This is a genomic window from Sphingomonas sp., from assembly GCF_019749955.1.
GTDB lineage: Bacteria > Pseudomonadota > Alphaproteobacteria > Sphingomonadales > Sphingomonadaceae > Sphingomonas.
Genome location: NZ_JAIEPC010000077.1, coordinates 1 through 43,723, shown reverse-complemented (window position 1 = coordinate 43,723; position 43,723 = coordinate 1). Strand labels below are relative to the sequence as shown.

Annotated in this window: 42 protein-coding genes; 15 read left to right on the top strand and 27 right to left on the bottom strand. The window is 63.0% G+C overall.

Features of this window, described 5'->3' with window-relative positions:
* Window positions 1-80 precede the first annotated feature (80 nt).
* Window positions 81-818 (bottom strand): M15 family metallopeptidase, encoded by a 738-nt coding sequence (locus K2W81_RS13775; protein ID WP_294105300.1) that lies wholly within the window; start codon window positions 816-818, stop codon window positions 81-83.
* A 69-nt stretch (window positions 819-887) separates the two neighbouring features.
* Between K2W81_RS13775 and K2W81_RS13770 the strand changes: the two genes are divergently transcribed.
* Together K2W81_RS13770 and arfB are read left to right on the top strand one after the other, a co-directional pair.
* Window positions 888-1,622, top strand: coding sequence for an RluA family pseudouridine synthase (locus tag K2W81_RS13770; protein ID WP_294105298.1), 735 nt, complete (start codon window positions 888-890; stop codon window positions 1,620-1,622).
* Entirely contained in the window at window positions 1,615-2,019 is a 405-nt protein-coding gene (gene arfB, locus K2W81_RS13765) for an alternative ribosome rescue aminoacyl-tRNA hydrolase ArfB (protein WP_294105295.1), read from the top strand. The genes K2W81_RS13770 and arfB overlap by 8 nt, the downstream gene beginning before the upstream one ends.
* Before the next feature lie 58 nt (window positions 2,020-2,077).
* On the opposite strand, the gene K2W81_RS13760 is transcribed toward arfB, so the two are convergent.
* The 3 genes from K2W81_RS13760 to K2W81_RS13750 all read right to left on the bottom strand — a co-directional run bounded on the left by K2W81_RS13760 (window position 2,078) and on the right by K2W81_RS13750 (window position 2,950).
* Window positions 2,078-2,347, bottom strand: a complete 270-nt coding sequence (locus K2W81_RS13760) for a hypothetical protein (protein ID WP_294105293.1) — start codon at window positions 2,345-2,347, stop codon at window positions 2,078-2,080.
* Window positions 2,319-2,597, bottom strand: a complete 279-nt coding sequence (locus K2W81_RS13755; protein ID WP_294105291.1) for a hypothetical protein — start codon at window positions 2,595-2,597, stop codon at window positions 2,319-2,321. The genes K2W81_RS13760 and K2W81_RS13755 overlap by 29 nt, the downstream gene beginning before the upstream one ends.
* A gap of 83 nt (window positions 2,598-2,680) precedes the next feature.
* A complete protein-coding gene (locus tag K2W81_RS13750; protein WP_294105289.1) occupies window positions 2,681-2,950 on the bottom strand; it encodes a hypothetical protein in 270 nt (89 codons plus the stop codon).
* A 268-nt stretch (window positions 2,951-3,218) separates the two neighbouring features.
* Between K2W81_RS13750 and K2W81_RS13745 the strand changes: the two genes are divergently transcribed.
* On the top strand, window positions 3,219-3,458 hold the full coding sequence (locus K2W81_RS13745; RefSeq protein WP_294105287.1) for a hypothetical protein: 240 nt from the start codon (window positions 3,219-3,221) through the stop codon (window positions 3,456-3,458).
* 161 nt (window positions 3,459-3,619) lie between these two features.
* On the opposite strand, the gene K2W81_RS13740 is transcribed toward K2W81_RS13745, so the two are convergent.
* From K2W81_RS13740 to K2W81_RS13725, 4 genes are all read right to left on the bottom strand, one after another.
* Complete coding sequence (locus K2W81_RS13740) at window positions 3,620-4,402, bottom strand: hypothetical protein (RefSeq protein ID WP_294105286.1); 783 nt, start codon at window positions 4,400-4,402, stop codon at window positions 3,620-3,622.
* A 55-nt stretch (window positions 4,403-4,457) separates the two neighbouring features.
* A complete protein-coding gene (locus tag K2W81_RS13735; protein WP_294105283.1) occupies window positions 4,458-5,516 on the bottom strand; it encodes a ribonucleotide-diphosphate reductase subunit beta in 1,059 nt (352 codons plus the stop codon).
* Between the two features lie 65 nt (window positions 5,517-5,581).
* A complete protein-coding gene (locus K2W81_RS13730; protein WP_294105281.1) occupies window positions 5,582-5,785 on the bottom strand; it encodes a hypothetical protein in 204 nt (67 codons plus the stop codon).
* Window positions 5,782-6,105 (bottom strand): hypothetical protein, encoded by a 324-nt coding sequence (locus tag K2W81_RS13725; protein ID WP_294105306.1) that lies wholly within the window; start codon window positions 6,103-6,105, stop codon window positions 5,782-5,784. The genes K2W81_RS13730 and K2W81_RS13725 overlap by 4 nt, the downstream gene beginning before the upstream one ends.
* An 86-nt stretch (window positions 6,106-6,191) precedes the next feature.
* Between K2W81_RS13725 and K2W81_RS13720 the strand changes: the two genes are divergently transcribed.
* Window positions 6,192-6,440: a DUF2171 domain-containing protein gene (locus K2W81_RS13720; RefSeq protein ID WP_294105278.1), complete on the top strand. Its 249-nt coding sequence runs from the start codon at window positions 6,192-6,194 to the stop codon at window positions 6,438-6,440.
* Window positions 6,441-6,498: 58 nt separating this feature from the next.
* Here K2W81_RS13720 and K2W81_RS13715 read toward each other — a convergent pair whose 3' ends face one another.
* Together K2W81_RS13715 and K2W81_RS13710 are read right to left on the bottom strand one after the other, a co-directional pair.
* Window positions 6,499-6,894, bottom strand: coding sequence for a membrane protease subunit (locus tag K2W81_RS13715; protein ID WP_294105275.1), 396 nt, complete (start codon window positions 6,892-6,894; stop codon window positions 6,499-6,501).
* Window positions 6,895-6,926: 32 nt separating this feature from the next.
* Window positions 6,927-8,840: a ribonucleoside-diphosphate reductase subunit alpha gene (locus K2W81_RS13710; RefSeq protein WP_294105271.1), complete on the bottom strand. Its 1,914-nt coding sequence runs from the start codon at window positions 8,838-8,840 to the stop codon at window positions 6,927-6,929.
* A 645-nt stretch (window positions 8,841-9,485) separates the two neighbouring features.
* Here K2W81_RS13710 and K2W81_RS13705 point away from each other — a divergent pair.
* From K2W81_RS13705 to K2W81_RS13695, 3 genes are read left to right on the top strand one after another with little or no spacing between them, the layout of a single operon-like run.
* Entirely contained in the window at window positions 9,486-10,388 is a 903-nt protein-coding gene (locus K2W81_RS13705; protein ID WP_294105269.1) for a hypothetical protein, read from the top strand.
* A 1-nt stretch (window position 10,389) separates the two neighbouring features.
* Entirely contained in the window at window positions 10,390-10,869 is a 480-nt protein-coding gene (locus K2W81_RS13700) for a hypothetical protein (RefSeq protein WP_294105267.1), read from the top strand.
* A complete protein-coding gene (locus K2W81_RS13695) occupies window positions 10,869-12,911 on the top strand; it encodes an AAA family ATPase (protein WP_294105264.1) in 2,043 nt (680 codons plus the stop codon). The genes K2W81_RS13700 and K2W81_RS13695 overlap by 1 nt, the downstream gene beginning before the upstream one ends.
* Window positions 12,912-13,144: 233 nt before the next feature.
* On the opposite strand, the gene K2W81_RS13690 is transcribed toward K2W81_RS13695, so the two are convergent.
* A complete protein-coding gene (locus K2W81_RS13690) occupies window positions 13,145-15,772 on the bottom strand; it encodes an EAL domain-containing protein (RefSeq protein WP_366932262.1) in 2,628 nt (875 codons plus the stop codon).
* 166 nt (window positions 15,773-15,938) lie between these two features.
* Between K2W81_RS13690 and K2W81_RS13685 the strand changes: the two genes are divergently transcribed.
* Both K2W81_RS13685 and K2W81_RS13680 read left to right on the top strand, forming a co-directional pair.
* The gene (locus tag K2W81_RS13685; protein ID WP_294105262.1) at window positions 15,939-17,459 is read left to right on the top strand and encodes a fumarate hydratase; all 1,521 of its coding nucleotides are present in this window, start codon (window positions 15,939-15,941) and stop codon (window positions 17,457-17,459) included.
* Window positions 17,456-17,854 carry a hypothetical protein gene (locus tag K2W81_RS13680; protein ID WP_294105260.1) on the top strand — a complete coding sequence of 133 codons (399 nt, stop codon included), beginning with the start codon at window positions 17,456-17,458 and terminating at the stop codon, window positions 17,852-17,854. Before K2W81_RS13685 ends, K2W81_RS13680 begins: the two co-directional genes overlap by 4 nt.
* On the opposite strand, the gene K2W81_RS13675 is transcribed toward K2W81_RS13680, so the two are convergent.
* The 3 genes from K2W81_RS13675 to K2W81_RS13665 form a co-directional block, all read right to left on the bottom strand.
* Complete coding sequence (locus tag K2W81_RS13675) at window positions 17,851-18,225, bottom strand: hypothetical protein (RefSeq protein WP_294105259.1); 375 nt, start codon at window positions 18,223-18,225, stop codon at window positions 17,851-17,853. The two genes, K2W81_RS13680 and K2W81_RS13675, sit on opposite strands and share 4 nt — an antisense overlap.
* Complete coding sequence (locus K2W81_RS13670) at window positions 18,222-19,598, bottom strand: alpha-amylase family glycosyl hydrolase (RefSeq protein WP_294105257.1); 1,377 nt, start codon at window positions 19,596-19,598, stop codon at window positions 18,222-18,224. The genes K2W81_RS13675 and K2W81_RS13670 overlap by 4 nt, the downstream gene beginning before the upstream one ends.
* A gap of 79 nt (window positions 19,599-19,677) precedes the next feature.
* Window positions 19,678-20,079, bottom strand: a complete 402-nt coding sequence (locus K2W81_RS13665; RefSeq protein WP_294105254.1) for an EVE domain-containing protein — start codon at window positions 20,077-20,079, stop codon at window positions 19,678-19,680.
* A gap of 169 nt (window positions 20,080-20,248) precedes the next feature.
* On the opposite strand from K2W81_RS13665, the gene K2W81_RS13660 reads away from it, so the two are divergent.
* Both K2W81_RS13660 and K2W81_RS13655 read left to right on the top strand, forming a co-directional pair.
* On the top strand, window positions 20,249-20,641 hold the full coding sequence (locus tag K2W81_RS13660; protein ID WP_294105251.1) for a hypothetical protein: 393 nt from the start codon (window positions 20,249-20,251) through the stop codon (window positions 20,639-20,641).
* Between the two features lie 115 nt (window positions 20,642-20,756).
* A complete protein-coding gene (locus tag K2W81_RS13655; protein WP_294105248.1) occupies window positions 20,757-21,029 on the top strand; it encodes a DUF3297 family protein in 273 nt (90 codons plus the stop codon).
* A gap of 351 nt (window positions 21,030-21,380) precedes the next feature.
* On the opposite strand, the gene K2W81_RS13650 is transcribed toward K2W81_RS13655, so the two are convergent.
* From K2W81_RS13650 to K2W81_RS13625, 6 genes are all read right to left on the bottom strand, one after another.
* On the bottom strand, window positions 21,381-22,136 hold the full coding sequence (locus tag K2W81_RS13650; protein ID WP_294105246.1) for an isocitrate lyase/phosphoenolpyruvate mutase family protein: 756 nt from the start codon (window positions 22,134-22,136) through the stop codon (window positions 21,381-21,383).
* Between the two features lie 747 nt (window positions 22,137-22,883).
* Window positions 22,884-24,725, bottom strand: coding sequence for an AAA family ATPase (locus tag K2W81_RS13645; RefSeq protein WP_294105244.1), 1,842 nt, complete (start codon window positions 24,723-24,725; stop codon window positions 22,884-22,886).
* Window positions 24,725-25,384 carry a hypothetical protein gene (locus tag K2W81_RS13640; protein WP_294105242.1) on the bottom strand — a complete coding sequence of 220 codons (660 nt, stop codon included), beginning with the start codon at window positions 25,382-25,384 and terminating at the stop codon, window positions 24,725-24,727. Before K2W81_RS13640 ends, K2W81_RS13645 begins: the two co-directional genes overlap by 1 nt.
* A 13-nt stretch (window positions 25,385-25,397) precedes the next feature.
* Window positions 25,398-25,628 carry a hypothetical protein gene (locus tag K2W81_RS13635; protein WP_294105239.1) on the bottom strand — a complete coding sequence of 77 codons (231 nt, stop codon included), beginning with the start codon at window positions 25,626-25,628 and terminating at the stop codon, window positions 25,398-25,400.
* Window positions 25,629-25,926: 298 nt separating this feature from the next.
* Complete coding sequence (locus K2W81_RS13630; RefSeq protein WP_294105236.1) at window positions 25,927-26,727, bottom strand: LytTR family DNA-binding domain-containing protein; 801 nt, start codon at window positions 26,725-26,727, stop codon at window positions 25,927-25,929.
* On the bottom strand, window positions 26,724-27,860 hold the full coding sequence (locus K2W81_RS13625) for a histidine kinase (protein WP_294105234.1): 1,137 nt from the start codon (window positions 27,858-27,860) through the stop codon (window positions 26,724-26,726). Before K2W81_RS13625 ends, K2W81_RS13630 begins: the two co-directional genes overlap by 4 nt.
* A gap of 67 nt (window positions 27,861-27,927) precedes the next feature.
* Between K2W81_RS13625 and K2W81_RS13620 the strand changes: the two genes are divergently transcribed.
* Window positions 27,928-28,515, top strand: a complete 588-nt coding sequence (locus K2W81_RS13620; RefSeq protein ID WP_294105233.1) for an HD domain-containing protein — start codon at window positions 27,928-27,930, stop codon at window positions 28,513-28,515.
* Between the two features lie 101 nt (window positions 28,516-28,616).
* On the opposite strand, the gene K2W81_RS13615 is transcribed toward K2W81_RS13620, so the two are convergent.
* The 5 genes from K2W81_RS13615 to K2W81_RS13595 all read right to left on the bottom strand — a co-directional run bounded on the left by K2W81_RS13615 (window position 28,617) and on the right by K2W81_RS13595 (window position 37,577).
* Window positions 28,617-31,802 (bottom strand): carboxypeptidase regulatory-like domain-containing protein, encoded by a 3,186-nt coding sequence (locus K2W81_RS13615; protein WP_294105231.1) that lies wholly within the window; start codon window positions 31,800-31,802, stop codon window positions 28,617-28,619.
* A 268-nt stretch (window positions 31,803-32,070) separates the two neighbouring features.
* Complete coding sequence (ligA, locus tag K2W81_RS13610) at window positions 32,071-34,143, bottom strand: NAD-dependent DNA ligase LigA (RefSeq protein WP_294105229.1); 2,073 nt, start codon at window positions 34,141-34,143, stop codon at window positions 32,071-32,073.
* A 76-nt stretch (window positions 34,144-34,219) separates the two neighbouring features.
* Entirely contained in the window at window positions 34,220-34,972 is a 753-nt protein-coding gene (locus K2W81_RS13605; RefSeq protein ID WP_294105226.1) for an AAA family ATPase, read from the bottom strand.
* A 67-nt stretch (window positions 34,973-35,039) separates the two neighbouring features.
* On the bottom strand, window positions 35,040-36,704 hold the full coding sequence (recN, locus tag K2W81_RS13600) for a DNA repair protein RecN (protein ID WP_294105223.1): 1,665 nt from the start codon (window positions 36,702-36,704) through the stop codon (window positions 35,040-35,042).
* A 42-nt stretch (window positions 36,705-36,746) separates the two neighbouring features.
* Window positions 36,747-37,577 carry an outer membrane protein assembly factor BamD gene (locus K2W81_RS13595; RefSeq protein WP_294105220.1) on the bottom strand — a complete coding sequence of 277 codons (831 nt, stop codon included), beginning with the start codon at window positions 37,575-37,577 and terminating at the stop codon, window positions 36,747-36,749.
* A 153-nt stretch (window positions 37,578-37,730) separates the two neighbouring features.
* Between K2W81_RS13595 and K2W81_RS13590 the strand changes: the two genes are divergently transcribed.
* Together K2W81_RS13590 and K2W81_RS13585 are read left to right on the top strand one after the other, a co-directional pair.
* Complete coding sequence (locus K2W81_RS13590) at window positions 37,731-38,549, top strand: class I mannose-6-phosphate isomerase (protein ID WP_294105218.1); 819 nt, start codon at window positions 37,731-37,733, stop codon at window positions 38,547-38,549.
* Between the two features lie 36 nt (window positions 38,550-38,585).
* Window positions 38,586-39,752 (top strand): glycosyltransferase, encoded by a 1,167-nt coding sequence (locus tag K2W81_RS13585; RefSeq protein ID WP_294105301.1) that lies wholly within the window; start codon window positions 38,586-38,588, stop codon window positions 39,750-39,752.
* A 132-nt stretch (window positions 39,753-39,884) separates the two neighbouring features.
* On the opposite strand, the gene K2W81_RS13580 is transcribed toward K2W81_RS13585, so the two are convergent.
* Window positions 39,885-40,826, bottom strand: a complete 942-nt coding sequence (locus K2W81_RS13580; protein WP_294105216.1) for a DUF808 domain-containing protein — start codon at window positions 40,824-40,826, stop codon at window positions 39,885-39,887.
* A 73-nt stretch (window positions 40,827-40,899) separates the two neighbouring features.
* On the bottom strand, window positions 40,900-42,762 hold the full coding sequence (locus tag K2W81_RS13575) for an ABC-F family ATP-binding cassette domain-containing protein (RefSeq protein ID WP_294105211.1): 1,863 nt from the start codon (window positions 42,760-42,762) through the stop codon (window positions 40,900-40,902).
* Window positions 42,763-43,039: 277 nt separating this feature from the next.
* Here K2W81_RS13575 and K2W81_RS13570 point away from each other — a divergent pair.
* The coding region (locus tag K2W81_RS13570; protein ID WP_294105209.1) for an IS630 family transposase at window positions 43,040-43,723 on the top strand (684 nt) is incomplete at its 3' end.

Genomic DNA, 43,723 nt, shown 5'->3' with positions numbered 1-43,723 from the left:
GCATCCGTTCAGGGGGTCAATTTTGAAAGCCGATCAGCCCCGAACGGGGTCAATATTGCAGGCCGATTCACACCAGCCGCTCAACGCTGCATGATAAAGCCCGGCGCGGGGGCCAAAGCCCGCGCCGCGCTGTCGCCCGTCGTCGGTCGCGCCGGAAAAATCGTCCGCGCCGTCGCAAAGGTCGCGCGCGCCGCGCTCGCGCCGGGGATCAGCATCGACGTGCCGACCCAGCGCCAATGCCACGGCTCCCACGACACGCTTTGCGCATTACCCGCCGGAAAGCTCAGCTCAAAGCCATAGTCGGGGCCGTGCAGCATCAGCCAGCGCCCCGCCGCCGTGCCCGCAAAGCACGACGACACATCGGCGCAGCCGCGCGACGGGCGCGTGCCGAAATCGATCGCATAGCCCGTCGCATGCTCGCTATAGCCCGGCGGCCCCACAAAGCGCGCGCGGTCGGCGGCATCGCGCGCGCGCTTCTTCGGGCCGATCGCGCTGCAAAACACCTGCCGCTGATGCGCGATCGACCGATAGCAGGATACCGCCCGCAGCCGCCCCTTCACTTGCGGATCGGCATCCGCCGCCGCCAGCATCCGCCCCAGATCATAAGCAACCTCGGGCCGTACCCGGCACGGCGCACCAATCGCAAAGCCCGGCGGTGCCGCCACCAGATCGGTCGGGCGCGCCTCGTCATAGCGGATATGCCCCAGCATCCGCCCGTCGACCGCCGCCACATCCTGCGTCGGGCACAACAGCTCGCCGCGAGCGGCTTCGCCCGACACCGCCAGCCATGCCAGCGCGGCCACCATCGCGTGCTTCATGATTCCCCCGGGCGCCTCGATTTGTCCTAGCTCTGGCATGTCGGCGCCAAGACTGGCAAGGGCGGTTGCATGCTTGCCGATCATGTTCTTTTCATCGACGCCGAGGCGATCGTCATCGACAAGCCCAGCGGGCTGCCGGTCGATAGCCCACGCGACGGGGGCCTGTCCCTCGACAACCATCTGCAGGGGCTGACCTTCGGCTTTCAGCGCTGGCCGGTCGCGGTCCACCGGCTCGACCGCGACACCAGCGGCTGCCTGCTCCTCTCGCGCAACCCCAAGGCGCAGGCACGCTTTCAGGCGGCGTTCGAGGCGGGGACCGTCGCCAAGCGCTATATCGCCGTGCTCGACGGCGTGCCCGAGGGCGAGAGCGGGCTGATCGACCTCGCCCTCATCAAGGTCAGCACCGCCGAGACCGGCTGGCGGATGACCGGCGATGCCAAGGGCAAGCCATCGCGCACGCATTGGCGGCTGATCCGCAGCGAGGGGGGCCAGTCGCTGGTCGAATTCCGCCCCGAGACCGGCCGCACCCACCAGATCCGCGTCCACGCCGCCGAAGGGCTCGGCTGCCCGGTCGCGGGTGACCCGGTGTACGGCAAGGCTGGGCCGCACGGGATGCTGCTCCACGCCGCCGAACTCAGCGTGCCGCGCGGGGCCAAGCCGCCGGTGCACGCAATCGCACCCACGCCGCCGCGTTTCGCCGCAGCCGGGTTCGACCATGTCGAGCCGAACGCGACCGGGCCCGTCGATCCGACCGCGCCGCCTGCCGCCCCCGCCGCTGCCGACGCCGTATCGGATCATGGCTGACTTCATCCTTCCCGAAAGCGCGATCGAGGAAAAATTCCTCGCCGCGACCGGCCCCGGCGGGCAGAATGTCAACAAGGTCGCGACCGCCTGCCAGCTCCGCGTCGACGTCTTCGCGCTCGGCCTCGCGCCTGATGTGTACGCCCGGCTGAAGGGGCTGGCGGGCAGCAAGCTCACCGCGACCGGCACGCTGCTGATCACCGCGCGCAAGCACCGCACCCAGGAAGCCAACCGCGCCGACGCCCGCGACCGCGCCACTGCGCTGATCGTGGCGGCGCACCAGCGCCCGGTGCGCCGGGTGAAGACCAAGCCCTCGAAAACCGCCAAGGCCAAGCGGGTGGACGAGAAAAAGGGGCGCAGCGTGGTGAAAGCCGGGCGCGGGCGGGTGTCGGTGGAGTAGGGGCCCAAGTGTCAAAAGTGATGAAAGTGACGACCTAAATGAAAATCGCTCTCACCATTCACGCGTCGCCCGTCGTCAATCCGTCTGCGGGCAAGTCGACGTCGCCCAGCGCCCCGATCAGCCGGGGGATCGCCGCCCGGGCATCGCCAGCGGGATCGGGGAACATCGGCAGGCGATCGGCCTGAGAACCAAAACGGTTCGGGTCGCTCTTGGTTAGCAGAAACATCAGCAGCGCGTCGGAAGGATTGACCGTCTCGCCGATCAGCTTGCCGTCGCGCCAATATTGTTTACGCGTCCCCTCAATCGCGCGTTCGTAAGCAATGCTCACGAGCCGGACACTTGCACAGCGCAGTGCTGCGGTCCCACGCGAGCGCGAACGGTTTGCCCTTGGGGTGCCGCCGCAAGCGATAGGCCGATTGCGGCGAGACCCCGACCGCGCGACAAGCAAGCGTGATGCACCCGCTATCGGCGAGCGCGGCAATGAAATCGCGCTGCCGCTCGGCACTCCAGCCGTTGTGGCGCTCGCGAAGGGTGGCGGGGGCGAAGGCGAGGGTGTCGGGGGTCTGGGACTTGGGCATCGGGTAGCTCCGGGACGTTGGGGAGCCGAGTCATATAACCAAAAAGGTTCGTGTTGGAAAATGGATTTTCTCGATCAGGCCGCTTAATCGTCCTCGGATAGGAGAGTACGAAATGCCTGTTGCACCGCTTCCATATCGCCCTCAGGGTCTTCTGCGGCCTCCTCCGCTGCCATGCCAAGCGCCTGCTTTACTAAGCGCTCGGGATCGAGGCCACGACCGCGTGGGAGGTGGATCAGGTTGCAGATCATGTCGGCGATGGCATCACGCGCGGTGTCGACGTTTGTCTGTTCGACGAACTCCTTTAGCGCACCGAGTGCCGAATTTGCGCGAGTTGCGTTTGTGACTTCGATCATGCTCGCTCACTTTTGAACGTGCGCTCGACAAGTCGGGTCTCGGATTCGCATTTGTGGCAGTGAGCGTAGTCGAACACCGCGCCCAGTACCCAAGCTTGCGTGCTCGTATCCCAGTTGGCCCAAGCGTCACGGGAAACGTCGTCACCGCCGCATCTGTTGCAGACAAATTCGACCTTCATTTTATGCCTCCGATGCCCTAGCGTTATGGCCGGTAAAAGCTGGGCGATACAGTCTAGTGATTGGATGCATCCAAAATGGATACGATTTGATGGCTATTTCTTGGACTGCTGCTGTTGAAGCGGCAGTGGAGCGGCATGTTGCAGCGAAAGGCGACGTTGTTTTTACACGTCAGGAGTTGATCGACCGCGAACTAGATCAGATCCTCTCCCAAACAGGATCAGTGGGGCTCACACCAGCTATGACGCTGAGCCGCGAATTACAGGAGATGCGTGATCGCGGTCGCGTCGAGTTTGTCGACGAGCGCGGCACCTATCGATTCATTAAATAGAGTACTCGGTCGCTATTTTTCGGAAAGCAAATCGGGCTCAGATCATAAAAAGAAAGATTTAGCGAATATAATCAAAGAAGTGATACATCGCCATATTTCTAAAATTATTTGAAATTCGGTTGGATTGCAGATCGATATAAATGTTTATATTTGATCAAATTCTATTCAACGCCTTCAATTCCGAAGCAATCATATATTATGATTCTCTTAAGTTTTCCATCTACGTAGAATATCTTCTTGAATCGAATGTTAACGGTCGCGCCTGTTCTGTCCGCGTATTGTGTAAGATACCTCGAAAGGTTGGAGATAGTCCTAAGCTCGGCTGTCTTGTCGACCCTAAAAGGGATCGTTCTCCCCAAATCAAAAAAGTAAACCCGCCCGTGCCTTGAATTTACATTCAACGCAGCAACGGAAACATCTTGGACACTTTCTCCCTCTTCGGTAATCTCATTCTTGAGATATTCTTTTGTTCCTTGATTAAAATCAACGAGAATTTGCCTACCAGTCTTGATTTGTATTTGCTGCTCGTGGTGGTTTATCCAAGCGTGACCTCGGAGAAGCGATGGAGCCACAGCCTCCGTGAGCGCGTCGATGTCCCCTGATCGATAGACAACTCCATTTAGTTCAACGTCACCGTCGTCGCCTGTTCCCGTCGCCCGCTTCCAAACTACCTTGAGCAAATCGTATATTGCATTTCCTGCGGCGCCCATCGCGAGGTCGCCGCCTAGCGCTAACAATGCGCTTAGGCTGCCCGGCCTGGTTTCCTCAAAGAAGAACCTCAGAGTGTCTGCATAGGGCTGTCGCTGCCTGACGACTCCGGTCGCTGTGAAATGGGCGACTAACGTTGCTGCATGAGCAAGCCCAGCAAGAGATTCCAGCCCTTCATTTGCTTCGATACGGTTCCGAGCAGCTTCGAGGCCAGAGAACCGAATTTCCAAAGGCATAGAATAATCCCCACCTTGCGTAGAGGTTATTCTAAATCATCTTAAATTCAATAGCTCATTCAGCCGCAATCCCCGCCCGCGCAAACATATCCCCCTCACCCTCGCCCGCATCCTCATTCGCCGCCGGGACCGTCTTCACCTTCTGGCGCTTGTCGAACGAATCCCACACTTCGTTCCAATTCCCCCGCGTCGCGCCCTTGGAGTATTCCGTCGCGCGCTGTTCGAAGAAATTGGCGTGCTCGACGCCGTTCAGCAAAGGCGCGAGCCAGGGGAGGGGGTGTTCCTCGATCATGTAGATCGGCTTCAGTTGTAACTGCCCCAGCCGCCAGTCGGCGATGTAGCGGATGTATTTCTTGATTTCCTTGGGCGTCATCCCCGTCACCGGGCCTTGTTCGAACGCGAGATCGATGAACGCATCCTCGAGCCGCACCGTCGTCTGGCACACATCCATGATGTCGTCCTTGACTGCCTTGGTCAGGCAGTCGCGCTCCTTGCAGAATTCGTGGAACAGCCGGACGATGCCTTCGCAGTGCAGGCTTTCGTCGCGCACCGACCAGCTCACGATCTGGCCCATGCCCTTCATCTTGTTGAAGCGCGGAAAGTTCATCAGCATCGCGAAGCTGGCGAATAATTGCAGCCCTTCGGTAAAGCCGCCGAACATCGCCAGCGTGCGCGCGATGTCCTCGTCAGTGTCGACGTTGAAGCGCTGCAGATAGTCGTGCTTGTCCTTCATCTCGCTATATTCGAGGAACATGCCGTACTCGCTTTCGGGCATGCCGATCGTGTCGAGCAGGTGCGAATAGGCGGCGATGTGCACCGTTTCCATGTTGCTGAACGCCGCCAGCATCATCTTGATTTCGGTCGGCTTGAACACGCGGCCATATTTGTCGTGGTAGCAATCCTGCACCTCGACATCGGCCTGGGTGAAGAAGCGGAAGATCTGCGTCAGCAGGTTGCGTTCATGCTCGCTGATCTTCTGCGCCCAGTCGCGGCAATCCTCGCCGAGCGGCACTTCCTCAGGCATCCAGTGGATCTGCTGCTGGCGCTTCCAGAATTCATAGGCCCAGGGATATTCGAACGGCTTGTAGGTTTTGCGGGCGGAGAGGAGGGACATGTTGGGCCTTTCGGTGCTTGATTAGAATATGGGGTGCGCGGGGGCGGGCGTCATCGGCGGAGATGTCATCGGCCTTGGCCCCAACTTGAGAGCGCATAAGCGAAGCCGCCGAGGATGATGGCGCCTGCGCCGAGCATCGTGCCGGCGATGCGGCGGCGGTAGATCGCGGCTTCGCTCGTCGCGGGCCGCGTGAGCGTGAACGCGGTGCCGCCCAGCACGAGCAGTGCGACGACCGCCATCACCAGCGGTGCGGAGATCAGATCGTTCATCGCCGTTCCCGCCGCACGACGGTGCGCTCGACATAGACTTTCTGCGTCCCCCGCGCGCCGACGCCAAACACGACGATGCCGAGGAAATAGCCGAAATCATACCAGCCGCCATTATTGGGCACGGCATAGACCGCGATGTCGGGCACGAAGATCGACGCGACCCACGCGACGGGGAAGATGAAGCCGTGCCACAGCCCGAGCAGGAAGCCGGGGCCATCGGGCGCGACCCCGCTCGCCGATTGCTGCGCGGTGCACGCGGCGAGCGCGAGTGCGGCGACGACGGGCGCGGCGAGGCGGAGGCGGTGACGGGCGGGGGGCATGATCAATGGCTCCTGAATGATGACGGACATGCACCCAAACGCGTGCCCGCGCGTTCAGGGCGCATCATCATGACGGAGGAACGACGATGGCGCACGACCACCCGATCAAGGACCGCATCAAGGACCATATGGACGTGATCGGCGCCGACGGCGTCCACGTCGGCACCGTCGACCATGTCAAGGGCGAGCGGATTCAGCTCACCAAGACGCATAGCGGCCCGCATGGCGATCATCATCACTTCATCCCGCTCGCGCTCGTCGCCGATGTCGAAGGCGACAAGGTGCGGCTGTCGGCGAACGCCGATGTGGCGGTGACGTTCGAAGAAGAGAAGTAAGCACCTGTCTGCTGCCCCCGCGCGGCGGGGGTGGCGGGCTGGCATAGGCAACCACCGGTCACTTGGCTTCGTCCAGCCGCCGGGCTTCGGTGACGGGCAGACCGGCCTCGGTCGGCACATAGATCAGCGATGCTTTCGAATCCTCAAGCGCCTGAATCTGCAAATAACGCAGATAGCCTTCGGGGCCGCCAAGGCTGTTCTGCAGAATCGCATTGGCCTCGGCCGCGCCCTTCGCGCGAATGACTTCGGCTTCGGCGAGCGAGATCGCGCTTTCCTTCTTGGCGCGCGCCTCAAGGATGGCCACTTGGCGCGATGATTGCGCCTCGGCGAGCGCCGCTTCGCCCGCCAGCCGCTGCGCATAGACACGGTATTGCGGCCACCCGATCAAGAGCAGCAGCAACAGCACCAAGCCACCAAGCGCAGCGATGCCCATGCATCCCGTCCGCTGATCCATTTGCCGATCGCCTTAGCTGAATTGACCGATGATCACTGACACGCCAGACACTCGTCATAGTCCGTGCTTTCGCCCAGCTCGATCTTCTTCGGCTCGGCGGTGTTGTCGGCTTCGACGCCGCCCGCGAAGCCTGCGCGCTGGATCGACTTTGAGCGGAGGTAATAGAGCGATTTCACGCCCAGCTCCCATGCGCGGAAGTGGAGCATCAGCAGGTCCCATTTCTCGACATCAGCCGGGATGAACAGGTTGAGCGATTGCGACTGGTCGATATAGGGCGTGCGATCGGCGGCAAGTTCGATCAGCCAGCGCTGGTCGATCTCGAAGCTCGTTTTGTAGCAGTCCTTTTCCTCCTGGCTGAGGAAATCGAGGTGCTGCACCGAGCCACCGTTCTCCAGGATCGTGCTCCACACGCCTTCGCTGTTCTTCGCCTTGTCGATCAGCAATTTTTCCAGATAGGGATTGCGGATCGAGAAGCTGCCCGACAGCGTCTTGTGGGTGTAGATGTTGGCCGGGATCGGCTCGATGCACGCGCTCGTCCCGCCGCAGATGATGCTGATCGACGCGGTCGGCGCGATCGCCATCTTGCACGAAAAGCGCTCCATCACGCCCTGATCGGCGGCATCGGGGCAGGGGCCGCGTTCGACCGCGAGCTGCATCGATGCCTCATCGACCTGCGCGCGGATGTGCTTGAAGATGCGCAGGTTGTACTGCTTGGCCATCGCGCCCTCGAACGGCAGCCCGCGCGCTTGCAGAAAACTGTGGAAGCCCATCACGCCGAGGCCGACCGAGCGCTCGCGCGTGGCGGAATAAGCGGCGCGCTCCATCCCCGGCTCGGCGCGGTCGATATAATCCTGCAGCACATTGTCGAGGAAGCGCATCACATCCTCGATAAAGCCCTTGTCGTCCTTCCACTGATCCCAGGTTTCGAGATTGAGCGATGACAGGCAGCACACGGCGGTGCGATCCTTGCCGAACTGGTCCTTGCCGGTCGGCAGCGTAATCTCGCTGCACAGGTTCGAAGTCGAGACCTTGAGCCCGACATCGCGGTGATGCTGCGGCATCGCCTTGTTCACATGATCGGCGAAGACGATGTACGGCTCCCCCGTCGCCAGCCGGGTTTCGACCAGCTTCTGGAACAGGCTGCGCGCATCGACCGTGCCGCGCACCGAGCCATCCTTGGGGCTGAGCAGATTCCATTCGGCCCCGGCGCGCACCGCTTCCATGAACGCATCGGGGATCAGCACGCCGTGGTGGAGGTTCAGCGCCTTGCGGTTGAAATCGCCACTGGGTTTGCGGATTTCGAGGAATTCCTCAATCTCCGGGTGGCTGATGTCGAGATAGCAGGCCGCCGACCCGCGCCGCAGACTTCCTTGCGAAATCGCGAGCGTGAGCGAATCCATCACCCGCACGAACGGAATGATGCCGCTGGTCTTGCCGTTCAGGCCCACCGGCTCGCCAATGCCGCGGACATTGCCCCAATAAGTGCCGATGCCGCCGCCACGCGACGCGAGCCAGACATTCTCGTTCCACGTCTGGACAATGCCTTCGAGGCTGTCGGGCACCGAATTGAGATAGCAGGAAATCGGCAACCCGCGCCCGGTGCCGCCGTTCGACAGCACGGGGGTCGCCGGCATGAACCACAGCTTCGAGATATAGTCATAGATGCGCTGGGCGTGACCGGCATTGTCGGCATAGGCCGAGGCGACGCGCACGAACAAATCCTGAAACGATTCGCCGGGCAGCAGATAGCGGTCGCGCAGCGTATCCTTGCCGAAATCGGTGAGCAGCGCGTCGCGGCCATGATCGACCTCGACCGGATAGGGTTGCGGCTTCACCGATTTGCTGTCGCGTGGGGCCTTGGCGGTGGCGACGGCGGTCGCCGCTGCGTCGACCGCGTCCTGTACGATGCTGTCCATGTTCGCGTCCTGGCCTTCCCGAAAATCCATCACTGCTCCATCCCTGCCTCGCGGACCTTCGTTGGTCCGACGCTGATTCGACTCAGGGGCGAACCCCCATGTTATCACCGACGAGCCGCACGACGAGAACAAAAAGTGATCACCATCTCGTGCACAGTGCAGGATATCCCGTTCCACAACCTGGGGTTGCGGTGACCGATCTACCAGCGCTTGGGTTCGCCCCCGAACTCGACCACAACAGATTGTGCCCATTCGCCGCAGCACGCAAGACGGTAAATGACAGTTTAGGGACTCGGTTCGTCGCTCATATGACTCGGTTCATGGCGCGCGGGAGTCGATCCACAGCCGCGACGCGTGGACGTAGGCGGGGTTGGGGAAACGCAAGAGAACGAGGGGAGAACGAAAATATATTGGTGGGGTGGGGTCGGAACTGAGTCACGCCGCCTAGCCCGAGCGGTGGGCATTGGGGCAAGCCTCCAGCTCTAGCGCGAGAGGCTGAAACGCGGCTCTTGTGACGAGCCGACAATCGGCTGTTGCTTATCTAACGTGCCAAGTTAAAATCTAGCGTACCAAGTTAAATCCGAAGGGGGAGATTGTTGAATAACCGAATATTCTGGATCTTCGAACCGGACCTGCTGGGCCACGAATTTTCGTCGGGCGGGGACTACTAGGGCTTTGGCTAGCGAACCCGACATTTGGGACGGCGACGAGTGGGAAGCTCAAGTCCTTCAACTACTCCAGACGGAACACGGCGCGCACAACGTTCAGAAGGTCCCAGCAAAGCATCTCGGTGATTGCGGACTCGACTTCATCTGCCTGCATGAGCAGCTCGTGTACCAATGCTACGCCGTCCAAGAGCCGGTCGGCGTCGCGGTCCGTGCGGACAAGCAGAAGTCGAAGATCACGACCGACATCAAGAAGTTTTGCGATCTGAGTGGCGGTGCTGCCAACATCCTAAAGGGCCAGAAAATCAAGCGCTGGATACTGGCCGTGCCCCTGCATGACAGCAAAGCGGTGGTCGAGCACGCGGTGAAGAAGGCGGCCGAGGTCAGGGCGAAGAAACTGCCGTATGTTGATGACGACTTCCAGATCATCATTCAGGATCGAGAGACCTTCGACGCAGACACGTGGAATCAAAGGATGCTTCTGCGGAAGCGTATCCGCCCGATAGTGCCGGAGCCCACCGACGAAGACGTTGCGGCTGTATCCGACGGGGATCAGAACCTAGCCGACAATCTTCGCGCAAAAATGGTGAAGCGCGTGTCAGACCCCGGCGAGTTGGAGGACGTCGTCGATGATCTGCTCCGCGTGTTCGTTCAATCAGAGAATGCAAAGGACGCGCTGCGTTCCATGGCGCCGGACGCCTATGAGAACGTCGTCCGCCTAATCTCGGAAAGGTTGAGGCGCTTGCGGTTCGGATCGCGCAAGCTTGTCGGCGACCCCCTAGACGCCGAGATCGACTCGCTGAAGACCGCGATACTAGCGGCAGTTCCAAACCTCGATCCCGGCACGGCCGATATGATCGCACTTGGTGCCGTGAGCGATTGGCTCATGCGCTGCCCGCTGAAGCTCGACTGATATGGAAGAGGCAAATCGCATCCGGTCGAAGCTGACCGGCGAGTTCTCGGTGACGCAGCGCCCCGAGCCGATCCCAGGCGACCTACGCCTTGGTTGGGGCGTCTCGCTGCTTCTTCTCGTTCTGGCTTCGTCGCGCGGGCAGCGTTGCAGTCTTCAGAAGGTTCATTTTCTCGCCCATTTGAGCCGCACGGCTAAATCGCGACACCAGATGCGTGAGGTCGTTGCAAGGCGTAGGGCGCCGGTTGACCTTTCGGTCCGCATCGAGCCTTGGGTAAACCGGGCAGCGGCGTTCGCTGCCGCCAGCGGTCTTGTGCACGTTCAAGACGGCAAAGCCCTGGTGCTGTCTGACGAGGGCAAGAAGGCTGCTGCGGCGATCCGGAAGGAGAAGCTGCTCGAGGATGAAGCATCATTTCTTGAGCACATCGGCAAGCTGACGACAGAGCAAGTGGTGGAGCGGATAATGAAGATGGAAGCGCTCTGATGCTCCGCATCAGGCATATCAGGCTGCGCGCTGAAACGACTGGCGGTCTATACGGAACCGACGTAAGGCTCAACGGCGGACTGACCGTTCTCCACGCGCCGAACACGTCCGGTAAGTCGACGGTCCTCCACGCGTTTTTATATGCTCTAGGTCTTGAGCAGATGCTCAGCCCGAGGAGGGAGATCCCTCTTTCCTACGCAATGCGCGACTACGTCCAGAATCCCGCCAACGGAGTCGAGCACAAAATCCTTGAGTCATACGTCGCCGTAGAGATTGAGAACGGCAGTGGTCAGATGATGACGGTGCGGCGCAACGTCATCGCCGAAGGTGATCGACGGCTGATAAGCGTCATTGGTGGCCCGGAGCTAACCGAAGGTCCGGGCGACTATGCCCGCCGCGATTACTTCGTGATCGACGCTGGCGGCGCTCAGCGGGAGGCTGGCTTCCACCGGCTCTTGGTCGAGTTCATGAGCTGGAACCTGCCGACGGTGAAGAGGTTCGATGGCGGCGACTGCCCGCTCTATGTCGAAACCCTGTTTCCACTGTTCTTCGTCGAGCAGAAGGTGGGTTGGACTGCGATACCCGGCGCTATACCAACTCAGTTCAGGATAAGAGAAGTCCACCGGCGAAGCGTCGAGTTCCTGATGGATTTCGATACACACGACATGGAGCTTCGGCGCCAGGACCTCGAACTGCGCATGGGCGCGGCGAGGACCGATTGGGCTAAATCTGTGGATGCAATCGTTGCGCTTGCCACGGCGTCAGGGTTTAGAGTGGCACGCCTTCCAATGGCGCCGACCGCGTTGGGAAGCGATATCGAAAACGCCTATCTGGAATACCAGCAGAACGGCGAATGGCTGCGCGTGCAGACGCGCATCGCGGCTCTGGCGGAGCAGCTTGAGACGCTCAAGAACGAATCCATCCCCGAGGTGGAAGGTGTGGTCGAAGGCGCGGCGGCGGAGGCCGAGGCGCTCAGCGCCCAGATCATGTCATTGAACACGGAACGGTCTACGATTTTCCGGGATCGACAGGCCGAACTCGTCCAGCAGGCGTCGACCGCACAGCGGATCGCCCAGCTCGAGGAGGACCTTCAGAAGAACAAGGACGCGCTAAAGCTCCAGAATTTCGGCTCCAGGCTTTCACGCGAGCTCGACCCCAACCACTGTCCGACGTGTGAGCAGGCGATCGATCAGTCGCTTCTGCCACAGGGAACGTTGGAGTCGGTGATGTCCATTGAGGACAACATTGAATACCTCAGCGCCCAGAGGAAGGTGTTCAAGCGGCTCGTCGATCGCTCGGTCGCCATGATCCGCGGACTAGACCTGGAACTGGTATCAACGGGTGAGGATGTCAGACGTAAGTCAGCACGTCTCCGCGCGCTGAAGTCCGATCTGATCGCTCCGTCACATGCGGCCTCTGCGGCGTTCATCGAAGAACGACTTCGCGTTGAACAGGAACTGTTTCGCGTCGGCGACACGATGGGGCGGTTCGAGCAGCAGCTTGATGCGCTGAACGAGCAGGCACGAGTCTGGCGGGATATGCTGGCTGAACGCGCTGCCCTTCCGGAAGCGAGGCTGAGCGACGAGGACGTCGGCAAGCTGTTAAAGCTGGAGACGTCGATCAGGTCTCAGCTCGTCAGGTATGGGTTCGGTACTTTCCCCGCGAAGGACCTCACGGTGTCGCACGACAGCTACCGGCCGGAGAAGGAGGGCTTCGAGATTGGGTTCGAGCTTTCCGCCAGCGACAGCATTCGATTAAAGTGGGCCTATCAGCTCGGGCTGCTTGACGTTGCCCATGGGAGCAAAACCAATCATCCGGGGCTGGTGGTTTTCGACGAGCCCCGACAGCAGGAGGCAGCAGAGGCGAGCGTCGCGATGCTGCTGTCGGAGGCGTCCAGAATAGCGAAAGGACGTTCCCAGATCTTGATCGCCACAAGTGAGGATCTTTCGAAAGTGAAGGGGTTTCTAGAGGGATTCGAATGCCAACTGCTGGTGTTCGATGGAAAGATGATTGCACCGATATCGGACGACGCCGGCTCCTGACGGGTACTTGGCGTTCGTCCCAAACTTGCCCGCGAACAGTCGGTGATTCCGCGCCCGGTCGTCGAATGAGCGGATTTGGCGTGAGCGAACATTCGCGACACCGTGCCGGAACAGCGACTTTTGGGTCGATTGCTGCCATCCCCGCTCGTGCTCTTGCAGCGTAGGAACTGCGACTGGACGTAGCGGCGCAATCCTCCGCGCGGTCAGCACACCCCCTCCGAGCAACGCCCCCCTCACCCCGCCTTCTTGACCTTCGACCCTTCGCCCGAATTCAGCCGCGCGACGTTGAACCGGTCCTTGAATTCGATCCCGGCGCGCCCGTCCTTCGCCCAGCGTACCCTGGCCGGGAACATCTGGCCTTCGATCAGTTCGATCAGCAGCGTGACCTGCTCCGGGTCGCGGCCGAATTCGATGCCGTCGATCATCGCGCCGGTCGCCGAAATATCGCGGATGCGGACTTCGCCGCGTTCGCCCGCCACCTCTAGCGTTGCGGTGCGGAACAGCTTGGTGCGGCTTGCGCGGCTGACGCGGAAGCCCGAGATGGTCGCCGCGCCTTCGCCCTTGATCAGCGCGTCGAGCACGATTTCGGCGCGCGCGGGCTTGCCATAGACATAGCCCTGGATGTGGCTGCACCCCAGTTCGCGGATCAGTTCGATCTCGTCCTGCGTCTCGACGCCTTCGGCGGTGGTTTCCATGCCGAGCGACCCGGCGAGCGTGACGATCGCCTTGATGATCGCGGCGTTGCGGTTGCCGGCAATCGCGGCGCCGCGCACGAAGCTCTGGTCGATCTTGATCTTGTCGAACGGCGCCGACTTCAGATAGCCGAGCGATGAATAGCCCGTGCCGAAATCGTCGAGCGCGAGGCGCACGCCAATCCCCTTGAGGCTCTTGAACATCGCGTCGCTCGACTGGCTTTCGTCGAGGAACACGCCTTCGGTGATTTCGAGTTCGAGGCGGCTGGCGGCGATGCCGGCGCGGGCAATCGCATTGGTGACAATGCTCGGCAGCGTCGGATTGGCGAACTGGATCGGCGACACATTGACGGCGACGCGGACATTCTTCGGCCATTTCGCAGCTTCGAGGCAGGCCGTGCGGAGCACCCATTCACCGATCGTTTCGATGAGCCCGCAATCTTCGGCGACGGGAATGAATTCGGCGGGGCTGATCGCGCCGCGTTCGGGATGCTCCCAGCGGATCAGCGCTTCATAGCCGACGATGCGGGCGCTTTCGGTCGACACCACCGGCTGGTAGACGAGGTGGAACTGGCCCTGCACCAGCGCGTGGCGCAGATCGTCTTCGAGCTGTTTGCGGTTCTGCGCGCCGTGCAGCAATTCCTCGCGGTAGAAGCGGTGGATGCCGCGCCCCTCGGCCTTGGCGGCGTAGAGCGCGAGATCGGCATTGCGGACCAGCGTTTCGGGGTCCTTGCCGTCCTGCGGCGCAATCGCGACGCCGATCGAACAGCCGATCGTCACGGTGTTGCCGTCGATCGAATAGGGTTGCGACAGCGCATTGATGATCGTGCGCGCGAGGTCCGACAGGCGCTCGGGATCATTTTCGCTCGGCAGCACGACCTGGAATTCATCGCCGCCCAGCCGCCCGACAAGGCCGGCATCGCCGACCGAGCGGAGCAGCCGCTGTGCGACCTGCTTGAGCAGGATGTCGCCGGTCTGGTGGCCAAGCGTATCGTTGACCACCTTGAACCGGTCGAGATCGAGCAGGAACATCGTGGTCGGGCGATAAGGGCCGACCGGCTGGTTGAGCGTCTGTTCGAGCGAGGCACGCATGCGCTGGCGGTTGGCAAGGCCGGTGAGGCCATCGAACAGCGCGAGGCGGGTAATCTGGGCCTCGGCGCGGCGCTTTTCGGTCAGGTCGGCGCCCGAGCCGACAAAGCCCTGGAAGCGGCCATTATCGTCGATCACCGGGCGGCCCGAAATCGACCACCAGTGATCGGGCATGCGCATCGACACCGCGCGCACGGTGTAGTCCGAAAATCCGGTGCGCGACGACATGTGGAAGCCGAGCGTGCGTTCGGTGCCGGGGGCGGATCCGTCCATCTGGAAAACCGATGTCAGCGGGCGGCCGAGCGGCGGCAGATCAGGTTCGGTCACCGCGTCGGCGACCTTTTGCGACAAATAGGTCAGCTGGCCGTCGCGGTCGGTCTGCCAGAACCAGCCGGTGCCATTGCTTTCGAATTCACGCACCAGCCGGGCGGCGAGCGCGCCTTCGCGATATTCGCTGGTCTGGCGGCGCGCGCTGGTGACGTCCATGATCGCCAGCCGCCGCGTGGCGATCGCGAGACACGCGAGGCAGAGGAAGGCGACGCCGGTCGCGGTGCCGAGCCCGGCCAGCGCCCAGATCATCGTCGTGATGGCCGCCGAAAAGGCGAAGGTCGCCGCGCGCAGCGGATGAATCGCCATGGCAGTGCCGCCGAGCGCGCCGAGCAGCGCCACGACACAGGCAAGCTGGCTGCGATCAAACGGCAGGCGGCTGGCTTCCCACAACAGCGCGACCAGCCCGGCGGCGACGGCGGCGGCATAGCCGATTGCTGCCCAGCAATGGGTATGGGCGGTCCAGCGGCGGCAGGCGGGGACCTTCAGGATGATGACCGCGATAATGCTCGGCACCAGCATCGCCACCGATTCGGCACCCACCCGCATGATCAGCGGGATGCGTTCGGTCATCAGCGCGGCAAGCAGGATGGTTACCGCAGCGCAGAGCTGCACCACCAGCGTGAACGGCCAGATCGCCGCGACCAGCCGAATCTGCCCGTCGAAGTCCGCCGCGCCCAGCGAGTCGTTGCGGCCGGTCAGCCCCAAAGCTCGCCAAAGGCTGGTACGCGCTGTGGTGGCGTGCTGGTTCAACCCGGATCCTGTTGCGTTCGAGGCGTGCATGGCAGTGGACCAACGCGGTAACGAAACGACCTTAAGGAATCGCTGACGCGTGCGATGATTCGGCAACCGGCTTGGCGCTGGCTGCGCACGGGCTTATGGCCGGGAAGGCAGCTCCCTCTGCCGAATGAGGACCGAAATGACCGTCACGATCCGCGAAACCGATCTGATCGAAAGCGTCGCCGACGCGCTCCAGTTCATCAGCTATTACCACCCGATGGATTATATCCGCGCGCTGGGCGTCGCCTATGAGGCCGAGCAGGGGCCAGCGGCGAAGGATGCGATTGCGCAAATCCTCACCAATTCGCGCATGTGTGCCGAGGGGCATCGGCCGATCTGCCAGGACACCGGCATCGTCACCGTGTTCGTCAAATGGGGGCAGGACTGTCGGCTCGAGTCGGCGCGGTCGCTGCAGGAGGTGATCGACGAGGGCGTGCGCCGGGCTTATCTGAACCCCGAGAACAAGCTGCGCGCGTCGATCCTGACCGACCCGGCCTTCACCCGCCGCAACACCCGCGACAACACGCCGAGCGTGCTCCATGTCGAAATGGTGCCGGGCACGACCGTTTCGGTGGACGTGGCGGCGAAGGGCGGCGGCAGCGAAAACAAGAGCAAGTTCAAGATGATGAACCCCAGCGATTCGATCGTCGATTGGGTGCTGGAGATGCTGCCGCAAATGGGTGCGGGCTGGTGCCCGCCGGGGATGCTTGGGCTAGGCATTGGCGGCACGGCCGAAAAGGCGATGCTGCTCGCCAAGGAATCGCTGATGGGGCCGATCAATATGGCCCAGCTCAAGGCGCGCGGGGCGCAGAGCGATATCGAGGCGCTGCGGATCGAGATTTACGACAAGGTCAATGCGCTCGGCATCGGCGCGCAGGGGCTGGGGGGCCTGTCGACGATCCTCGACGTCAAGATTTTCGACTGGCCGACGCATGCCGCGTCGAAGCCGGTTGCGATGATTCCAAACTGCGCCGCGACCCGCCACGCGCATTTCACGCTTGATGGATCGGGACCGGTGTATCTCGAGCCGCCGAAGCTCTCCGAATGGCCCGACGTGAACTGGACGCCCGACAAGGCGGCGATCCGCGTCGACCTCGATACACTGACGCCCGAGATCGTGCAGGGCTGGCAGCAGGGCGACCGGTTGCTCCTCAACGGCAAGATGCTCACCGGGCGCGACGCCGCGCACAAGCGGATCAAGGACATGCTCGATCGGGGTGAGCCGCTGCCGGTCGATTTCGCGGGGCGCGTGATTTACTATGTCGGGCCGGTCGATCCGGTCGGCGACGAGGTTGTGGGTCCGGCGGGGCCGACCACCGCGACGCGCATGGACAAGTTCACGCGGATGATGCTCGGGCAAGGGCTGCTCGCGATGGTCGGCAAGGCCGAGCGCGGGCCCGATGCGACGGCAGCGATTGCGGAAGGCAAGAGCGCCTATCTGATGGCGGTCGGCGGGGCGGCCTATCTGGTCGCGCGCGCGATCAAGGGATCGACCGTGGTCGGCTTCGCGGACCTGGGGATGGAAGCGATCTATGAATTCGAGGTCGAGGATTTCCCTGTGACGGTCGCGGTCGATTCGAGCGGGGCGAATGTCCACCAGCTTGCGCCTTTGGTGTGGAAGGAGCGGATCGCGCGCGAGGGGTTGCTGGCGGGCGTGTGATCGCCGCTGGCGCACGCTATTTCGCGATCGTCTTTGCGATTGCCTTTGTGTTCGGGACGATCCGCACGCTCTGGCTGGCGCCCGCGATCGGGGCGACGGCGGCGGTGCTGGTTGAGTTGCCGCTGATCCTGATCGTCAGCGCGGTTGCGGCGCGGTGGATTGTCCGCAGTTCCCGTCTGACGCGCGGAGGTGCGCTGGGGGCAGGCGCGGTTGCGTTTGCCTTGCTGATGGCGGCGGAGGCAGGGCTCGCGGTGTTCGCCTTCGGGATCAGCCTCAGCGCTTGGGCGGCCTCGTTGGTGGCGATGCCGGGGGTGATCGGGCTGGGCGGGCAACTGGGCTTCGCGCTGATGCCCTGGCTATGGAGCGCCTTGGCACACCGGCGCGCAGGCGCCTAACGCGCACCCGCAAGCGCCGTATCGAGCGTCGCGATCAGGCTGGCGACATCGGCTTGCGCGTCGAGGGTCGTCGCATCGATCAGCAGGCGCGGCGGGGCGTCGCCTTGCGCAATCAGCACCGCTGGCAACGCCACCTCAAGCGCTCGAAAAGCCCGGCGAAATCCATCGCGGTGGTAGAATTTGACCGGATAAGGCAGCCGCGCCAGATAGGCTTTCCAGTCGCGCCGCATCGCCACCGCGCCATACGTCACCGCGCACAGTGAGCAGGGGTAGGTGGCGGGCGAAATCAGCTTGTGCGCGGCATCGATCAGCGCGGCGCCGATGCCGTCCGGGGCATTGTATACGAAGATCAGCGACGCATTGCCCGTCACTTGGCGCCGGTCAGCACGCGGTGGCTCCACGCGGGCAATGTCACCGTCGCGCCGTCGCCGAGCGTCACAGCCGCGCCGCCCTCCCAATCAATGTAGCGTCCGGCATAAGGGCCGTCCTTCAGCGACACCGTCACAGCCTTGTCGGACATGTTGAACAAAGCGAAGAATTTGTCGGTGCCTTTGGTGCGCGTGAAGCTCAGCACTTGCGCCGGCGCGGAGTTAACCACCGGCACCATCCGTGCACCCCATTGGCCGTTCCACAGCGCTGGATGCGCCTTTTTCAGTGCAATCAGCCGTTTGAACAGCGCGCCATTGGGATGATCGCGCCACGCAATCGGATCACGCTCGAAGAAGGCAAGGCGCTTGGCGTTGCCCGCTTCCTGCCCGTTATAGATCAGCGGCAACCCTTCGCTGACGAAGGTCAGCACAATCGCATTGTCGAGATTTGGCCCGAAGCGTTCGAATTCGGTGCCTTCCCAGCTGTTCTTGTCGTGGTTCGAGGTGAACAGCATCCGCATCGCTTCATGCGGCCATGACGTTTCGGTCGCGCTGTAATAGCCGTAGAGCGCGTCGGCTCCGGCCTTGCCCTGCGAAATATTGGCGAGCGTGTCGCCCCACATCCAGGCGTAGCTGGCGTCGAAGGCGCGGCGGTGCAGCTCGCTGGTGTCGGCCTCCGCCAGCATGAAGACAGGCTTGATCGCTGACAGTTCGGCGCGGACATTGTCCCAGAAATCAACCGGTACCAGCCCCGCGACGTCGCAGCGGAAGCCGTCGACACCGGCTTCACGCACCCAATAGGCCATTGATTGCGTCATATATTGCCGCAGACCGGGCTTCGAATAATCGAAGTCGATGATGTCCGACCAGTCGAACCACGGCGTCGGTCGGAAATCGCCTTTCCAGTCATGGTCGTACCAGTCGGGGTGCTGGGTTGTCAGTGGATTGTCCCATGCGCTGTGATTGGCAACCCAGTCGAGGATGACATGCATGCCCAGCTTGTGCGCGGCGGCCACGAAGCGCTTGAGATCGGCCATCGTCCCGAATTCGGGGTTCACCGCGCGGTAATCGCGCACGGCATAGGGGCTGCCAAGGCTGCCCTTACGGTTCTTCACGCCGATCGGGTGGATTGGCATCAGCCACACGATGTCGATGCCGAGTGCCTTCAGCCGGGGCAGTTGCGCTTCGGCCGCCTTGAACGTGCCCTCGGGCGTAAACTGGCGCGTGTTGAGCTGATAGAGCGTCGCGTCGCGGCTCCACGCCGGATGGGTAAGCGTGACATAGGGCTTGGGTGTGTAGCGCGGCGGCACCTGCGCCGTCGCAGGAAACGCGGTGACGAGCGCGAGCGCCGTTCCCATCAAGGCCAGCAGACGCATCACTTCTCTCCCGGTTATCTTGTCGCGGGAGTGTGGCGCGCGCGGCGGCAGGCGGGAAGCGGAATACGTATGTGGCGGGTCAAGCGCCCGCGAGTTCCATGATCACGGCCCATTCGGCGTCGGTGACGGGGCTGACCGACAGCCGCGATTGCTTGATCATGCGCAGGTCGCTCAGGCGCGGCTCGGCCTTCATCGTCGCGAGCGTGACAGCCTTGGGCAATTTGGCGCCGCATTCGACTTCGACCGACACCCATTTCGGATCGGTCGGGTCGGGCTGGTAGGTGCGCGTCACGCGTGCGGTGCCGACGGCTTCCTTGCCTTCGTTCGAATGGTAGAAAATCAGGCCGTCGCCGACCGCCATCGCCCGCAAATGGATCGCGGCGGTCGCATTTTTCACGCCGGTCCATTCGGTGCGCCCTTCGGCGACGAATTCATCCCAGCCATAGGTCGCGGGTTCGGATCGGATCAGCCAATATGCCATGCGCGCGCTCTGCCCGAGCGAGCGGCGCCTCGCAAGATGGGGCTGGCTAAACGCTGCATGAACATGGCATTCCCACAGCGTTCAGCCGGGCGCCGATAGACCCATCAGCAAGCTCGGCGGCACAGGCGTTGTTTGGTTGAGCTTTGACAACTGGCTGAAAGGACAGACGATGACTTCATTTCTGAAAAAGGCCGGGATCGGCGCTGTGCTCGCAGCCACCGTCCTGACCGCTGCGGCCCCGGCCGAAGCGCAGCGCTGGGGCGGCTATCGCGATTATGGTCGGCGCGGCGGGAATGCTGGCCCGGCCATCGTTGCGGGCATCGCGGGGCTCGCGATTGGTGCGGCAATCGCCTCCAACCGCAACGATCGTTTCCGCGACCGCTATTATTATGATCGCGGCTATCCCCGTGACTATGACTATCGTTATTACAACGATCACGGCTATTATCCGCAGGATGGCTATTACGCCTATAGCTACCGGGACCGTTATCCGCGTTGCTATACCGAGCGGCGCTGGGATCGCTATTATGGCCAGCCGGTGCTCGTCCGGGTATGCTATTGAGCTACACGGGCCTTTGGCCTGAATTTTCGTCAGGAGCGCGCGCGATCCCCCTCGCGCGCGCTTTTGTCGTCAGCGGGCTGGCGTTTTGGCGCGACTTGAGTCAAAGGCGCGGACCATGACCGACACGCCCCCCGATCGCCTTTCGTCCAACCCGCGCAGCCCGTTCTTCGAGCAGGCGCACCTCGAACGCGGCATCGGCATCCGCTTCAAGGGTGTCGAGCGCAAGGACGTTGAGGAATATTGCCGCTCCGAAGGCTGGATCCGTGTCGCGCTCGGCAAGAAGGTCGACCGCCACGGCCAGCCGCTGACCTTGAAGCTGTCGGGCGAGGTTGAGGCTTGGTTTGAGAAGCCGGCTGAGGGGGATGCGGGCGAGGGCGACGAAGCCTAACGCTGACCGTTCGTCCCGAGCGACGTCGAGGGGCGGGCCACAAGCGAGTCGCTTGGCGCCTGTATCTCGACTGCGCTCGATACGAACGGGTGGGGGAATGAAGGTGTAACCCCAACACCCCCGCTTGTTTCGAGCGAAGTCGAGAAACAGGCAACGGGCGAGTCGCTCGGTGCTTGTCGCTCGATACGAGCGGTTGGGCGAGTTTGGATCGGTTGGCTCCCTCTACCGTTTGCCCTGAGCTTGTCGAAGGGCCGTTCTTCTTCTGCGAGTTGTCGGAAGAAGAAGAACAGTGCTTCGACAAGCTCAGCACGAACGGTTCATGGGTTGTCCCTTTTTTGCTTGCCCCGCACCCTACCCCAACACTCCCCGTGCCGCCTCCTCGAACGCTTTCAGCGCCAGCCGGTACGGCCCCGGCCCGTGGCTCACCCGCGCAATCCCGGTCAGCGCGACCTGCGCCGCCGTCGGCGCGCCTGGAAAGGCCATGAAATTGACCGGCAGCGGCGATCCCTTGCACACTTTTTCGAGCAGCTTGAGATCGACCAGCCCCGGCACGAAGAACCCGCTCGCGCCCGCATCGGCATAGGCCAGCGCGCGCTCTATCGCGGCGTCGACCATTGCCGCGTCATGCGCGTCGGCGGGGGCGGCGAGGAAAATGTCGGTGCGCGCGTTGATGAAGAAGCTGGCGCCCACCGCCTTGCGGATCGCCTTGATCCGCGCGGCTTGATCGCCGAGCGGGTGGAGCGTGCGCGGGGTGGCGCCGATCACCTGATCCTCAAAATTGCACCCTATCGCGCCCGTCGCGGCGAGGGCTGCGACATTGGCGGCGGTGCGCATCGGATCGGTCGCATAGCCGCCTTCGAAATCGATGCTCACCGGCAGCTTGGTCGCCCCCACGATCCGTGCGGCATTGGCAATCGCGAGGTCGAACGGCAGCCCTTCCGCGTCGTGAAACCCTTGCGCGGCAGCGACCGACCAACTCCCGGTCGCGACGGCCTTGGCGCCTGCACGCTCCACCGCCGCCGCGGAGCCTGCGTCCCAGACGTTGAACAGGATCAGCGGGCTGCCGGGGACGTGGAGCTTGGCGAAGGTGGTGAATTTGTCGGACATGGGCGACTCCGGGGGGATCGATTCTGATCTTTCTTAAACCGCGCCCGCAGCGGGCGGGAAGGGGCTGCCCGCCGTCACCCGCGCGCCACTTCCTGTCAGCGCTACCCCGTGCCGGTCGAGCCCGGCATCGCATCACGCCGCGAAAGGTTATGAAAGTTACGACCATGGCAGGGGGGTGTGACGTTGCCGGGGAGGGCGGTGTTGGCCAAAGCGACTCGATTTTCAAAGACCGGCACCGAGCATCGCCGAAGATTTCCTACATTGGAAGGGGGTGGTTGCGGTCGGTCTGTAGACCAACACGGGGGGGCAATCCGGTCGGCCCGCTCACGGGAACCGAGACGGCATAACCTGCGGCTTGTTGATGAAACTCGGGGCGGCAGCTCAGCGCCCCAATTTCTGTCGTTTGGAGCTGCCTAAGCCGAGTTCGCGAGCTGCCGTTGGTGGACTTACATTCGAAACGCAACGAGCGCGTTGCTGTTGCGAGCCTCGGGCTCGGCGCATCGTTTGCGACCAGGGGCGGAAACGTAACCAGGGCCGTCCCAAAAGAAAACCCGGCGATCGCTCGCCGGGTCGTTGGTCTTGAACTTTGTTGCGGTCGTCAGGCGTCCGCACCGGAGTCATGCACCATGTTCATTCTCCCATCTTCGATCAGGCTATCACGAGATTTATTAACCGTCAGTGAAGCCGTTGGTTTCGGTTAATACGGATTGTAGGAACGATTCACGACAGGCGCAACGGCAATCGTGATCAATCGCGACGGTTGAGAAACGGCGGCTTGGGAATTTTCCCATTTTGCAACGTCTCCCGCATCTCCCGAAGGTCCTTGAGGAACTCCTCTCCCGACCGGTGGGTGGTAAAGGTCCAGCAGCTAAAGGAGTTCCCGCCTGCCGTTATCCGCTCCTCGGCGCGCGTGAGCTCGCGGAGAGCCTCGTCGACGCGTCCGACGACGCCCCGAACCAGCGCAATGCACTGGTGGAGGTTGGGGTCGCCATCGTCGTCCGCCGACAGGCGTGCGTCCAATGCCACAAATTGGTCTGTGGGCACGGTGTCCGTCGCGCCCCATTCGGCGATCGCAAAATTGAACTGCTCCGCGAGATTCTCGTCGTCCTTCTGGTTTCCGATGTCTATCGCATCGCGAAATCGGCCTGCGCCGATCAGCGCAAGCATCAGGGCGTTAGTCACGTCCTTCCGCAGTTCGGGGGACATCTCGTTCTGTCGCGATGCGGCCAGGAACGCGTTGGCGACGAGGTCGTGGTTGCGGCGGTCCTGCATAATGAGGTGCGAGAGGACGACCTTCGAGCTAAGCCTCGTCTCCGACTGCTGGAAGATGGCGAGCGCGTCACTGACGGGATCGTCGGCCATCACCCGAAGCAACTGGGCTGCGGGCCTAAACTCAAAGATGGTCCCATTCGGCGACGATAGGACGGCCTTCAGGTCCTGGAGAGCCTCCTCCTTCTTGTTGAGGTTAATCCGCGCAACTGCGCGCAACATCCGTGCCCGCTCGGTCTTTAGTCCCGCACGGATAACGTCGGAGAGGCTGCGCTCCTCCTGCTCGTACTCGCCGGCTGTCGAGAAGACACCTGCCGCCATGATTGCGATCTCGCCGTCGCCTTCATGGAGCCGCGCGATCTCGCTCGCGCGCTCGATCACCTTGGTCGCCGCCTGCCCCTTTGTGGCTCTGCGTGCCGCCTCATAAATTTGGGGCAGGCGCATGAGGGACGCAACAGCGCCTTCGCGATCAATCGGATTCTGCTCGATGATGGCCGTTTTTAGCTCGTTATACTCCTTGGCGAGCTTTGACTGGCTGCGGTTGAGGACGATCAGAGGCTGCTCAAGCAGCTCCATATTCTGCCAGTGGTGGATGTGCGTGACTGGGGGCTCAAGCTCGGCCGGATTGCCATAGCCCAGCCGGCTCGCGGCGCTTTTGAGCGCCTTGCCGAGGATGTCATCCTCGTCAAACAGGTCAGGGATGTTCGACGGACAGAAGATTAGCTCGATCCTGCGGTCCTGTTCGATCGTCTCCTCCCGGATCTGGCCGACAATCGGGGCGAGGCCACCGATGTTCTGCTCGGTGGGCACGAACATCGTCACGACCGCGTCTGGAAGCTGCCTCGTGCAGATACCGCCGATGTCGGTGTTGCCGGTCCGGCTGTCGATGAGGACGTAGTCGAAGCCGATATCGTGCGCGGCCCACTGGCGCCTCAGGTCCTCCAGCATGTCGTAGCCGTGTTGGTGCTCGTAGAGGAACCCCCAGTCGATGCTCGCGAACCTGTCGGAGTAGGAGGCTTGGGTATTGTCACCCGCGGGCATAACCCAGACCGCATGCTCCTCGTCGAGTGGACACTTCACAATGTAGTTGGCCACATCCGGTGACACGGTCGTCTCCAGATAGTGAAGGATGTAGTCGACGATCCCGGGAAGGCCGCGTGCGCAGCTGAGCGGCCCGTAGCTTGGGACGCCGGGCGCCTCCAGGTCGAAGTCAACGATGAGGACGCGCTTCCCCGCGTGGGCGAGCAGGGCTGCGACGTTGGCGAGCGCCATGGTTCGGCCGACGCCGCCCTTGTAGGAATAGAATGTGGTGACGTACATCACTGCACCATTTGTTGAGCTGACACGGTCCGCCGAAGGTCAAAGCCTTGGCGATGTCGAGCAGCACCGCGTGGCGGCTCGACGCGGAGCTTGGGCCTGTCGATCTTCCGACGCGTGTAGAACTCCGTCGTCACATATTCGGATTCCACGACCACGGGCGCCAGCACCTCGGCACGTGCAGGCCGATTGTCTGAATGTGCTTCGGCATTAAGGCGGTCGAGCAGCTGCGCCATCTCGACGATGGAGTGGTCTATTTTGCCGGCGGCGTGCAACCAGGCGGCAACCTCACTCCATTTCCAGAGTGGTCGTAAACCGCTGACGCAAGCGACGGGCGTCGGGAATCCCTCACCGCGTTCGCCATTAACGTAGAGCGACACCGCTTGGCGAGAGACCTCGGCGCGCTCAGCGATGTCGCTGGCGCTAACAAGGGAGTCTGGCTCGATGCGGACAATAGTGGCCCCGGCACGGCGGACATCGGCGTGTGCGCTCTCGACCGCTTCGATGAGAGTATTAGCCTCGCGGTCGAATTCGAGGACGAAGAGGCCGCGCTGCAATCCAACGAGCGCGTCGTCGCATCCCGCCTCGTAGAAGCGGTCCAGCCAATCATCGTTGTCGATGGGAAGACCGGTAGCGACGATCGTGAATTCGTAGCTGTTCATGGTAATCCCTTTTTCAACCTTCCACATGGGCGCACTTCGCCACCTTCTTGCGCAGTTGCTTGGCGAAGTTCTCTGGATTCTTTGGCGTACTCCACACGGACCACCAGCAGCCATCACGGCCGGCAAGCGGACAGTAGAGCTTGCCCCAAGCATGGCCTTTCGAGATGATCAGGTGCCATCCCTTATCCTCCGCCTCGGCGATGACGGCCTCGATCTCCTTGTTAGGGTGTACCGGTCGCGCCATGCGGCTCTGATATTAGTTTCGTTGACATTTGTCAACATCAAACTGAGCCGCGTGTGAAGCATCGGCCCGAAATGAATGGAAATCCCATAGTTGGGCGGGCTTGAGGAGTTATCAAATGACATCTGTGCGTCGAAGGGCTGCTGCGGAGTGCGGCTTTCCCAGATCCGGCCCTCAACAGCTGCTTTGCAGGTTACGGCCCAGCACCGGTCGAAAAGCGATTGCTCACCGAGCGGCCAGTTTCAGGAAACCGAAAATTCGCGCTGACCGACCGGCAATGGCCCAACCTCCACCACCCCCCTCAGTGCACAAACCGCGCCACCACATCCCGGTAACTCCGGCTGACCTTCACCTGCGCGTTTGATTGCAGCACCAGGAAGCATTCGCCGTTGGTGTGGGGCTTCACTTCCTTGACCAGATCGAGGTTGACGATCGTCGAGCGGTGCACGCGCTGGAATCGCCTGGGGTCTAGCCGCTTCTCCAGATCCTTCATCGTCTCGCGCAGGACGAAGTTATTTTCGCCGGTGTAGATCACCATATAATCGCCGGCCGCGTCGATGCGTTCGATCGTGTCGATGTCGACGCGGAAAATCTGGCCGCGGTCCTTGATGTTGATCAGCTTTTCGAAGCGATTGGATGAGGGCGTTTCGGCATTCTCGACCAGATTTTCGACCGAGTCGGGCGCGACTTCGGCCAGCACTTCCTTCAGCCGGTCGACTTCCTCCGCCCCGCGTTTCTCGGCGAGGCGCTGGCGGACGCGGTCGAGCGTGTCGGCGAGGCGGCTCTCCTCGACGGGCTTCATCAGATAATCGGTCGCCTGCGCTTCGAACGCGCGGATGGCGTGGTCCGAATAGGCGGTGACGAACACGAACAGCGGCGGTTCGACTTCCATCAACCCTTGCACGACCGAAAAGCCGTCGAAGCCGGGCATCTGGATGTCGAGGAAAACCAGGTCGGGCTTGTGGGTCTTGATGCTGCGGATTGCCTCGCGGCCGTTCATGCAAGTGTCGATAATCTCGACATCGTCGTGCGCTTGCAGGCGGAGCTGGAGCCCCTGGATCGCGAGCGTCTCGTCATCGACGAGGATGGTACGAATGGTCATGCGGCCTCTTTCACCCGTTCTTCAAGTTCGAACGGAATTTCAATTTCAACCCGGAAACCGCCCCCGGGCGCCTGCCCGGTCTCAAATCGGTGGTCGGGGCCATAAGCCTGCGCCAGCCTGTCCCTGATATTGGCAAGCCCGACCCCGGTTGAAAGGTTGGGCCGCGATTTAGTTTCACTCAAGCCGGGTCCGGTGTCGGATACGACGATCTGCACGCGTTCGCCGACCAGTTGCGCGACGACGGTGATTTCGGCGCCGCCTTCCTGCGGGGTGACGGCATATTTGATCGCATTTTCAACCAGCGGCTGAAGCAGCAGTGAGGGCAACCGCGCTTTCGCGACGCGCGGGTCGATCGAGAATTCGGGGCGCAGCCGCTCCTCAAAGCGCATCTTCTCAATCTCGAGATAGAGTTTGAGCGTCTCGACTTCCTGCGCGATCGTGACATGCGCGGTCGGTTCGTTGGCGAGCGTGTAGCGCAGGAAGGACGACAAGCGACTGAGCATCATGTTCGCGCGCTCGGTCTGCTTGAGCAGCACCAAAGTCGAGATCGAATTCAATGTGTTGAACAGGAAATGCGGGTTGAGCTGATAGCGCAACATCGCGAGCTGCGCGCTGGACGCCTGCGTGCCGAGCTTTTCGAGCTGATCGATCTGATCCTCGACAATCAGGTAGAAATTAATCCCGAAATAGAGCGCCGACCACCCGGCCAGCACGATGAAGTTCAGGAACAAAGTCGCCAGGACCAGCGACAGGTTGATGCCCGGGCTGTCGAGCTTGATGAACGAGAAGGAAAAGGCGTCGAGCACCGAATAGAGCATCGTCGCCAGTCCCAGCGTCACTGCGCTCAACAGCACGAACGGGACGCGTGGCAAGGTGCGGAAATAGCCGTACAGCGCCGACAGCAGCAGCGTGATGCAATAACCGACGATCGATTCGATCACGACCGGGATGATCGCCGTGAGCGGCAGGCCGTTCGATATGCTCGATACCGATCGCAGCAGCAGATAGCCGCTCCACCCCGCCGCCTGCAAAATCCAGAAGGCGCGGTTCTTGCGCTCGAAGAACGGGCGCGAGATGATGTCGGGCCGCCCACGGCGGTCGATCGGGGGAGGAGGCGGCGCAAGCGATGCCATGCCCGCTTATACCCGCTGACAAGCGCACCGGAAGGGGCCTATGTTATCGCCCAGAGGGAGAGAGACGATGAGCGACGCCGAGACGATAGCAGACCGCGCCCAATTCACCGCGATGACCGACGGTACGCAGGAGGATTGGACCACGATCGCGACCCATTTTCGCGAATTTTCAACCGGCTTGCCCGAGCGGGTGCTGACCCATCTGAAATTGCTCGACGGCGATTATGGTGGCTTTCCGGTCGATCGGCTCGAACATTCGTTGCAAACGGCGACGCGCGCGTGGCGCGACGGGCGCGATGAGCCTTATGTGGTGACCGCGCTGCTCCACGACATTGGCGATACGCTGGGGAGCTTCAACCATCCCGAGATTGCCGCCGCCATGCTGCGGCCGTTCGTGAGCGAAGAGCTGCACTGGATCGCCAACAACCACGGCGTGTTCCAGGGCTATTATTATTTCCACTATCTCGGCATGGACCGCGACTTGCGTGAGCAGTACCGCGGCCACCCGCATTTCGAAGCCTGCGCCGAATTTTGCGAGAAGTACGATCAGGCGGCGTTCGATCCGCATTACGATAGCGCGCCGCTCGATTTCTTCGCGCCAATGGTCGCGCGCGTGATGGCCCGCCCGGTGAACAGCATTTACGCGAAGGTCTGAGGCGGCGGCGCAAAGCCGACTGCAACCACGCCCCCGCAAAAGAAAACCGCCGCTCCCTCGGGTGAGGGAGCGGCGGCTTGAAGGCGTTTCGGTCGGTGCGCTTAGAAGGTGAAGCGTGCGCCGATCCGGATGAAGTAGGTCGATGCGTTAAAATTCGCCTGAAGGTTCGTGTTAGGGTCGCGGTACGACGAATACCGATACTGCGCACAGGTTTGTGACGAATTGGTATTGATGATCCCCGCGCCAGGCGTCGTGCCGGTCGCCACGGCTTGGCTCAAACACTGTACGGTAACGAGAGGAGCCGAGCCGATCTGTCGCAGGCCACCCCAGTTGCTGTTCAGCAGGTTGGGCAGGTTGTTGATATCGGCGAAGATCGCCACGCGCGACTTGCCAACAAACACCGGAATTTCCTGCTCCAGATGCAAATCGATGCGCGTCACGGCGCGGTTGCGCGCAATATTCTTGCCCGCGATGCCGCCACGATAGCTTTGCAGCGCGGTGCTGTTGATCAGCGCGTTGAGCGAATCCTGGCTCGCCAAGCTGTCATAGCTGACGCGCGGATCAGCGGTGCCTGTCGGCACATAGATCAGGTTCGACGGGGCATTGCCGGTCAAGACCGTGCCAAACACCGGCGATCTGGTGGCGTTATTATCGATAAACAAGAAGCTGTAGGGATTGCCCGCCCGCACTTCCCCGAATAGCTGGATGACGGTGCGATAATCCTTGTAGAAGGCATGGTCATAGCCAACGCCAAATTTGACCTGCCAGCTCGTCTGATTGTCCGAAGTACCCAGCACCGGGAAGTTCGGATCGGCGAATGTCTGGAAACGATAGTTCGAGTTTGGCGTCGACGCTGGCGCACTGCCAATGTCGCGGACATCCTGCACGATATAGGCGCCGTTGAGCGACAGGCCGAAATCAAACTTCTTGTCGAAGCGCACGACGCCGATGTGGCTCCGGCCGCCCTGCGTGTTGTAGGTCAGAACGTCCCAGTTGTTATCGGTAAACCCGATGCGCCCGGTGTAGCGCGGACGGCCATCGGGCAGCACGCCGATCTGAATTGAGCGCGTATCCGTGAAAGAAACGTCGTTGCGGTTCTTCGAGAACAGGTAATCGAGCCCGAAGTTGATCCCCAAGAAATTCCATTCCGCTGACAGCGTTGCGCGGAGCGTGGACGGCAGCGTGAAATTGGGGGACAGCGCCGCAGTGTTGGTGGCGCCCGACGGCGTGCCGGTCAACGCGAACTGGGTCAGTGCGGGGTTCACATTGGCGCCGATATTGTTGAGCGCCGCCGCGCAAACTGCCGGTGTAAGGTTGGCAGGACCGGTGCAGCCGTTGGGCGCCGCCGCTGTGATCGCCGCGCGGGTGATGGTCAGCTGGTTGGTCGTCACCGTGTTTGAGAAGCTGTTCGACAAGTAAATGTCTGGGTTGCCGCCGGCGAGGATGCCAACGCCGCCATGCAGGCGCAGGTTCGGCGTTACCTTCCATTCCAGGCTGAGACGTGGTTCGAACGTTTCCAGGCCGCTATAGTTTGTGGTGTTGGGAAATCCGTTGCGCGTTGTGAAGGCCTGATTGAACACCGGCAATTCGTTCGTCGCATAGATGTTCCAGCGGAAGCCGTAGGACACCGTCAGGCCGGGCGCCGGACGCCAATCGTCCTGCACGCCGACCGAGATCTGGTCATAGCGGAAATTTGCAGCCGCGCCGTTCGTGCCGGGGGCGACGACCGCTGCAAAAATGACCTGGTTGGCGTTGCCAGCCTGAAAATCAGCGATCGAGTCGAAATAATAACTGCCAAGGCTGTTCGGCACAAAATTGTTGAAGGTCGCATTGCGGGTGAATTCTGCCAGCAACTTCAGTTCATGGTTGTTGAGCGTGAGGCGCCCGAGGAACGAACCGTTATAAGTGTCGGTACGCAGCGTGTTGGTCTGACGGAAATTGTCAGGGCCAAAGAAGATCCGCGGTGTACCGGTCGAGCAAGCAGTTGCCGATACGGTGTTGTTTACCGGATCCTGGCAGACCTGGAACTGCGAATTGCCGCGGCCACCAAGCGGTTCCTGCCCGCGCACGTAGCTCTTGTAACTGAAACGCAATTCGGTCGACAACGCGCTCGACCATGTCGAGTTGAACTGAACAATGCCGGCGCGAAGCTGTTCGCTCAGCGTGTAGGAGTTCGAACTCAGGCCATAAGCTGGCACGGTGCCCGATGTTGACGTGTTGTTCGGGCTAATCTGTGAGTTAAATGCATTGACGTAGGAGATCGACAGACGCTGCCCATCTGCCACGTTCCAGTCGACCCGCGTTGCGAATTTTTCGTCCAGGCGCGGGTTGATACGGATGACATCGCCATAAGCCGCGCCTGTGATTCCGTAACGTGGCGCGGCGGCCAACTGGCCCAAAGCTGCAACCTGGGCCAGCGTCAGACCAGGAATATTTTCCGGCTGGGTGCCGAACGAGCGCGGGTCAGTGTTCTTTTCATAGGAGAACATCAGGAACAGCTTGTCCTTGATGATCGGCCCCGCAATGGTCGCACCATAGGTTTCCGATTTGTAGCGGGGCAACGCAAGGCGTTGCGCGCCGATTGTGTCGCCCGAAAGACCGTCGGTGTTCTGCGAATAAAAGCCGGTCAGGAAAAGCTTGTTGGTGCCCGAGCGAATCACGGCGTCGATCACGCCGCCCTGATAATTGGTCTGGCGGATATCGAAATTTGCCGCCGATGTCGTTACCTGGTCAAACGCATCGAAAGGCACCGGCCCACGGATTGTGGGGCTCGCGTCCTGGTTCAGGCCGAATGTATCGCCAACCGTGACGCCGTTGATCGTGAAGCGGTTGAAACGCGGGTTGACGCCCGCGAACCGCACGGCACCGCCACGATCGGTCGAATTGCCAAGATCGAACGTCGCGAACGGATCGCGACGCTGAATGTCGCGGATGTCGCGGTTGACCGAGGCGACCTTTGAAATGTCAAGCGCGGTCAGCGTGGTCTGTACGCCCTTGGAGACGTTGCCCGCGCCGCGAATCTTGGATGACGTCACAACGACTTCAGTCGCCTGATCGGCGCCGAGTTCGATCGGCAGTTCATAGGTCTGCTGCACCACGGTATAAATGTCGGTAACCGAACTGCTGCCCTCAGCGCTCTTCACCTCAACGGTGTAAGGGCCGCCGACGCGCAGACCAGCAATCGAGAATTGGCCATCCGCACCGGTTTTGACTTCGGCGCGCGTGCCTGACGGAACGTTGATGGCGGTCACGGTCGCGCCCACGACGGGTGCGCCATCCTTGGTCACATTGCCGCGAATGATCGAGGTCGTTTCCTGCGCGCTGGCCGCTGCTGGAATGACGAGCGCAGCCGCTGCTACGCCCAGAAATAGCTGATGTCGCATGTTGTTCCCCTTAGAGACGACGAGTCGCTTGATAGCGCGGTGTCTGTCACCGTCCGGGAGGCCCCTGCACCGTAATTATTTCGCTTCTATGACAGTCGCGCCGGGGAAATGTTAACGCAGCATTAAGCCAATGGTGCGTTGCAAAATGGCATCACCGTCGGGCGCGCGTGTTTTATTGGGAAGCGGCAACAATCCCTGCCCAGGCGGCTTCGTCGATCACCTCAATCCCCAGTTCTGCGGCTTTTTTGAGCTTCGATCCGGCGCCGGGCCCGGCCACCACAAGGTCGGTCTTGGCCGACACCGACCCCGCGACGCGCGCGCCGAGTGCTTCAGCCTGCGCCTTGGCTTCGTCGCGGCTGATCGTCTCGAGGCTGCCGGTGAAGACGATTGTTTTGCCGGTGACCGCCGACTCGCGGACGGTGGAAACAAACGCGGGCGGGGTAACCTGTCCCAGCAGATCGACCCAGGCGGTGCGGTTATGCTCTTCGGCGAAAAAGGCAGCGAGCGCGTCGGCGACGACGGGGCCGATCCCCTCAACGGCGGTCAGTTCGGCTCGGGCAGCGGCATCGTCGTGCGCGCGGGTCGCGACATCCTCGATCGCGGGCACGCTCCCGAACGCTTTGACGAGATCGCGCGCGGTGGTTTGGCCGACGTGGCGGATGCCGAGACCGAACAACAGCCGCGCCGGATCGGGGGCGCGCTTGGCTTCGATCGCGGCGAGCAGCGCGTCGACCGACTTTTCCTTCCACCCCTCGCGGCCGAGCAATTCGGCGCGGTGCTGGCTGAGGCGAAAGATGTCGGCGGGGCTGTGCAGCCAGCCGAGATCGAAGAATTCGCGGATCGTCTTTTCGCCCAGACCATCGATGTCGAGCGCCGCGCGGCTGACGAAATGCTTGAGCCGCTCGACCCTCTGCGCGGGGCAAATCAGCCCGCCGGTGCAGCGGACATCGACTTCGCCGTCCTCGCGCACCGCGTCCGACTGGCATTCGGGGCAGAGCGTGGGGAAGGGCCAGGCACCGCGCGCCTCATCGCGCGAGAGATTGTCGACGATCTGCGGAATCACGTCGCCCGCGCGCTGGAGCACGACGCGGTCGCCGGGCCAGACATTGAGCCGCGCAATCTCATCGGCATTGTGGAGCGTCGCATTGGTGACGACGACGCCGCCGACGGTGACGGGTTCGAGCCGCGCGACCGGGGTGAGCTTGCCGGTGCGGCCGACCTGAATGTCGATCGCGCGCAAGGTCGTCTGTGCCTGCTGCGCGGGGAATTTATGTGCGAGGCCCCAGCGCGGCGCCCGCCCGACGAACCCCAGCCGCGCCTGCCAGTCGAGCCGGTCGACCTTGTACACCACGCCGTCGATGTCGAAGGGCAGGTCGGCGCGCTCGGCTTCGATTGCCTTGTAGGTCGCGAGCGCCGCGTCGAGGCTGCCGCCGGGGGCGAATTGCGACGTGACAGGGAAGCCCCAGCTTCGGATCGCGGCGATCACCTCGGATTGCGTCGCGCCGGGCAGGGCACTCGCTTCGCCCCAGCCCCAGGCGAAGAACCTCAGCGGGCGGCTGGCAGTGACGGCGGAATCCTTCTGCCGCAGCGATCCGGCGGCGGCGTTGCGCGGGTTGGCGAATTGGCGCGCCTTGTCGGGATCATCGGCTTCGGCGAGCATCCGCGCGTTGAGATCGGCGAACGCGCCCTTGTCCATATAGACCTCGCCGCGGACTTCGAACACGTCGGGCGCGTCGTCGGGGAGCGTTGCGGGAATGTCGCCGATCGTGCGGACATTGGCGGTGACGTCTTCGCCGACTTGCCCATCGCCGCGCGTGAGCGCCTGGACGAGGCGGCGACCTTCGTAGCGGATCGAGCAGGACAGGCCGTCGATCTTGGGCTCGGCCGTCAGCGCCACCTCGGCATCGTCGGCGAGCGACAGGAAGCGGCGGACGCGACCGAGGAAATCGGCGACATCCTCCTCGCTGAACCCATTGTCGAGGCTGAACATCGGCCGCGCATGCGCAACCTTGGCGAGGTGGGCAGCGGGCGCGGCGCCGACGACTTTGCTCGGCGAGTCGGCGCGGATCAGCTGCGGGAAAGCGGCTTCGATCGCGGCATTGCGGCGGACGAGCGCGTCGTAATCGGCGTCCGAAATCTCGGGCGCGTCGTCGGTGTGGTAGAGGCGATTGTGATGCGCGATCTCGGTCGCGAGCCGTTCGAGCTCGGCGGCGGCTTCGGCGTCGGTGGTGGGGAGCGGCGGCATGGCCATTGGCTACCGAGCGCGGGGGCGGGGATCAAGCTGTGTGTCGGGGCGGGAGTGTCGGGTTGCGCGCGGAACGTCAGCCACGCGAAAGCGGCACATCGAGCGCGGACGCAATTGCCGTCGCGACTGCCTTTGGCGTTTGGGTCAATGTGTCGATCTCGAAGTCATAGTCGATGTCTTTGTGAACCCGCGCGAACTGCCAACGGGAAATGCCGATCAGCCGATCGCCACGATCGCGCTCGCGTTGCTCCAGAATGGCCAATGGCGCATGCACCGCGACGAAGTGAAGCGATAGACCGCGACAAGCTTCAACGTAGGATTGCCGATCGGACGATGAGAGCATGATGTCATCGACGATGCAGTTGTTGCCTGCTCTTGCCAGCGCCGCCACCGACGCGCGCATACCTTGCATCAGACGATCGAGCGCGATGCCCATCTCAATCTCGACTGCCGCACGCCCGTCCGCTTCGAATTGCCGAAAGACGATGCCGCTTGGATCACCCCACAAGCGCGGCGGGATCATGTCGAGAAACACGTCGCCCGACACATGGAGAAAGGGATCAGCGGCAATCTTCTGGAAGGCCTTCGCTGCCGACGTTTTTCCGGCGCTGCCAACCCCGTTCAAGACAATGATGCGTCCAGCCATGCCGCAATTTATGGCCGAACATTGGGATTGTCGCGCGAAAATCTGTTGGGCCGACGTCGGAAGTTTGTCGGAAACTGCCATGGACCTGTTCGTCACCCCGGCCTTGTGCCGGGGCCCACTTGGCCGCGCGCGGGTCGATCTAGCCTTGAGCGACTCCCGGGGTTGCGCGGTGGGCCCCGGCACAGGGCCGGGGTGACGATGGGGAGGGGGTGAGTTCGGGTCCGCAGCCGCGCTTCCGTCGAACTGCCCCCTAGGCCGCCTCCAGCAGCCTAACCGCCTGCGCTCGCGCCTCGTCGGTAATCTCAGCGCCCGAGAGCATCCGCGCGATTTCCTCGCGGCGTTCTCCCTCGCTCAGTGTGCGCACATCCGTACGCGTCACGGTCCCGTCGTGGCTCTTGGCGATCAGCAAGTGATGGCTCCCGCGTGCCGCCACCTGCGGGCTGTGCGTTACCACCAGCAGCTGCGTGGTCTGGGCGAGCCGGGCCAGCCGCTCGCCGATTGCGCTCGCCACCGCGCCGCCGACGCCGCGGTCGATTTCGTCGAAGATCATCGTCGCCGCGCTCCCCGCTTCGGCGAGGCTGACCTTGAGCGCGAGGATGAAGCGCGATAATTCGCCGCCGCTCGCGATCTTGATCAGCGGCGCAAAAGGCGCGCCGGGATTGGTCGAGATTTCGAATTCGACGCGGTCCTTGCCCGCGCCCGACCAGCCCTCCGCCCCGAGCGGGGCCACGACAGTGCGGAAGCGCGCGGCGTCGAGTTTCAGCGGCGCGAGTTCGCGCTTCACTGCCGCGTCGAGCCGCTCGGCAGCTTCCACGCGGGCAGCGCTCAGCGCGGCGGCCGCGGCGTCATAGCCAGCGGCGGCGGCCTTGGCAGTCGCGGTGAGCTTGGCGATGCTGCCCGCACCGCCCTCGATCCGCTCTAGCTTGGCGGCGAGCTCCTCGGCGAGCGCGGCGAGATCGTCGGGCTGGACGCGGTGCTTGCGCGCGACTGCCCGCAACTCGAACAGCCGCGTCTCATCGGCTTCGAGCTGCGCAGGATCGAACGCCAGCGCGTCGGCGGCGGCATCGATCTTGTCCTGCGTCAGCGCGGCGTCATTGATCGCGCGGTCGATCGCGGCGAGGGCTTCGGCGAGCGTGTCATGCTCGTCGGCGACGCGCTCCAATATCCGCGCGGCCTGCCGCAGCTTGGCGAGACCACCGTCGGAACCGTCGAGCAGATCGGCAATCACTTGCAGATCGACCGCGATCTTTTCGCCGCGCTGCATGTCGGCACGGCGATCGGCAAGCGTCGCTTCCTCGCCGGGTTCGGGCGCGAGGCGGGTGAGTTCGGCGACCGCATGCTCCAGCCATTCGCGGTCGCGCGCGGCGCTGTCCTGCTCGGCACGCGCGGTGGCGAGCGCGGCTTCGGCGGCGCGCCACGCGGTCCAGGCATCAGTGGCGGGGCGGGTGTCGATCCGCCCGAAGCTGTCGAGCAGCGCGCGGTGGCCAGCGGGGCTCAGCAGCCCGCGATCATCATGCTGGCCGTGGATTTCGACGAGCAACCCGCCAAGTGCGCGCAGCAGTCCGGCGGAGGCAGGCTGATCGTTGACGAACGCGCGGCTGCCGCCGTCGGCTTTGACGATGCGGCGGATCAGCAGCGGCTCGCCGCGATCGAGATCGATGCCGTTTTCATCGAACAGCGCCGCAATCGGCCCGTCGTCGGCGGGCGGATCGAAACTCGCGATCACCACCGCTTGCGCCGCCCCCTGCCGCACCAAGGCGCTGTCGCCGCGTGCGCCGAGCGCCAGACCGAGTGCATCAAGCAGGATCGATTTGCCCGCGCCCGTCTCGCCCGTGAGCACACCAAGCCCGGCGCCGAAATCGAGGTCGAGCGCTTCGATCAGCACGACGTCGCGAATGGCAAGCGCGGTCAACATCGCGCTTGTCTCTGCCCTAAGCCGCCTTCCCGCGAAAGAGGGTCAGGCGCTCTTCTTCTCTTTGGGCGGCTTGACGCGCTTTTCGCGCTTTTCGCGCACATCGCCGTTGCGCTCGATCAGCTTGTAGGCGTGATCATACCATTTGGTGCCGGGGTAATTGGCGCCAAGCACGGCGGCGGCCTTTTTCGCTTCGACCGGCACGCCGAGCGCGAGATAGGTTTCGGTCAACCGCATCAGCGCTTCGGGGGTGTGTGTGGTCGTCTGATACTCATCGACGACGCGGCGGAAGCGCAATGTCGCGCCGAGCCATTCGCCGCGCGTTTCGTAGAAACGGCCGATCTCCATTTCCTTGCCGGCAAGGTGATCGCGGACCAGATCGATCTTCAGCCGCGCGTCGGCGGCATATTTCGACGCCGGATAGCGGCGCGACAGCTCACCCAGCGCGTCGAGCGCCTGCTGGGTGATTTTCTGGTCGCGCGTCACGTCGGAGATTTGCTCATAATAGCACAGCGCGATCAGATAATAGGCATAGGCGGCATCGCGATTGCCGGGGTGGACCGCGAGGAAGCGCTGCGCCGATTCGATCGACTTGGTGTAATTGGCGTCGAGATAATAGCTGAACGCGCTCATCAACTGCGCGCGGCGGGCCCAGATCGAATAAGGGTGCTGGCGCTCGACTTCGTCGAACAGCGTCGCCGCTTCGGGATAACGCCCGCTATCGAGAAATTTCTTCGCGCTGGCATAGAGCGTCGACACGTCGCGCGCGACATAGGGCACGTCGCCCTTCGACCGATTGCCACCGCAAGCAGCGAGCGGAAGGGCGCAGGCGACGATCAGCGCGAGCGAGACGGAGCGGGACGGGGTGATACGCATTGCCGCTTCATTAGCCGAGCGCTTCCCCCACGAACAATGGTTTTTCGCGCGGGGTTTTTCGCGCGGGGTTTTTCGGGTGGCGCGCGGCGAGCGGATCGGTTGGCGCGGTGCAAGCGTTCGCGCTACACGCGTCCCCGACCGGAGATTCTTGCTATGCCCGCTACCCTGCTCGCCACTCGCCGCGTCGAAAAGCCGTGGGGCAACCACACGCTGTGGCCGGGCTTTGCCGATCCTGCGCCGGGTGCCGCGCCCGTTGGCGAAGTGTGGTTCGAGGCGGCGGGCGAGCCGGATCTGCTGATCAAATATCTCTTCACCAGCGAAAAACTGTCGGTGCAGAACCATCCTTCTGACGAGGAGGCGCACCAGCGCGGGCTGCCGCGCGGCAAGGACGAATGCTGGCTGATCCTCGCCGCCGAACCCGACTCGACGATTGCGATCGGGCCGAAAGCGGCCATCAGCGCGGACGCATTGCGCGCGGCGGCGCTCGACGGGTCGATCGTCGATCTGCTCGACTGGAAGCCGGTGAAGGCGGGCGATTTCTTCTATTCGCATTCGGGGGTGATCCACGCGATCGGCGCGGGGCTGACTTTGATCGAAGTGCAGCAGAACAGCGACACGACTTATCGCCTCTACGACTATGGCCGCCCGCGCGAATTGCATCTGGAGGACGGGGTCGCGGTGGCGGAGCTTGTCCCTTATGTCGCGCCGTCGGCGCCGGGGGAGGTTGAACCGGGGCGGACGATTTTGGTCGAGGGGCCGAAGTTTGTGCTCGAACGCTGGCGCGGTGGTAGGCGGGAGGTGCTGCTGCCCGAGGGCACGCAGGGGTGGCTGATCCCGGTGGCGGGCGCGGGGAGCGTCGGCGGCGTCGCATTCACGGCGGGCGAATGCGTGCTGGTCGAGGGTGCCGAGACGGTCGAGGCCGAGCCGGGCAGTGACCTGCTGTTCGCCTATTCGGGAGCGACGCGACTCTGACGCAAGTTTAACGGTCGGTCTGCTATGGCGCCCGCGATGCTGCGCGTGCTGACTCTTTCAACGCTGTTCCCCGATGCGACGCGCCCCAATTTCGGGGTGTTTGTCGAGCGGCAGACGCTCGGCCTGTCGAGGCTGCCCGGGGTTGAGGTGCGTGTGGTTGCGCCGATCGGCGTGCCGCCGTGGCCGCTGTCGGGCCATGCCCGCTATCGTGCGTTCGCTGAGGTGCCGACGCAAGAGACATGGCGCGAGCTCGACGTGCGGCGGCCGCGCTTCGTCAATTTGCCGGGGACCGGGGGGCGGTTTCACGCGGGCGCGCTGGTGCGGCGGCTGAAGCCGTTGCTCGCTGAGGTGCGGCGCGACTTCGCGTTCGATGTGATCGATGCCGAATTTTTCTTCCCCGACGGCCCCGCCGCCGTTGCGCTGGGCAGTCATTTCGGCGTGCCGGTGTCGATCAAGGCGCGCGGGGCAGATATTCACTTGTGGGGGCAGGGGGCCACCGCCGCACAAGTGCGACGCGCTGGGCTGGCGGCAGATGGGATGCTCGCGGTATCGGCCGCGATGAAGGCCGATATGGTCGCGCTGGGGATGCCCGAGGATCGCATCGCGGTGCACCACACCGGGGTCGATGCGGCGCGCTTCGGCGGCGTCGCGCGGGGCGAGGCAAAGGCGGCGCTCGACATCGACGGGCCGATTGTCATGTCGCTTGGCGCGCTGGTGCCGCGAAAAGGGCACGATATTGTCGTCGGCGCGGTGGCGGCGCTCCGCGAAGCCACGCTGCTGATCATCGGCGAAGGGCCGGAGCGGGCCAAGCTCGAAGCACAGATCGCCGCGCTGGGCCTTGGTGATCGGGTGCGGCTGCTCGGCGCGGTACCGCATGCGGAAATGGGGCGCCTGCTGCCCGCCGCCGATGTGATGGCGCTGGCGTCGGCGTCCGAAGGGCTCGCCAATGCCTGGGTCGAGGCGCTCGCCTGCGGCGTACCGATCGTCATTCCCGACATCGGCGGCGCGCGCGAAGTGCTGACCGATCCCGCCTTCGGGCTGATCGCCGCGCGCAATCCGGTGGCGTTTGCGGAAGCAATTGGGATGCTGATCGCGGTGCCTCCGCTGCCGGAGCGGGTGAAGCAAGGCGCTGCGCGGTTCAGCTGGGAGACGAATGCGGCGGCGCTGAAGGCGCATTTGGAAGCGCTGGCGGCGGTAACTTAACTCTACCCAAACCCGCTTGCCCTGAGCTTGTCGAAGGGCCGTCCTTCTTTTGCCAGCCGCTCGAAGCAGAAGAACGGTGCTTCGACAAGCTCAGCACGAACGGGGCTGGGGCCTTCGCTCAGCCATAACCACTCAATGCGCCGCCTGCTTCCCCTTCGGCACCAGCTTCAACACCGCCACGATCATCGCGCCGATGCCGATCCCGACCACCGCCGAACCAATCGCGCCGAGCAGCCATTCGGCCACTGCGCCGCCCATGGGCATCGCATGTCCCGCCCCCGCGCCGAGGTCGTGGATCAGCTGCTCGGGCGCATGCCAGCCGAACACCGCAAGCGCATGCACGACAATCCCGCCGCCGACCCACAGCATCGCCGCCGTACCGATCAGCGACAGCGCTTCGAGCAGCACCGGCATCGTCTTCACCATCCCGCGCCCGATCGCGCGGGTGGCGGCTGCTTTGCGCTTCGCCAGATTGAGGCCGATGTCGTCCATCTTCACAATCACCGCGACCACGCCATAGACGCCGGCGGTGATGCCGATCGCCACCGCCACCAGCGCCAAGGCCTGCGTCATCAGCGGCTGGTGATCGATCGTGCCGAGCGCGATTGCCATGATTTCGCCCGACAGGATGAAGTCGGTGCGGATCGCGCCTGCGACCTGGCGCTTTTCGAGCTCCTTCGGGTCGGTGATGGTCGCGGCAGCGGCTTCATGATGGTCGCCCATCAGCACGTGGAGGATTTTTTCGCTGCCCTCGAAACACAAATACGAGCCGCCGGCCAGCAGCAGCGGCGTGATCAACCACGGCGCGAACGCACTCATCAACAGCGCGGCGGGCAGCAGGAAGACGAGCTTGTTCCTGAGCGAGCCCAGCGCGATCTTGCCAATGATCGGCAGTTCGCGATCGGGCGTCAGGCCAACGACATAGGTCGGCGTGACGGCGGCATCATCGATCACCACCCCCGCCGCCTTGGTCGCCGCCTTGACCGACGCACCCGCGACATCATCGAGCGACGCCGCCGCCATCTTCGCGATTGCGGCGATATCGTCGAGCAACGCAACCAATCCACCGGGCATGTGATTCCCCCTGTTCGTTATGCCACGCTGCCCGTTGGGGCTGAGCATGCCGAAGATTTCTAGAAACGCGGCGCTAAGCCGCCACGCCCTCCAGCGCCTCGCTTGCCTCCAGCCATGCCGCTTCCGCTGCCTCGAGCTGCTCGGCCACATCGGCGCGGCGCTTCATCAGGTCGCTCATCGTTAGCTTCGCCAGCGCAGGCGCGGCCTTTGACGGATCGAACATCGCCAGATCGATCGCGCTTTGCTCCTGCGTCAGCTTGACCACGCGCGCCTCGGCGTCGCTTGCGGCCTTCTTCACCGCCGCCATCCGGTCGCGCTCCGCCGCTGCCGCCTTCTTGTCCTTCTTCTTGAAGCCTTCGCCGCCGCCCTTGGGCTGGTTCTTGCCGAGGATCAGGTCGGTATAATCGTCGAGGCTGCCAGAATATTCCTTCGCGGTCCCCTGATCGACCAGCACTAGCCGGTCGGCGGTCAGCTCGATCATGTGGCGGTCGTGGCTCACCACCACCACCGCGCCCGAATAATCGTTGAGCGCCTGCACCAGCGCTTCGCGCGCATCGACGTCCAAGTGGTTGGTCGGCTCGTCGAGGATCAACATGTGCGGCGCGTCGCGGGTGATGAGCGCGAGCGCGAGCCGCGCCTTCTCGCCGCCCGAGAGCGATCCGACCTTGGTCGTCGCCTTCATCCCCGAAAAGCCGAACCGCCCGAGCTGCGCGCGCACCGCCGCAGGCGACTTGCCGTCCATCGACCGGGTCATGTGTTCGAGCGGGGTGTCGGCGCCGTCGAGTTCCTCGACCTGATATTGCGTGAAATAGCCGACGCGCATCTTGCCCGATTTCGACATGTCGCCCTCCATCGCGGGCAATTGCGCCGCGAGCAGGCGGGCAAGCGTGGTCTTGCCATTGCCGTTGCGACCCAAGAGCGCGATCCGGTCGTCGGGGTCGAGCCGCAGGTTGAGCCGCTGGAGGATCGGCTTTTCGCTATACCCCACCGCCGCCATGTCGAGCGTCACCAGCGGCGGGCGCAGTGGCTCAGGGCTCGGGAAGTCGAAGCTCAGCGTCGGGTCCTCGGCCATCGCCGCGATCGGCTGCATCTTCGCCAGCATTTTCATCCGCGACTGCGCTTGTTTCGCGGTCGAGGCGCGGGCGGAATTGCGCGCGACATAATCCTGCAGCTTGGCGCGCTGCGCATCCTGGTTGGCGCGCGCGGCGGCGAGCTGGGCAATGCGTTCGGCGCGCTGGCGCTCGAAATCATCATAGCCGCCGGGGTAGAGGAACACCTTGCCGCCCTCCAGATGGAGGATGTTGTCGACGACATTGTTGAGCAAGTCGCGCTCGTGGCTGATCACGACCATCATCGCCGGATAGCTTTTGAGGAAATTTTCGAGCCATAGCGACGCTTCGAGATCGAGGTGGTTCGACGGTTCGTCGAGCAGCAGCAGATCGGGTTCGGAAAAGAGGAGCGCGGCGAGCGCCACGCGCATCTTCCACCCGCCCGAATAGCTGTCGAGGGGGCGCGCCTGCATTTCGTCGTCGAAGCCGAGACCCACGAGGATCTTCGCCGCGCGCGCCTCCGCCGTATAGGCATCGATCGCCTCGAGCCGCTCGTAGAGTTCGGCGATGCGATCGGGATCGTGGCAATGCTCGGCCTCGGCGAGCAGCGCGGCACGCTCGGTATCGGCGGCGAGCACGGTTTCGAGCGGGGTCGCGGTGCCGTGCGGCGCTTCCTGTTGCAGATAACCGATCCGCGTCTTGCGCGGCATTTCGATCTCGCCCTCATCGGGATCGATCGCGCCGATCATGACCTTCATCAGCGTCGACTTGCCCGCGCCATTGCGCCCGATCAGCCCGACACGGCTGCGCGGAGGGAGCGCCGCCGTCGCGCGGTCAAGGATCGTCCGCCCGCCAAGGCGCACCGTGATGCCGTTGAGGTTGAGCATGGCGGGCCGGTAGCATGGGTTGGGGTTTGAGGCGAGTGTTTGTGGGGGGTAGCCGAATAGCGAGTTAGCGGCCCAGCAACAGTGAACGGATGGCCGCCCTCCATCGTTTTCCGCATAGTCAAAGCGATTTCGACCCATTCCGCGCGAGCGCCTTTTGCGAGCCCCTAACACGGCAGGCGCCCTGATATGCGCTACAATCCATTCAAAACTGAAACTAGTGACCTGGACCTGAAGTTCGTAATATTATAAGCTGGGTCTTTCGTGATAGGAGGGCCTGATGGCGAACAGGTTTGCGAAGGGCCGTCCGATGGCGGCGCTGGTGTTGTCGGATGACGAGCGTTTCTATCTGGAGCGTCAGGTTCGGCGTCATCGTGTGGCCCGCTCGCTTTCGGAGCGTTGCCGGATTATCCTGGCCTGCGCCGAGGGTGAGCAGAGCAAGGTCGTGGCGGAGCGGTTGGGCATTTGCGAGACCACGGTCGGCAAGTGGCGGCGGCGTTTTCTTGAGAACCGGATCGATGGCCTGCTCGATGAACCGCGTTCGGGTCGGCCGCGCACGATCAGCGACGACGAGGTTGCCGCTGTGATCGAACGGACGCTTCAGACGCTGCCCGCCGATGCAACGCATTGGTCGATCCGCTCGATGGCGTCGGCGGTGGGCCACTCGCACACGACGATCCGCCGCATCTGGACCGCCTTCGGGTTGCAGCCGCACCGGGCGGAGACGTTCAAGCTGTCGAGCGACCCGCTGTTTGTCGATAAAGTTAGGGATATCATCGGCCTTTATCTTTCGCCGCCGACCCATGCCTTGGTACTGTGCGTCGATGAGAAGTCGCAGATTCAGGCGCTTGACCGCGAACAGCCGGTGCTGCCGATGATGCCCGGCAGGGCCTGTCAGGATTTCCGTGTGTGGGTGGGTATAATGGGTAAAGAGGAGATCCCATATGTCCCGACGCAAAGAACC

What these genes read in the sequence shown, in the direction of transcription:
- K2W81_RS13620 (WP_294105233.1), top strand. Translation starts at nt 27,928, where the DNA reads ATGAGCGACGCCGAGACGATAGCAGACCGCGCCCAATTCACCGCGATG.
- K2W81_RS13695 (WP_294105264.1), top strand. Translation starts at nt 10,869, where the DNA reads ATGCTCCGCATCAGGCATATCAGGCTGCGCGCTGAAACGACTGGCGGT.
- K2W81_RS13650 (WP_294105246.1), bottom strand. Translation starts at nt 22,136, where the DNA reads ATGTCCGACAAATTCACCACCTTCGCCAAGCTCCACGTCCCCGGCAGC.
- K2W81_RS13720 (WP_294105278.1), top strand. Translation starts at nt 6,192, where the DNA reads ATGGCGCACGACCACCCGATCAAGGACCGCATCAAGGACCATATGGAC.
- K2W81_RS13745 (WP_294105287.1), top strand. Translation starts at nt 3,219, where the DNA reads ATGGCTATTTCTTGGACTGCTGCTGTTGAAGCGGCAGTGGAGCGGCAT.
- K2W81_RS13685 (WP_294105262.1), top strand. Translation starts at nt 15,939, where the DNA reads ATGACCGTCACGATCCGCGAAACCGATCTGATCGAAAGCGTCGCCGAC.
- K2W81_RS13775 (WP_294105300.1), bottom strand. Translation starts at nt 818, where the DNA reads ATGAAGCACGCGATGGTGGCCGCGCTGGCATGGCTGGCGGTGTCGGGC.
- K2W81_RS13590 (WP_294105218.1), top strand. Translation starts at nt 37,731, where the DNA reads ATGCCCGCTACCCTGCTCGCCACTCGCCGCGTCGAAAAGCCGTGGGGC.
- ligA (WP_294105229.1), bottom strand. Translation starts at nt 34,143, where the DNA reads ATGCCGCCGCTCCCCACCACCGACGCCGAAGCCGCCGCCGAGCTCGAA.
- K2W81_RS13700 (WP_294105267.1), top strand. Translation starts at nt 10,390, where the DNA reads ATGGAAGAGGCAAATCGCATCCGGTCGAAGCTGACCGGCGAGTTCTCG.
- K2W81_RS13770 (WP_294105298.1), top strand. Translation starts at nt 888, where the DNA reads ATGCTTGCCGATCATGTTCTTTTCATCGACGCCGAGGCGATCGTCATC.
- K2W81_RS13735 (WP_294105283.1), bottom strand. Translation starts at nt 5,516, where the DNA reads ATGTCCCTCCTCTCCGCCCGCAAAACCTACAAGCCGTTCGAATATCCC.
- K2W81_RS13595 (WP_294105220.1), bottom strand. Translation starts at nt 37,577, where the DNA reads ATGCGTATCACCCCGTCCCGCTCCGTCTCGCTCGCGCTGATCGTCGCC.
- arfB (WP_294105295.1), top strand. Translation starts at nt 1,615, where the DNA reads ATGGCTGACTTCATCCTTCCCGAAAGCGCGATCGAGGAAAAATTCCTC.
- K2W81_RS13710 (WP_294105271.1), bottom strand. Translation starts at nt 8,840, where the DNA reads ATGGATTTTCGGGAAGGCCAGGACGCGAACATGGACAGCATCGTACAG.
- K2W81_RS13740 (WP_294105286.1), bottom strand. Translation starts at nt 4,402, where the DNA reads ATGCCTTTGGAAATTCGGTTCTCTGGCCTCGAAGCTGCTCGGAACCGT.
- K2W81_RS13635 (WP_294105239.1), bottom strand. Translation starts at nt 25,628, where the DNA reads ATGGCGCGACCGGTACACCCTAACAAGGAGATCGAGGCCGTCATCGCC.
- K2W81_RS13585 (WP_294105301.1), top strand. Translation starts at nt 38,586, where the DNA reads ATGCTGCGCGTGCTGACTCTTTCAACGCTGTTCCCCGATGCGACGCGC.
- K2W81_RS13755 (WP_294105291.1), bottom strand. Translation starts at nt 2,597, where the DNA reads ATGCCCAAGTCCCAGACCCCCGACACCCTCGCCTTCGCCCCCGCCACC.
- K2W81_RS13670 (WP_294105257.1), bottom strand. Translation starts at nt 19,598, where the DNA reads ATGCGTCTGCTGGCCTTGATGGGAACGGCGCTCGCGCTCGTCACCGCG.
- K2W81_RS13655 (WP_294105248.1), top strand. Translation starts at nt 20,757, where the DNA reads ATGACCGACACGCCCCCCGATCGCCTTTCGTCCAACCCGCGCAGCCCG.
- K2W81_RS13625 (WP_294105234.1), bottom strand. Translation starts at nt 27,860, where the DNA reads ATGGCATCGCTTGCGCCGCCTCCTCCCCCGATCGACCGCCGTGGGCGG.
- K2W81_RS13750 (WP_294105289.1), bottom strand. Translation starts at nt 2,950, where the DNA reads ATGATCGAAGTCACAAACGCAACTCGCGCAAATTCGGCACTCGGTGCG.
- K2W81_RS13730 (WP_294105281.1), bottom strand. Translation starts at nt 5,785, where the DNA reads ATGAACGATCTGATCTCCGCACCGCTGGTGATGGCGGTCGTCGCACTG.
- K2W81_RS13640 (WP_294105242.1), bottom strand. Translation starts at nt 25,384, where the DNA reads ATGAACAGCTACGAATTCACGATCGTCGCTACCGGTCTTCCCATCGAC.
- K2W81_RS13725 (WP_294105306.1), bottom strand. Translation starts at nt 6,105, where the DNA reads ATGCCCCCCGCCCGTCACCGCCTCCGCCTCGCCGCGCCCGTCGTCGCC.
- K2W81_RS13645 (WP_294105244.1), bottom strand. Translation starts at nt 24,725, where the DNA reads ATGTACGTCACCACATTCTATTCCTACAAGGGCGGCGTCGGCCGAACC.
- recN (WP_294105223.1), bottom strand. Translation starts at nt 36,704, where the DNA reads ATGTTGACCGCGCTTGCCATTCGCGACGTCGTGCTGATCGAAGCGCTC.
- K2W81_RS13665 (WP_294105254.1), bottom strand. Translation starts at nt 20,079, where the DNA reads ATGGCATATTGGCTGATCCGATCCGAACCCGCGACCTATGGCTGGGAT.
- K2W81_RS13630 (WP_294105236.1), bottom strand. Translation starts at nt 26,727, where the DNA reads ATGACCATTCGTACCATCCTCGTCGATGACGAGACGCTCGCGATCCAG.
- K2W81_RS13715 (WP_294105275.1), bottom strand. Translation starts at nt 6,894, where the DNA reads ATGGATCAGCGGACGGGATGCATGGGCATCGCTGCGCTTGGTGGCTTG.
- K2W81_RS13575 (WP_294105211.1), bottom strand. Translation starts at nt 42,762, where the DNA reads ATGCTCAACCTCAACGGCATCACGGTGCGCCTTGGCGGGCGGACGATC.
- K2W81_RS13580 (WP_294105216.1), bottom strand. Translation starts at nt 40,826, where the DNA reads ATGCCCGGTGGATTGGTTGCGTTGCTCGACGATATCGCCGCAATCGCG.
- K2W81_RS13660 (WP_294105251.1), top strand. Translation starts at nt 20,249, where the DNA reads ATGACTTCATTTCTGAAAAAGGCCGGGATCGGCGCTGTGCTCGCAGCC.